Source organism: Euzebya rosea (genome assembly GCF_003073135.1).
In the GTDB taxonomy this organism is placed as follows: Bacteria; Actinomycetota; Nitriliruptoria; order Euzebyales; family Euzebyaceae; genus Euzebya; species Euzebya rosea.
Window position 1 is genome coordinate 1 of sequence record NZ_PGDQ01000002.1, and the last position, 56,629, is coordinate 56,629.

General features: G+C 72.0%; 51 protein-coding genes, 1 pseudogene and 1 riboswitch (1 of these 53 cut by a window edge). Of the genes and pseudogenes, 27 read left to right on the forward strand and 25 right to left on the reverse strand.

Annotated features, from left to right (window positions below):
• Positions 1–100: 100 nt before the first annotated feature.
• The 3 genes from CUC05_RS01665 to CUC05_RS01675 all read right to left on the reverse strand — a co-directional run bounded on the left by CUC05_RS01665 (position 101) and on the right by CUC05_RS01675 (position 3,874).
• A complete protein-coding gene (locus tag CUC05_RS01665) occupies positions 101–2,119 on the reverse strand; it encodes a cation:proton antiporter (RefSeq protein WP_108664356.1) in 2,019 nt (672 codons plus the stop codon).
• 87 nt (positions 2,120–2,206) lie between these two features.
• Positions 2,207–3,340: a tyrosine/phenylalanine carboxypeptidase domain-containing protein gene (locus tag CUC05_RS01670; RefSeq protein ID WP_108664357.1), complete on the reverse strand. Its 1,134-nt coding sequence runs from the start codon at positions 3,338–3,340 to the stop codon at positions 2,207–2,209.
• Positions 3,341–3,445: 105 nt separating this feature from the next.
• A complete protein-coding gene (locus tag CUC05_RS01675; protein ID WP_157965090.1) occupies positions 3,446–3,874 on the reverse strand; it encodes a BON domain-containing protein in 429 nt (142 codons plus the stop codon).
• Between the two features lie 231 nt (positions 3,875–4,105).
• On the opposite strand from CUC05_RS01675, the gene ppdK reads away from it, so the two are divergent.
• Positions 4,106–6,844, forward strand: a complete 2,739-nt coding sequence (gene ppdK, locus CUC05_RS01680; RefSeq protein ID WP_108664359.1) for a pyruvate, phosphate dikinase — start codon at positions 4,106–4,108, stop codon at positions 6,842–6,844.
• A 91-nt stretch (positions 6,845–6,935) separates the two neighbouring features.
• Here the strand turns inward: ppdK and CUC05_RS01685 are convergent, their stop codons facing one another.
• The 3 genes and pseudogenes from CUC05_RS01685 to CUC05_RS01695 form a co-directional block, all read right to left on the reverse strand.
• Positions 6,936–7,934: a dihydroorotate dehydrogenase-like protein gene (locus CUC05_RS01685; RefSeq protein ID WP_205712083.1), complete on the reverse strand. Its 999-nt coding sequence runs from the start codon at positions 7,932–7,934 to the stop codon at positions 6,936–6,938.
• Positions 7,934–11,565, reverse strand: a pseudogene (gene nifJ, locus CUC05_RS01690) (pyruvate:ferredoxin (flavodoxin) oxidoreductase). Before nifJ ends, CUC05_RS01685 begins: the two are co-directional and overlap by 1 nt.
• Entirely contained in the window at positions 11,562–11,975 is a 414-nt protein-coding gene (locus CUC05_RS01695; RefSeq protein ID WP_108664361.1) for a hypothetical protein, read from the reverse strand. Before CUC05_RS01695 ends, nifJ begins: the two are co-directional and overlap by 4 nt.
• Before the next feature lie 190 nt (positions 11,976–12,165).
• Between CUC05_RS01695 and CUC05_RS01700 the strand changes: the two genes are divergently transcribed.
• Positions 12,166–13,317 (forward strand): CBS domain-containing protein, encoded by a 1,152-nt coding sequence (locus CUC05_RS01700; RefSeq protein ID WP_108664362.1) that lies wholly within the window; start codon positions 12,166–12,168, stop codon positions 13,315–13,317.
• Here CUC05_RS01700 and CUC05_RS24390 read toward each other — a convergent pair.
• A complete protein-coding gene (locus CUC05_RS24390) occupies positions 13,314–13,481 on the reverse strand; it encodes a hypothetical protein (protein ID WP_157965091.1) in 168 nt (55 codons plus the stop codon). The genes CUC05_RS01700 and CUC05_RS24390 overlap by 4 nt on opposite strands.
• A 175-nt stretch (positions 13,482–13,656) precedes the next feature.
• A riboswitch (SAM riboswitch) is annotated at positions 13,657–13,750 on the forward strand.
• Positions 13,751–13,828: 78 nt separating this feature from the next.
• On the opposite strand from CUC05_RS24390, the gene CUC05_RS01705 reads away from it, so the two are divergent.
• Complete coding sequence (locus CUC05_RS01705) at positions 13,829–14,350, forward strand: hypothetical protein (RefSeq protein WP_157965092.1); 522 nt, start codon at positions 13,829–13,831, stop codon at positions 14,348–14,350.
• A 2-nt stretch (positions 14,351–14,352) separates the two neighbouring features.
• On the opposite strand, the gene CUC05_RS01710 is transcribed toward CUC05_RS01705, so the two are convergent.
• The 6 genes from CUC05_RS01710 to CUC05_RS01730 form a co-directional block, all read right to left on the reverse strand.
• A complete protein-coding gene (locus CUC05_RS01710) occupies positions 14,353–15,465 on the reverse strand; it encodes an ATP-binding cassette domain-containing protein (RefSeq protein ID WP_108664364.1) in 1,113 nt (370 codons plus the stop codon).
• An 87-nt stretch (positions 15,466–15,552) separates the two neighbouring features.
• A complete protein-coding gene (locus CUC05_RS01715) occupies positions 15,553–16,494 on the reverse strand; it encodes a hypothetical protein (protein WP_157965093.1) in 942 nt (313 codons plus the stop codon).
• Between the two features lie 137 nt (positions 16,495–16,631).
• A complete protein-coding gene (locus CUC05_RS01720) occupies positions 16,632–18,068 on the reverse strand; it encodes an HAD-IB family hydrolase (protein ID WP_108664366.1) in 1,437 nt (478 codons plus the stop codon).
• Complete coding sequence (locus tag CUC05_RS01725; protein WP_157965094.1) at positions 18,061–20,391, reverse strand: glycerol-3-phosphate 1-O-acyltransferase; 2,331 nt, start codon at positions 20,389–20,391, stop codon at positions 18,061–18,063. The genes CUC05_RS01720 and CUC05_RS01725 overlap by 8 nt, the downstream gene beginning before the upstream one ends.
• Before the next feature lie 10 nt (positions 20,392–20,401).
• Positions 20,402–20,614, reverse strand: coding sequence for a hypothetical protein (locus CUC05_RS24395; protein ID WP_157965095.1), 213 nt, complete (start codon positions 20,612–20,614; stop codon positions 20,402–20,404).
• Positions 20,615–20,658: 44 nt separating this feature from the next.
• Positions 20,659–22,584, reverse strand: coding sequence for a transposase (locus CUC05_RS01730; protein ID WP_157965096.1), 1,926 nt, complete (start codon positions 22,582–22,584; stop codon positions 20,659–20,661).
• A gap of 91 nt (positions 22,585–22,675) precedes the next feature.
• Here CUC05_RS01730 and CUC05_RS01735 point away from each other — a divergent pair, with 91 nt between their 5' ends.
• Together CUC05_RS01735 and CUC05_RS01740 are read left to right on the forward strand one after the other, a co-directional pair.
• On the forward strand, positions 22,676–23,425 hold the full coding sequence (locus CUC05_RS01735; protein ID WP_170127891.1) for a transposase family protein: 750 nt from the start codon (positions 22,676–22,678) through the stop codon (positions 23,423–23,425).
• A 463-nt stretch (positions 23,426–23,888) separates the two neighbouring features.
• Positions 23,889–24,896: an NAD(P)H-dependent glycerol-3-phosphate dehydrogenase gene (locus CUC05_RS01740; RefSeq protein ID WP_108664370.1), complete on the forward strand. Its 1,008-nt coding sequence runs from the start codon at positions 23,889–23,891 to the stop codon at positions 24,894–24,896.
• 14 nt (positions 24,897–24,910) lie between these two features.
• On the opposite strand, the gene CUC05_RS01745 is transcribed toward CUC05_RS01740, so the two are convergent.
• Positions 24,911–25,843 (reverse strand): hypothetical protein, encoded by a 933-nt coding sequence (locus tag CUC05_RS01745; protein WP_108664371.1) that lies wholly within the window; start codon positions 25,841–25,843, stop codon positions 24,911–24,913.
• A 36-nt stretch (positions 25,844–25,879) separates the two neighbouring features.
• Entirely contained in the window at positions 25,880–29,032 is a 3,153-nt protein-coding gene (locus CUC05_RS01750; protein ID WP_108664372.1) for a hypothetical protein, read from the reverse strand.
• Positions 29,033–29,172: 140 nt separating this feature from the next.
• Here CUC05_RS01750 and CUC05_RS01755 point away from each other — a divergent pair, with 140 nt between their 5' ends.
• Together CUC05_RS01755 and CUC05_RS01760 are read left to right on the forward strand one after the other, a co-directional pair.
• Positions 29,173–29,628, forward strand: a complete 456-nt coding sequence (locus tag CUC05_RS01755; RefSeq protein ID WP_157965097.1) for an SRPBCC family protein — start codon at positions 29,173–29,175, stop codon at positions 29,626–29,628.
• Positions 29,629–29,821: 193 nt separating this feature from the next.
• Positions 29,822–30,772 (forward strand): DMT family transporter, encoded by a 951-nt coding sequence (locus CUC05_RS01760; RefSeq protein ID WP_170127892.1) that lies wholly within the window; start codon positions 29,822–29,824, stop codon positions 30,770–30,772.
• Here CUC05_RS01760 and CUC05_RS01765 read toward each other — a convergent pair.
• Together CUC05_RS01765 and CUC05_RS01770 are read right to left on the reverse strand one after the other, a co-directional pair.
• On the reverse strand, positions 30,715–31,125 hold the full coding sequence (locus CUC05_RS01765) for a CBS domain-containing protein (protein ID WP_108664375.1): 411 nt from the start codon (positions 31,123–31,125) through the stop codon (positions 30,715–30,717). The genes CUC05_RS01760 and CUC05_RS01765 overlap by 58 nt on opposite strands.
• 71 nt (positions 31,126–31,196) lie before the next feature.
• Complete coding sequence (locus CUC05_RS01770) at positions 31,197–31,898, reverse strand: hypothetical protein (protein ID WP_108664376.1); 702 nt, start codon at positions 31,896–31,898, stop codon at positions 31,197–31,199.
• A gap of 125 nt (positions 31,899–32,023) precedes the next feature.
• Between CUC05_RS01770 and CUC05_RS01775 the strand changes: the two genes are divergently transcribed.
• Complete coding sequence (locus CUC05_RS01775) at positions 32,024–33,490, forward strand: amidase (RefSeq protein WP_108664377.1); 1,467 nt, start codon at positions 32,024–32,026, stop codon at positions 33,488–33,490.
• A gap of 97 nt (positions 33,491–33,587) precedes the next feature.
• Here the strand turns inward: CUC05_RS01775 and CUC05_RS01780 are convergent, their stop codons facing one another.
• Positions 33,588–35,708, reverse strand: a complete 2,121-nt coding sequence (locus CUC05_RS01780; protein ID WP_108664378.1) for a cell wall-binding repeat-containing protein — start codon at positions 35,706–35,708, stop codon at positions 33,588–33,590.
• A gap of 38 nt (positions 35,709–35,746) precedes the next feature.
• Between CUC05_RS01780 and CUC05_RS01785 the strand changes: the two genes are divergently transcribed.
• The 4 genes from CUC05_RS01785 to CUC05_RS01800 all read left to right on the forward strand — a co-directional run bounded on the left by CUC05_RS01785 (position 35,747) and on the right by CUC05_RS01800 (position 39,334).
• Positions 35,747–36,385 (forward strand): VOC family protein, encoded by a 639-nt coding sequence (locus CUC05_RS01785; RefSeq protein WP_108664379.1) that lies wholly within the window; start codon positions 35,747–35,749, stop codon positions 36,383–36,385.
• Between the two features lie 98 nt (positions 36,386–36,483).
• Entirely contained in the window at positions 36,484–37,332 is an 849-nt protein-coding gene (locus tag CUC05_RS01790; RefSeq protein WP_108664380.1) for an acyl-CoA thioesterase, read from the forward strand.
• Entirely contained in the window at positions 37,329–38,579 is a 1,251-nt protein-coding gene (locus tag CUC05_RS01795) for an MFS transporter (RefSeq protein ID WP_108664381.1), read from the forward strand. Before CUC05_RS01790 ends, CUC05_RS01795 begins: the two co-directional genes overlap by 4 nt.
• 47 nt (positions 38,580–38,626) lie before the next feature.
• Positions 38,627–39,334, forward strand: coding sequence for a CPBP family intramembrane glutamic endopeptidase (locus CUC05_RS01800; protein ID WP_157965098.1), 708 nt, complete (start codon positions 38,627–38,629; stop codon positions 39,332–39,334).
• Positions 39,335–39,361: 27 nt separating this feature from the next.
• On the opposite strand, the gene CUC05_RS01805 is transcribed toward CUC05_RS01800, so the two are convergent.
• Positions 39,362–39,931, reverse strand: coding sequence for a GNAT family N-acetyltransferase (locus tag CUC05_RS01805; RefSeq protein WP_157965099.1), 570 nt, complete (start codon positions 39,929–39,931; stop codon positions 39,362–39,364).
• Between the two features lie 184 nt (positions 39,932–40,115).
• Between CUC05_RS01805 and CUC05_RS01810 the strand changes: the two genes are divergently transcribed.
• Positions 40,116–40,865, forward strand: a complete 750-nt coding sequence (locus CUC05_RS01810) for an inositol monophosphatase family protein (protein ID WP_205712086.1) — start codon at positions 40,116–40,118, stop codon at positions 40,863–40,865.
• Here the strand turns inward: CUC05_RS01810 and CUC05_RS01815 are convergent.
• The gene (locus CUC05_RS01815; RefSeq protein WP_157965100.1) at positions 40,850–41,704 is read right to left on the reverse strand and encodes a lipase family protein; all 855 of its coding nucleotides are present in this window, start codon (positions 41,702–41,704) and stop codon (positions 40,850–40,852) included. The two genes, CUC05_RS01810 and CUC05_RS01815, sit on opposite strands and share 16 nt — an antisense overlap.
• A gap of 88 nt (positions 41,705–41,792) precedes the next feature.
• On the opposite strand from CUC05_RS01815, the gene CUC05_RS01820 reads away from it, so the two are divergent.
• The gene (locus CUC05_RS01820; protein WP_108664384.1) at positions 41,793–43,340 is read left to right on the forward strand and encodes a flavin-containing monooxygenase; all 1,548 of its coding nucleotides are present in this window, start codon (positions 41,793–41,795) and stop codon (positions 43,338–43,340) included.
• Positions 43,341–43,365: 25 nt separating this feature from the next.
• Here CUC05_RS01820 and CUC05_RS01825 read toward each other — a convergent pair whose 3' ends face one another.
• Entirely contained in the window at positions 43,366–44,001 is a 636-nt protein-coding gene (locus CUC05_RS01825) for a YdcF family protein (RefSeq protein WP_157965101.1), read from the reverse strand.
• A gap of 178 nt (positions 44,002–44,179) precedes the next feature.
• On the opposite strand from CUC05_RS01825, the gene CUC05_RS01830 reads away from it, so the two are divergent.
• On the forward strand, positions 44,180–44,881 hold the full coding sequence (locus tag CUC05_RS01830; protein ID WP_157965102.1) for an alpha/beta fold hydrolase: 702 nt from the start codon (positions 44,180–44,182) through the stop codon (positions 44,879–44,881).
• 18 nt (positions 44,882–44,899) lie between these two features.
• On the opposite strand, the gene CUC05_RS01835 is transcribed toward CUC05_RS01830, so the two are convergent.
• The 4 genes from CUC05_RS01835 to CUC05_RS01850 all read right to left on the reverse strand — a co-directional run bounded on the left by CUC05_RS01835 (position 44,900) and on the right by CUC05_RS01850 (position 48,319).
• The gene (locus tag CUC05_RS01835) at positions 44,900–45,373 is read right to left on the reverse strand and encodes a DUF3024 domain-containing protein (protein ID WP_157965103.1); all 474 of its coding nucleotides are present in this window, start codon (positions 45,371–45,373) and stop codon (positions 44,900–44,902) included.
• A 267-nt stretch (positions 45,374–45,640) separates the two neighbouring features.
• A complete protein-coding gene (locus CUC05_RS01840; protein WP_108664388.1) occupies positions 45,641–46,207 on the reverse strand; it encodes an NUDIX hydrolase in 567 nt (188 codons plus the stop codon).
• Position 46,208: 1 nt separating this feature from the next.
• Positions 46,209–47,627, reverse strand: a complete 1,419-nt coding sequence (locus CUC05_RS01845; protein WP_114476290.1) for an NAD(P)-dependent malic enzyme — start codon at positions 47,625–47,627, stop codon at positions 46,209–46,211.
• Between the two features lie 26 nt (positions 47,628–47,653).
• Positions 47,654–48,319 (reverse strand): metal-dependent transcriptional regulator, encoded by a 666-nt coding sequence (locus CUC05_RS01850; RefSeq protein ID WP_108664390.1) that lies wholly within the window; start codon positions 48,317–48,319, stop codon positions 47,654–47,656.
• A 119-nt stretch (positions 48,320–48,438) separates the two neighbouring features.
• On the opposite strand from CUC05_RS01850, the gene CUC05_RS01855 reads away from it, so the two are divergent.
• The 12 genes from CUC05_RS01855 to paaD all read left to right on the forward strand — a co-directional run.
• Positions 48,439–48,990 carry a hypothetical protein gene (locus CUC05_RS01855; protein ID WP_108664391.1) on the forward strand — a complete coding sequence of 184 codons (552 nt, stop codon included), beginning with the start codon at positions 48,439–48,441 and terminating at the stop codon, positions 48,988–48,990.
• 24 nt (positions 48,991–49,014) lie between these two features.
• Positions 49,015–50,149, forward strand: a protein-coding gene (prfB, locus tag CUC05_RS01860) for a peptide chain release factor 2 (RefSeq protein ID WP_420810890.1) whose coding sequence is annotated in 2 segments (ribosomal slippage) — positions 49,015–49,074 and positions 49,076–50,149 — 1,134 coding nt in all. Because the reading frame shifts where the segments join, the coding sequence is not laid out codon by codon here.
• Positions 50,139–50,729 (forward strand): hypothetical protein, encoded by a 591-nt coding sequence (locus CUC05_RS01865; RefSeq protein ID WP_157965104.1) that lies wholly within the window; start codon positions 50,139–50,141, stop codon positions 50,727–50,729. The genes prfB and CUC05_RS01865 overlap by 11 nt, the downstream gene beginning before the upstream one ends.
• Positions 50,726–51,499, forward strand: coding sequence for a hypothetical protein (locus CUC05_RS01870; protein WP_108664394.1), 774 nt, complete (start codon positions 50,726–50,728; stop codon positions 51,497–51,499). Before CUC05_RS01865 ends, CUC05_RS01870 begins: the two co-directional genes overlap by 4 nt.
• Positions 51,500–51,590: 91 nt before the next feature.
• Positions 51,591–52,220, forward strand: a complete 630-nt coding sequence (locus tag CUC05_RS25245; RefSeq protein ID WP_205712087.1) for a hypothetical protein — start codon at positions 51,591–51,593, stop codon at positions 52,218–52,220.
• Complete coding sequence (locus CUC05_RS01880) at positions 52,217–52,849, forward strand: hypothetical protein (protein ID WP_108664395.1); 633 nt, start codon at positions 52,217–52,219, stop codon at positions 52,847–52,849. Before CUC05_RS25245 ends, CUC05_RS01880 begins: the two co-directional genes overlap by 4 nt.
• A complete protein-coding gene (locus CUC05_RS01885; protein ID WP_108664396.1) occupies positions 52,846–53,211 on the forward strand; it encodes a hypothetical protein in 366 nt (121 codons plus the stop codon). The genes CUC05_RS01880 and CUC05_RS01885 overlap by 4 nt, the downstream gene beginning before the upstream one ends.
• On the forward strand, positions 53,201–53,944 hold the full coding sequence (locus tag CUC05_RS01890) for a YqjF family protein (RefSeq protein ID WP_108664397.1): 744 nt from the start codon (positions 53,201–53,203) through the stop codon (positions 53,942–53,944). The genes CUC05_RS01885 and CUC05_RS01890 overlap by 11 nt, the downstream gene beginning before the upstream one ends.
• A gap of 97 nt (positions 53,945–54,041) precedes the next feature.
• Positions 54,042–55,004: a 1,2-phenylacetyl-CoA epoxidase subunit PaaA gene (gene paaA / locus CUC05_RS01895; RefSeq protein WP_108664398.1), complete on the forward strand. Its 963-nt coding sequence runs from the start codon at positions 54,042–54,044 to the stop codon at positions 55,002–55,004.
• Positions 55,004–55,327 (forward strand): hypothetical protein, encoded by a 324-nt coding sequence (locus tag CUC05_RS01900; protein WP_108664399.1) that lies wholly within the window; start codon positions 55,004–55,006, stop codon positions 55,325–55,327. The genes paaA and CUC05_RS01900 overlap by 1 nt, the downstream gene beginning before the upstream one ends.
• Positions 55,328–55,332: 5 nt before the next feature.
• Positions 55,333–56,133, forward strand: a complete 801-nt coding sequence (gene paaC / locus CUC05_RS01905; RefSeq protein ID WP_157965105.1) for a 1,2-phenylacetyl-CoA epoxidase subunit PaaC — start codon at positions 55,333–55,335, stop codon at positions 56,131–56,133.
• Between the two features lie 17 nt (positions 56,134–56,150).
• On the forward strand, positions 56,151–56,629 hold the 5' portion of the coding sequence (paaD, locus tag CUC05_RS01910) for a 1,2-phenylacetyl-CoA epoxidase subunit PaaD (RefSeq protein ID WP_157965106.1). It continues 67 nt past the right edge of the window; 479 of the gene's 546 nt are visible here — the first part of the coding sequence; its start codon is at positions 56,151–56,153; the stop codon falls past the right edge of the window.

Here is a 56,629-nt window from a genome sequence, read left to right on the forward strand (position 1 = left end):
GGTCCTGGCCCCTCGGAGGTCCTGGCCCCTCGGAGGTCCTGGCCCCTTGGAGGTCCTGGCGCTGGCGGGCCGAGACCCGCAGGGAGGGCGCCGTCGAGTCCTACGCCTTGGCCACCTGCTCGACCGCGGTGGTCGTGGTGTCGAGGGGACTGGCCTCCGGGACCAGGCTGCGGGCGTCGAGCGCGACGAGGAGGTCGTGGTCGGGCAGCGCCCGACCCATGCGGGCGGCCACCCCGTTCAGGCCCGACCGGTCCGGCTTCACGGGCACCACGACCAGGTCACCGTCGATCACGTGGTCGCGGGCGGCGATCGAGGGTCTGCGCTCGTCCACGGTGATCACTACCTCGGCCCCAAGCGCCCGCAGGACCTCCTCGCGGATGACACGGTCCTCCGATCCCGCCAGCACACGAACCTCCACCTGGTGGTGCTTGGCGATCCGCGCCGCTGCAGCCAGCGCCAGCCGCAGGCCCGAGATGCCTGCCGGGGTGGTGTTGGCCGAGGACGCCACCAGCAGGATGCCCCTGGGCTGGTGGTTGGCCAGACGGCCCAGCAGCAGGGGCACCGGGGCCTCGGTCAGGACCTGGTCGACGATGCCGCCGAAGAGCGCCTCCCTCGCGCTCGTCCAGCCCTTCCAGCCCAGCACCAGCAGCGACCCGCGGTGCTCGACCACGGTGTGCAGGATGCCCGCGGAGGGTGTCGCGTCGATGCGGACGAGCCCGTGGGCCTCCGCCCCCGCGGCCAGGGCCATCTGCTCGGACTCCGCGGTCGCGACCTGCATCTCCGCCACCGCCGCCTGATCGGCCTCGGGTCCCAGCACGGTCAGTGGGACGACCGTCCCCGAGTCGCGCGCGGCCATGATGGCGGCCAGCGTCAGCAGCGGAAGGCGACTCTCCGGTCGGGCGACCGGGACCACCACGACATCGCCAACCATCCGGGGCTTGTCGGGCCGGGGCAACCGGGGCGCGACCTCCCCGGCGACCCAGGACGTGGTCAGGCACGTGACGAGGATGACCAGCACCACCGCGTTGACCGTGTCGGCATCGATCAGGCCCACGTCGAAGCCGACGATGATGGCCGCCAGCGTCGCGGCGGCCTGCGCCCCGGAGAGCGCGAACATCGCGCCGATCTCGGTCCGGTCGTAGCCGAGGATCCTCCCGGCCAGCCATGCGGCGACGAACTTGGCGGCCAGTGCCATCGCGATGAAGGCCACGGCGATGCCCAGGGTGGCCGGGTCGGCGAGCACCGCGGGATCGACCAGCATGCCGACGCTGATGAGGAACAGCGGGATCAGCAGCTGGCCGCCGAGGAACTCCAGCCGCTCCATCAGCAACGATCCCGCTGGGACGAGCCGGTTGAGGCTCAGCCCGGCGAGGAAGGCCCCGATGATGGCCTCCACGCCGGCGAGCTCGGCCAGTCCGGCGGAGGCGAACAACGCGAACAGGACGAACCCGAAGCGGACACCACGGTCCTGCCCGATCCCGGTGAAGAACCAGCGGGCGAGGATCGGCAGGCCGACCATCAGCAGCGCCAGCAGGACGGCGAGGGACAGCAGCAGCGTCACCCAGAACGAGGCGCCGACGTCCCCGCCGTTCACCGCCACCACGACCACGAGGACGAGCAGCGCGGCGGTGTCGGTGATGATCGTGGCCCCGACCGATGTGGCCACGGCCCGGCTGGACTGCGTCCCGAAGCGACGGAACAGCGGGTAGGCCAGCAGCGTGTGGGACGCCCAGCAGGACGCGATCAGGACGGCGGCGATGGGGGAGTAGCCCAGCGCCCACACCGCCACGACGCTGATGGCCATCGGCACGGCGAACGTGGCCACGCCGAAGACGAGCGAGTCCTTCCGGTGGGCCTTGAACTCCTCGAGGTCCAGCTCCACGCCCGCGAGGAACATCAGGTACAGCAGGCCGGCCGATCCCAGCAGCTCAACCGCACCGGCCCGTTCGACGAGCCCGAGGACGGTCGGACCGATCAGCGTCCCGGCCAGGATCAGCCCGACGATCGCCGGGACCCGGACCCGTTCGGCGACGATCGGGACCACCAGCATGACGGCGAACAGGAGGGCGAAGACCCACCCTGCGTGGGTCAGCGGCAGGTCCGGCAGGTGGATGGGCATGTCGTGCAGCCTCGTGACGTGGTCCGGAGCCGGATGGCGCGTGACCCTCGATCCCCACAGATTGCCGCGATCACCCCTCCGCTGCCGTCATCCGTTCCACGGCGGATCGGGCTGCCGTGCCTCCTCGAGGAGCTGCAGGACCCGGGGCGCGGGCACCGACAGCAGTCCCTCCGCCTGCAGGGCCCGTGCTGTGTCGAGGTCGCCCAGGCCCAGCTTGCCGGCCATCAGGAGCGCATGGTCGTCCGGGTTGGCGTCCAGGTGCGCGCCGACCGACAGGAGCCCACGCAGGTAGACGACGTCCTTCAGCGGCGAGCCGGGGATGGTCAGGTCGGCCATGCCGCGCTTGGCTCGCAGGGCGATGGGGAACGCCGCCGCGGGGGAGGTGTGGTCGGTCAACCGGGCCATGACGTCGGCGATCCCGCCGTGCAGGGCAGCGTCGGCGGCCAGCACGCGCAGCGCGAACGTGCGGAGGCGCGCCGGCCGAGGGTCGACCTGCGCCTCGTGGTGGGTCGCCAGCCCCTCCTCGGTCTCCAGGTAGCCCGGCAGGCCGCGGGCCAGCATCTGGAGGGGTTGGCGGGCACCTTCGTCCGCGCGCAGCACATGGGTGCCGACCTCGTGGACGACCAACCCGCGCAGCTGGGTCGGCGTGACGGTTGCATCGGCACGGATCCGTACCTCCCGGGCGGCGGACGCCACCGCCATGCGGGCGCTCATGTGGTCGCGCACCACGGCGGTCCACCCGTCGACGCCCATCCGGACGAGCACCCGCTCGACGATGCCGGCAAGGCCGACCGCGTCGATCATGGCCTCTCGGCCGTCGGCGACCGCGGTGCCGGCGGGGCCTGCGAGGGCCTCCTCGGCTCGGGCGATCAGGTCCTCGGTGGGCGATCCGTACTCAGCCGTCCCGTAGCTCGTGATCGCGTCCGCCGATCGGTCCGACAGGGCCCGGGCGAAGCCGAGGGTGCTCGACACGGAGCGCCCGACCAGGCCCATCAGCGGGGCTTCCTCGGATCCCAGCCGCTCGGCCATGGCCGCCAGCCGAGCGACGTGGGACGACGGGACCGGCACGTACTCGGGCTGCACCGGACGGGCGGCGCCGGCGAGGATCGCGTCGCGGATCCTGTCGAGGTTGGTGGGCGTCTGGTGGGTCGAGAGGTCGACGTCGGCGGTCAGCGCCCACAGCCGCGCCGTCCACGTGTTGGCGGCCGTCAGGTCGGTCATGCCGCGAGCATGCCCGCTCCGGGGTCGACGTTGTCCGGACTCGGTCGTCGACGGGACGCACGACGACCCGTGGATCACTCCACGGGTCGTCGGTGTTCGACTGGATCAGCTGGTCATGTTCGGGGCCGGCTGGTCGCTGGCGTGCAGGTAGCTGGCCACGGCGTCCACGCCGGTGACGTTGCTGACCGCGTCGACCAGGCGGTCGCGGCGGTCGGCGTCGTCGACGGTGCCGCGGAGGCTGACGGAGCCCTCGTGGGCGTCGACGTTGATGACGAGGTCGCTGAACTCGGCGCGGCCGAGCACCTCGGTGCGGACCTTGTCGACGAGCTCCTTGTCCGAGCCGGGCGCCGACTCGGTCACCGAGCGGGTGGCCTCGATGGCCTGGCCGGCCAGCTTCTGGGCCTGCGGGCTGTCAGCCAGCTCGCGGGCACGCTGCTGGGCGTCACGTCGGCGGGTCTCGCCGTTGTTGGGGTCGAGCAGGTACATGATCGCGGCACCGGTGGCGGCACCCAGGGCGAAGGTCAGCTTGCGCATCCGTGTCAGCTCCTCTGGATCGTCGGGTAGGTATGGGATCAGCTCTACCCACCCGAGCCCAGCCCAAGCGTGGCCGCGCATCCCCGGCGACGTTCAGGGACCTTGGTCGACCGGTGCACGGGCCATTCGGCCTGCCCCCCAGCCCCCCGAACGGACCATCGTGACCCCAGGTCCTGCGTCCGCAGGACAGCCGTCGATCGGGCGGACATCCGCCCGGGGAGCAGCGTTCACGTGTCCACGACCACCACCCCGACCTGGGTCCACACCTTCGACCGGCTCGACGCCGTCGAGGCGTCGCTGGACGGCTCCTGGGACGCCGTCCGCAGCCTGCTCGGCGGCAAGGGCGCCAACCTCGCCGGCATGACCCGGCTCGGCATCCCCGTGCCCCCCGGCTTCACCGTCACCACCGAGGCCTGCCTGGCCCACCTCGAGGGGGGCAACGTCCCGCCCGACGGCATGTGGGCCCAGGTCGCCGACGCGCTGCGCGAGGTCGAAGACCGCACCGGCAAGCGGTTCGGTGATCCCTCCTCGCCCCTGCTGCTGTCGTGCCGATCCGGGGCCAAGTTCTCCATGCCCGGCATGATGGACACCGTCCTCAACATCGGCCTCAACGACGAGACCGCCAAGGGGCTGATCGCCCTCACCGGTGACGAGCACTTCGTCATGGACTCCTACCGGCGCCTCGTCCAGATGTTCGGCAGCGTCGTCCTCGGCCTCCGAGACGAGCTGTTCGAGCACGTGCTCGACGAGGCCCGGGCGGCCCGGGGAGTCGCCACCGACGCCGAGCTGACCGTGGAGGACCTGCACGGCGTCGTGCAGGCGTTCCGTCGCATCGCGGTCCGGTTCCCGACCGACCCCATGGAGCAGCTGCGGATGGCCGTCGAGGCCGTCTTCTCCTCCTGGAACGGCAAGCGCGCCGTGGACTACCGCAACGCCGCTGGCATCGCCCACGACCTCGGGACCGCCGTCAACGTGCAGACGATGGTGTTCGGCAACCTCGGCGAGGACTCCGCCACCGGTGTCGCGATGACCCGCAGCGGCTCGACCGGCGCCCCCGGCCTGGAAGGTGACTTCCTGGTCAACGCCCAGGGGGAGGACGTCGTCTCGGGCACGCGCGCCACCCGGCCCATCGAGGACCTCGCCGTGCTGATGCCGGAGTCCTACGGGCAGCTGGAGACCATCGCACGGGTCCTCGAGCGGCACTACCGCGACATGCAGGACATCGAGTTCACGATCGAGGCCGGCACCCTCTGGCTGCTGCAGACCCGCGACGGCAAGCGCACGGCCCGATCGGCCGTCCGCATCGCGGTGGACCTAGCCACCGAGGAGCTGATCACCAGGGAGGAGGCGCTCGGTCGTGTCACCCCGGATCAGGTCGACTCCTTCCTGCACCCGCAGCTGGATCCGACCTCGCGGGCCACCGCCTTCGCCGACGGACGTGCGCTGGCCACCGGCCTGAACGTCTCGCCGGGCGCCGCGGTGGGGGTCGTTGCCTTCGATCCCGATGTCGCGGTGACCTGGGCCGCCGAGGGGAGGGACGTCCTGCTCGTGCGTGCCGAGACCAAGCCCGACGACGTGCACGGCATGCTCGCGGCCAGGGGCATCCTGACCACCCGCGGCGGGCGAACCAGCCACGCAGCGCTGGTGGCCCGCCAGTTCGGCAAGCCCGCCGTGGTCGGCGTGGGGGCGCTGGACATCGACCTGACGACGCGCACCGCCACCGTCACCACCGACCACGGCGAGGTCGTCATCAACGAGGGGGACTGGCTGTCGCTGGACGGCAGCTCGGGTGAGGTCTTCACCGGGCGGCTGGACACCGTCGTCCCCGACCTGTCCGACGAGTGGCTGTCCACCCTCCTGGGGTGGGCCGACGAGATCCGTCGCCTGGGGATCCGGGCGAACGCCGACTACCCGGTCGACGCGGAACGTGCGCGTGCCCACGGCGCGGAGGGCATCGGGCTGTGCCGCACCGAGCACATGTTCTTCCAGGCCGACCGCCTGCCGCTCGTGCAGCGAATGATCACGGCCACGACGACCGCTGACCGTCGGGACGCACTCGAGGAGCTGCTGCCGATGCAGGAGGGCGACTTCCTCGGACTGCTGCGGGCCATGGACGGCCTGCCGGTCATCATCCGGCTGCTGGACCCCCCGCTCCACGAGTTCCTGCCCACCCACGAGGAGCTTGGATCCCGCATCACCGACGCCAAGATCCGCCTGACCGCGGCGACGTCCCTCGCCGACGTCGACGAGCTGCTCGGCGGCCTGCGTGCCGACGAGGACCTCGACGACCGCGTCCGTGCCCTGCAGGAGGCCAACCCGATGCTGGGCCTGCGCGGTGTCCGGCTGGGCCTGGTGCACCCCGAGATCCTGCGCATGCAGACACGGGCGATCGTCCGGGCTGCCTGTGCTGCGGCGGCGGAGGGCCTGGACCCGCGGCCCGAGATCATGGTCCCGCTCGTCAGCGACGTCGGTGAGCTGCGGCGCGCACGCGAGATCGTGGAGTCCGAAGCCGCGGCCGTCATGGCCGAGCAGGGGCGCGAGGTCCCCATCGTCGTCGGCACCATGGTGGAAACCCCCCGTGCGGCCATCACCGCCGGACAGCTGGCCGACGTGGCCGACTTCCTGTCCTTCGGCACCAACGACCTGACCCAGATGACGTTCGGCATCAGCCGTGACGACGCCGAGTCGGGGTTCCTGCTGGAGTACCTGCGTACCGGCGTGCTGGCGGACAACCCGTTCGGCCACCTCGACCCCGACGGCGTGGGTCGGCTGATGGAGATCGCCATCAGCGGCGCCCGCGCCGTGAAGCCCGACCTGGCGGCAGGCATCTGCGGCGAACACGGTGGCGACCCCAGGTCGATCGCCTGGTGCCACGAGGCCGGACTCGACTACGTCAGCTGCTCGCCGTTCCGCGTTCCCGTCGCCCGGCTGGCCGCGGCCCAGGCGGTGCTGCAGGGCCCGGCCGCCTAGACCGCCGGCCCGACGTACTGCACATGGCCCCCGGCATCGAGCCGGGGGCCATGTCGTGCGCGGCGCCCCCGTTCCCCGTCGCCGGGAACGGTCAGCGGAAGCTGTTGGCAAAGGCGATGAGCCCCTCGACGTAGTTGGCCCGCTCGAAGCCAGCGGGGTCGGTGACCCGCTGCTGGCTGGCGCTGCCGCGCAGCTGGGCGACCGACGCGTAGCCCTGCTCGTGGGCCCAGGCCACGAGCTCCTGCTCGCACGTGGCGACGTGACCGGGACCGTGTCGGAGCAGCGCGGAGGTCATCATCGTCACGTCGGCACCGGCCAGCAGCGCGCGGGCCACGTCGAGGCCGCTGTGGATGCCGGTCGTCGCGGCCAGGTCGGCGTCGAGGCGGCCGTGCAGCAGGCCGAGCCACCGCAGCACGAGCCGGAGCTCGGCGGGCGAGGACAGCTCGAGGGACGGCACGACCTCGCGGGTCACCGGTGACACGTCGGGCTGGTAGAAGCGGTTGAACACCACCAGCGCATCCGCGCCGGCGGCGACCAGCCCGGCGGCCATGTGGGCGACGGAGCTGTAGAAGGGGCTGACCTTCACCGCCAGCGGGATCATCAGGACGTCGCGGACGGCACCGACGAGGTCCAGCTGCTCCTGCTCCACCGCGGCTCCGCTGGTGTGCACGTCGGCCGCGACCCGGTAGAGGTTCAGCTCCAGGGCATCGGCTCCCGCATCCTGCAGCAGCCGGGCGTAGCGCTCCCAGCCGGCCGCGCTCGTGCCGTTGAGGCTGGCGATCACCGGCACGTCGACTGCCCGCTTGGTGTCCTCCAGGTGGCGCACGTACCGGTCGGCGACCGAGTCGGTCGCCTGCAGGTCGGGGAAGTACGACGCCGCTTCCGGGTTCGACCCGTCGGCCTCCATCAGCGCGCTCGTCGCGAGCGCCTCGTGGACCACCTGCTCCTCGAACAACGAGGGCAGGACGACCGCGCCGATCCCGGCGTCGGCGAGCGCCCTCGCGCTGTCCACCCGTCCCGTCAGCGGACCGGCGGAGGCCACGATGGGGGACCGCAGCCGCAACCCCATGTACGTCGTCGTCAGATCCATCACATGACCTCCTCGTGGGCGATCCCGTCGGTGTCGACGATGTCGCCCGGCTCGTGCGGCACGGTGCGCTCGACGCCGGCCAGCTGCTCGTAGTAGCGCCAGCGCTCGTCGACGTCGGACTGGGCGAGCGCCTGCAGGTGGGCAGCGCGCACGGGGTCGGTTCGCTGGAGCATGGCGAAGCGGGCCTCGCGGCTCGTGAACGTCGTCAACGGCAGCGACGGCTTGCGCGAGTCCAGGTGGAACGGCTTGCCGTGTTCGTCCTCGGTCGGGGCGAACCGGTACAGCGGCCAGTAGCCGCTCTTGACCGCGTCCCGCTGCTGGGTCATGGACGCCGACATGTCGACCCCGTGCGCGATGCAGGTGGAGTAGGCCAGCACCAACGACGGGCCGGGCCAGTCCGCGGCCCCCTGCAGCGCACGGATGGTCTGGGTCTCGTTGGCGCCCATGGCGATCTGGGCCACGTAGACCGTGCCGTACTGCATGGCGAGCATCCCGAGGTCCTTCTTGGCGGTGGCCTTGCCGGCCGCGGCGAACTTGGCGACCGCCCCGCGGGACGTCGCCTTGGAGGCCTGCCCGCCGGTGTTGGAGTAGACCTCGGTGTCGAGCACCAGCACGTTGACGTCCAGCCCGGAGGCCAGCACGTGGTCGAGGCCGCCGAAGCCGATGTCGTAGGCCCAGCCGTCGCCGCCGACCAGCCACGTGTCGGTCCGCACCAGGCTGTGGGCGAGGGTGTCCAGGCGGGCCAGCCTCGGGTCGGTGTCGGCGCCGACGTCGGCGATCGCCCGTCGCAGGGCCGTCACCCGGTCGCGCTGGGCCCGGACCCCGGGTTCGGTGGTCTGGTCGGCGTGCAGCAGGTCGCTGACGAGCCGGTCGCCCAGCCCCGCCCCGACCTCCGCCAGCAGCTGGCGGGCGGAGTCGCGCTGCTGCTCGTAGCCCAGCCGAAGCCCCATGCCGAACTCGGCGTTGTCCTCGAACAGGCTGTTGGACCACGCCGGTCCGCGGCCGTCGGCGTTGCGTCCCCACGGGGTGGTCGGCAGGTTGCCGCCGTAGATGGAGGAGCAGCCCGTGGCGTTGGCGACGACCATCCGGTCGCCGAACAGCTGGGTCAGCAGCTTGAGGTAGGGCGTCTCGCCGCAGCCGGCGCACGCGCCGGAGTAGCTGAACAGCGGCTGGAGGACCTGCGACCCCTTGACGGTGTCGTGGGGCAGCGCGTCGCGGTCGAGGCGTGGGATGGACTCGAAGAACACGAGGTTGGCGCGTTCGCGATCGCGGTGCGCCTCCACCGGCGCCATGGTGATGGCCTTGTGGCTGGCATCGGTCCGGCTGACCGCGGGGCACTGGCCGACGCAGACCGTGCAGCCGGTGCAGTCGTCGGGGGCGACCTGGATCGTCATCAGGTGGTCGCCGTCGAGCTCGCGGGCCCGGAACGGCTTGGCGAGGAACCCCTCGGGTGCACCCTCGAGCGCGTCGGGCGTGAACACGTTCATCTTGATCGCGTCGTGGGGGCAGACGATGGCACACTTGCCGCAGTCGATGCACAGGTCGGGGTCCCAGATCGGGATCTCCTGGGCGATGCCCCGCTTCTCGTACTGGGTGGTCCCCGTCGGGAAGGTGCCGTCGATCGGCATGGCGCTGACGGGCAGCAGGTCACCCTCGCCGGCCAGCATGCGTGCGGTGACACGCTCGACGAACTCGGGGACGTCGGCCGGCACCGTCGGGCGCAGGCCGATGGTCGAGGTCACCGTCGGTCCCACGGGGACGGGGGTCAACGCCTCGAGGGCGAGGTCGACGGCACGCAGGTTGCGCTCGACGATCTCCTCGCCGCCGCGTCCGTAGGTCCGTCGGATCGAGGCGCGGATGGCCTCCAGCGCCTCCTCGGTCGGCAGGATGCCGGCAAGCACGAAGAAGCAGGGCTGCATGACGGTGTTGATGCGACCCCCGAGGCCGGACTCGCGGGCGATGCGGTGGGCATCGATGGCATGGACCCGGAGGTCCTTGTCGATGACCTGCTGCTGCACGGGGGCGGGCAGCGCATCCCAGACCCGGTCGGCCGGGAACGGGGTGTTGAGCAGGACCGTCGCACCGTGGCGGGCGATCCCCAGCACGTCGCGCGTCCCCAGGAACCCGAACTGGTGACAGGCCACGAAATCGGCCCCGTCGATCAGGTAGGTCGACTCGATCGGTGACTCGGAGAAGCGGAGGTGTGACACCGTCTGCGCCCCGGACTTGCGCGAGTCGTAGACGAAGTACCCCTGGGCGTGCAGGTGGGTGTGCTCGCCGACGATCTTCACGGTGTTCTTGTTGGCGCCGACGGTGCCGTCGCTGCCGAGCCCGTAGAACACCGCATCGACGTCGCCAGCGGCCTTCGGCAGCGCGAAGTTGGCCGAGGGCGGCAACGACAGACCGGTCACGTCGTCGGTGATGCCGACGGTGAACCGGGCCGGCGGGTGCTCGGCCGCGAGTGCCTCGAGGACCCCGGCGACCATCGCCGGGGTGAACTCCTTGGACGACAGGCCGTAGCGGCCACCGATGACGACGGGCAGCTGGTCCGCCGGGCGGACGCCCGACATCACGGCGCCGGCCACGGTGGCGATCACGTCGGCCAGCAGCGGCTCACCCACCGCACCGGGCTCCTTGGTCCGGTCCAGGACGGCGATGCGGGTCACGGTGGACGGCAGCGCGGCGAGCAGCGCGTCGGTGGGGAAGGGGCGGTACAGCCTGATGACGGCGGCGCCGACTCGCTCGCCGCGGTCGGCGAGGTGGCGGACGGCCTGCGCCACGGCACCCGTGCCGGACCCCATCAGCACCACGGCGCGCTCGGCCTCGGGATGGCCGATCCAGTCGACGAGGTGGTACTGGCGTCCCACGAGCGCGGCGAACCGATCCATGGTGGCCTGCACCGCGGCGGGGACGGCGTCGTGGAAGGGGTTGGCGGCTTCGCGAGCCTGGAAGAACACGTCGGGGTTCTGGGCGGTCCCGCGCAGCACCGGGGCGGCGGGGTCCAGCCCACGTGCACGATGCGCGGTGACGGCGTCCTCGTCGATCAGCGATCGCAGGGTGTCGTCGTCGAGGACATCGATCCGGTTCAGCTCGTGGGACGTCCGGAACCCGTCGAAGAAGTGCAGGAAGGGCACACGGGTCGTCAACGTCGTGGCGTGGGCGACCGCGGCAAGGTCCTGGGCCTCCTGTACCGAGGACGAGGCGAGCATCGCCCAACCGGCGGACCGCACGGCCATCACGTCGGAGTGGTCCCCGAAGATCGACAGGCGTGGGTGGCGACGGTGCGAGCCGCCACATGGATCAGCGCCGGGGTCAGCTCCCCGGCGATCCTGAACATGTTGGGGAGCATCAGGAGCAACCCCTGCGACGCGGTGGTCGTCGTGGCAAGTGAGCCCCGTTGCAGGGCGCCGTGGAGCGTGCCCGCGGCGCCGGCCTCGCTCTGCATCTCCACGACACGGGGGACCGACCCCCACAGGTTCGGCCGGCCGGCCGACGACCAGGCATCGGCCAGCTCGCCCATCGGCGAGGCCGGGGTGATCGGGTAGATCGCCACGACCTCGCTGAGGGCATGCGCAACGCGTGCTGCAGCCGCGTTGCCGTCGACGACCGTGGAGGTGGTCGCCATCCTCATCCCGCCTTGCGGGTGGCGGCCCGATCGGCCGACGAGGTGTCTGTGGACGGACGGGGGACGGCGGCGTGGCCCCCACGACGACGGCGGGTGCGGCGCCGGTCGAGCGTGTGGTCCAGCCGCTGCCGCAGCCTGGCGGCCAGCAGCGTGGTCACCTCGTCCAGCGTGTCGGCATCGGCGTGCACGACCAGCGTGTGGCCGGGGACCTCGGCAGTCGCCCGACCGTGGGCCGGCCGCCGAGGGTGGGCGATCGACTGCTCGAGGCGGATGTGGATGGCGGTCGCGTCGACGCCGTGGGCCTCCAGCACGCTGGTGATCTGGGCTGTGGTCCGGTCTCGCTGGGCGGTGCCGACACGTCCGTCGACCGACAGCTCGACCACGGGGGTCCTCGTGCGCTGGCGTGCGTCCGACATCGTTGCTCCGTTCGTCGTTCCTGGCCGTGCACGTCCGTGCGACGGCCGTGCCAGTGAACGTCGAGGGCGGCGCACACGCAGGGTCGTTGGTCCACGACGTCCAGGGCCCTCCGACCCTGCTGCTCCCGGCCCCGGCGCGGGATGCTCGGTCCGATGGACGGGACGACCCCGTCACCGAAGGGAGCTGGTCATGGAACGCTGGGTGCTCGCACGAAGGGGAGTCCACGGAGACCCCGAGCTGCTCAAGGACGTGCTGGTCGCCGACACGATCGAGCTCCTGCAGGCTGCGACGGGCGCGCCGCTGGACCCGCCCGCCGGGGACGGCTCCATCACGGTGACGCTGCCCGCACGGCTCGCCGGGATCCCGGTCCACAAGTCCGTCACCGTCCACGTGGGCGAGGCACGCCGGCTGGAGCACTGGCTGACGATCCCGCTGCGCTGGGACGCGGGCCGCGCGTCCGCGGTGGTCCCGTCCTTCGAGGGGTCGATCGAGGTCGAGGACCTGTCGTCCTCGGCCATGGACCTCGTGGTCGTGGGCAGGTACCACCCGCCGATGGGGCCGATCGGTGACGCCATCGACCTGACGAGCATGTACCCGCTGGCGCAACGGACGATCCAGTGGCTGGCCGAACGACTGGCCGAGGCGTTGTCCGCCCGGGTCGCCGGGACCGCCCCCCGGACCCGCCGCTGGCGGGGATCGATGGTCGTGGCCGACGTCATGACCAGGGACCCGCTGGCACTGGCGGAGGACCTGCCCCTGCGAGGCGCGGCGTCGTTGCTGCTGTACGGAAAGATCAGCGGTGCCCCGGTGATCGACGCCGAGGGCCTCGTGGTGGGCGTGCTGTCCGAACGCGACCTCCTGGACAAGGCCGCCCCGCCGGACGACCGGTTCGGCAAGAAGGCGGCGTCGTCCCGGCGTCGCTACGGCTCGCTGACCGTCGGTGAGGCCTGCAGCCGCCCGGCGATGGTGACCGAGGCCGACACCCCGCTGCGCGAGGCGGCCGGCGAGATGGCCCGCCACGACGTCGATCGACTGGTCGTCATGGACGGGGCCACGCACGTCGGCATCGTGACGCGTCGCGACATCCTCCGGGCGCTGGTCCGCGACGACGACGACATCCAGGATGCCGTCCGTGAGGTGCTCGACGGGCTGGACCACCACGCGGTCCAGGCGCACGTCGCCGGTGGTGTCGTCGCCCTGTTCGGCGACGTGAGGCGCCTCAGCCAGGTGGGGATCATCTCCAGCCGGCTGCGCATGGTCGACGGGGTCATCGACCTCGACGACTCCGGGTTGTCCTGGGAGTACGACGACGTCACCCCGCCGTTCGTGCCCATGGCCTAACGTCCGGCAGTCCCCCGCACCGGGATCTGCACAACCGAGTCCACGACCGCGCCGTCGGGCAGCTGGCTGTCCGACGGCGCTGACCACCCGGGGGCGAGGAGCAGGAGCAGGCCGACCACGAACATGAGCAGCCAGCCGAGCGGGGCGAGGACGGTGTCGGACACGGGAACTTCCTTCCTGAGGGGTGAACACCGCACTGGAGGGTGGGCCGGCGTGCCTGATACGCCGCAACCCACAACGGCCCCCCGGGTTCAGGTGCGGTCGTCCCGTCGGCTGGACCCGGTGTCCCGGCAGACGTAGGGTTGCGCGGAACGGATCGCCCGCGATCCGGGACAACCAACACCATCACGAGTGGCGCGAGGGACCTGACCCGACGACCGCCCGGCAACCTGGCCCGAAGGGGTCAAGGTGCCAACGTCAGGAACGATGTGGCCAGCGGATGTCCCGCTCGGCAAGCCAGACGCGTTCGTTCCGGGGTCGGGCAGTCGCGTCGCGCGACCCCGGAGGAACCGTGACCACCCGTACCTCGCCCCCGTCGATCGTCCAGCGCATCCCGACGGTCCCACCCATCTCGACCGTCCCCGGAACCCCGACCGTCCCCGGAACCCCGACCGTCCCCGGAACCCCGACCGTCCTGCGGTTCCAGGCCGTCCTGAGTCCCCTGGCCGATGCGGTGATCGACCTGATGGTCGCCGACGACGTGGCCCCCGACGAGGCCATGCGGCGCCTCGGGGTGGATCCGCACGGCCCGGACGGCGCGGCGGTCCTCGACGGCCGGGCCGTCGCCGAGGAGGTCAGCCGGATCGGCCGCGACCTGTGGGGGGTCCGACGATCCCTCGACGACATCGTCAGGCTGGGGCTGGACTGGGTGTGCGTCGAGGACGTCCGTGCGGCGGCACGGACGGGACATCGCCTGCGATTGGTGGCGGCCGCCACACCTCGCTGCGCGACGGTCGAGGTGCGACGCCTTGCCCCCGACCACCCGCTGTTCGACGCCCCCGCGCCGACGGTCCACTCGACCACGGCCGAGTGAGGTCACGCCGGCGGGGCACTGCCGCTGCCGTGCCAGATCGCGCGGTCGTCGGCGGGGTCGAAGGCGCTCAGCTCCCGCACCGCCACCGTGAGCTCGACCGTTGCGCCCTTGACCGCATCGACGCCGGGGTCGGCCCGGCCCGTCAGCCGACCCCGTCCCACGTCCACGGTGACGTGGTCCACGCTGCCCCGATGGACGACGTCGACGACCGAACCGGTGAGCCGCAGGTCGACCGGGTCCTCCGGACGCGAGATCCACACATGGGCGGGTGAGGCGGCCAGTCGGACGGTGCTGTCCTCCCGCTCCCGCAACGGACCCGGCAGTCCGCCCGGCACACGGAGCCGCTGGCCGGCGATCTCCAGCCAGCCGAGGCCTGCCGACTGCCGCACCACGGCGTCGACGAGCCGGCGCGGGGGATCACCGACGAACCCGGCCACGAAGGTGCTGCACGGACGCTGCTCGAGCTCCGTCGGTGGCGCGGTGGCCTCGATCGCCCCCGTGCGCATGACCGCGACACGGTCGGCCAGCCGCATCACCTGCCAGTGGTGGTTGGTCGCCAGGATCGTCGTCAGGCCGGTGGCGGTCCGGAACGAGACGAACTCCTCGAGCAACCGCCGCTGCTCGATCGGCCCGAGCCCGGCGAACGGCTCGTCCAGCAGCAGGGCGGTCGGCATCCGCTGCATCGCCCGGGTCATCAGCCGGCGGGGGATGGTGGGCGGCTCGGGACGGGCCGTGGGTCGACGCCGCGGCCGGCCGAGCGCCCACCACGGCGGGTGGGGCTCCTCGTCCTCGTCGTCGAGCCGTCGCAGCTCGGCGGGCAGCACCAGCTCCTCCACCACCGACATGAGCCGACGCAGCCGCCGGGCGTCGGTGACCAGCACCACGTTGCGGTCTCGCATCGCGACGGCGGTCATGTCCGTGCCGTCGATGCCCACCGTTCCGGACTGCACCGGGTCGACCCCGGCGATGGTCCGCAGCAGGGTCGACTTGCCCGCCCCCGAGGGACCGATCAGGCCCAGGAGCTCGCCGCGACGGACGACGAGGTCGACGTCGGCCAGCAGGACCGTGCCGTCGGGCGCGGTCCTGCACACATCCCGGAGGGTGATGGCCGCCATCGGGTGTCCAGTATCCCCGTGACGGCAGGCCGCTGCGCAGGTCGAGGCGAAGTGCCCCGACCCGTGCAGCGAGCACTCACACGTGGGTCATCGCAACGACACCGAGGCGGTGGCACACGGGGCGTTGGTGGCGCAGGCCCGCAGGTGCAGGGTGTCGCGGTCCCCACCGACACCGTCGACGGTGCCGCTGAAGGTGCCGTCGTCGTCGAGGTCGAGGACCGTCCACTCCTGCCCGAACGACGGCGTGGCCGTGTCGGCCCTGCCCACGAAGGCCTGCACGGTGCGGCCGGCGTAGAACGCGTCCCAGCCGTTGATGTAGGACTCCGTGGAGGTCGTCGACACCCCGGCCTGGACGGTCGCGGTGATCGAGGACCCAGCGGTCTCCTCGGGAGCGATCAGCGTGCCGGGCTGGAAGCCTGCCGCCACGACGCGGTCGATCCCGTCACGGGTGCCGAAGGGCATGAACATGGTCACGGTGTTGGCGTCGTCGTCGAACGCGCCGTCGAGGAAGGCCAAGTGGTAGCAGCCGCTGACCGGCGTGCCCTGGTAGGACTCCTGGCAGGCGCCGCGGAGCTGGAACCAGTCCTCGCCGCTGGCCGCCTGGTTGACGTGGCCGACGGGGTCCTCGGCGGTGGTGACCGACGCGAGGTTGCTGCGCTTGGCCTGCAACTGGAGGGACTGACCGCCGGCGGTGAAGGCCCAGGTGTAACGAACGCCCTCGGGCGGCACCTCGCCGAGCTCCTCGAGCTGCCAGACGAACTCCACGCCGTCCTCGCGCACGTCGACCGACGCCGACTGCAGGTTGATGCCGAGGGGGCTGCCCAGCTCGGTGCTGGCGAAGTCCGTCACGCTGCCACCGACGTCGAACGGGCCCTCGGCAAGGGCGAACGTGGCGGTCCCAGACACGTCGACGCTGGTGCCGTCCACGGTCGTGGTCACGTCGTCGAACGCGGGTCCGTCGGCCCCGACGGGCAGGGCAGCCAGCGCCAGCAGGCCGACGAGGATGGACAGGAGAGTGGTTCGCAGCATCGAGGGTCCTCCGTGAGCCGTGCCGACCTCGTGGCCAGCTGGGTCGTGGTCCGGACGTTCACCGTCCACCCCCCGAGTTCCTGCCCGACCTGCCGTGCTGTTCGCACCATTCGTGACAGTCGGCCGGCGGCAGCCGATCAGGCGCGACCGAAGAGGGCGTCCATCATGTGGCTGCGGACGGCCTCGACCTCCGTGGTCAGCTCGTCCTCGGCCCAGCCGGCCGGGTGGACCGCCGGCAGCACCGATACCTCGATGCGGCCCGACTGGATGAGCTGGCCACCACGGGGCATCAGCGTGCCCGCCCCGCGGATGACCACGGGGACGACCGGCACGCCCGCCTGCCGGGCGATGTGGAACGCCCCCTTCTTGAACGGTCCCATGCCCGGTGTCCGCCAGCGGGTCCCCTCGGGGGCCAGCGCGAGGCTGATGCCCTCCTCGGTGAGCGCCTCGACCGCCGGCTGCAGCGCCTCGCGGATCTGGGTCGAGTCCGACCGGTCGATGAACGCCACGCCGCCCATGGCGAACAGCTGGCCGAAGCCGGGCAGGTTGCGCACCTCCTGCTTGGCGACGGCGGTCACCTTCTCGCGCAGGACGTTCATCATGATCAGGCTGTCGAGGTTGGACCGATGGTTGAACACGAACACGCACGGGCGGTGCGCCCACAGGTGCTCGCGGCCCTCGACGATGTCGACCTCGATCCCCGCGACCGTGAGCGCCAGGTCGGAACCGAAGCCGATCGCGGTGTCGACGAACGTCCGGCGCGACCGGCGCAGCAGGCCGAGGCCCGCGGCGATGGCGGTCCCGCCGAAGAAGCCGTAGTAGGCCGCCGCCGTGCGGACGACCGACTTCGGCGACGGCCGGGCGGCGGTGCGGTCGCCGTCCATGATCGGCCATCCCCGTTCCTCGGCGGTCCGCCGCAGGTGGGGGCGGGGGCTGATCGCCGCCGGGTTGCCGACCGCGTCCAGCAGCGGGACGTCCTCGTCGCCGTCGGCGTAGGCGAACGACGCCTCGAGGTCCAGGCCGTCGGTGGCCGCCAGCGCCTGCAGGGCGACGGCCTTCTGCTCGCTCCACAACGCGACGCCGTCGACGCGGCCGGTGACGACGCCGTCGCGGACCTCCAGCTGGGTGCACAGCACGTGGTCGGCGTCGACGACCTCGGCGATCGGCTCGATCTGCAGCATGGTGGCGCTCGAGGCGATCACGATGGTGTGGCCGGCGGCACGGTGGGCCTCCAGCAGCGCCCATGTCTCGGGTCGCAGGTGCGGGGCGATCTCGTTGTCGAAGATGTCGCGTCCCCACGCCCGCAGCTCGTCGGCGTCCAGCCCGGCGTAGGCCTTCAGCGACCAGCCGAGGAAGGCGTCGAACTCCTCGGGGGTGCGGACCCCACGGATGGCGGCCAGGGCGATCCGTGCGGCTTCCTTCGGCCCGACCTGCCTGGCCCGGACACGGGCCTGGATCAGCGCGAGGCCGGAGAAGCCGTCGATGAGGGTGCCGTCGTAGTCGAACGCGGCGACGACACGCGGGCCCGTCGGTGCGTTGCGGATGCGCGCGACCAGCTCGTCGACGTCAGCCATCGGTGCCCCCGGACACGATGGTGGTGGGGTCGGACAGGTCGACGGTGTGCGCCGAGACCTTCCAGGGACGACGGTCCAGGTCGGCGATGCGCTGCAGCCGCTGGACCACCGTGTCCAGCTCGTCGCGGTAGGCCTCACGGGCCGCCGCGGCCTGCGGGCCGCCGTCCAGCAGACCGCGGTTGTCGGCCAGCAGCGCGGTCCCGCCGAACAGCTCCCGCGACACCGACTCGGCCCCGTGGATGCGACGCTGGCGCAGCATCTGCTGCCCGAGCGACAGGCAGCGGTCGACCAGGGTGTCGGGTTCGATGTGTCCCTCGGTGTCGACCAGCACGGCGGCGGTGACCACCTGTGCGTCGATGAAGGAGCGCAGGACGTGGTGGGCGAGCAGCGGTCCGGCAGGGGCGGCGGAGCTGCCGTCCTCCGCGGTCCGCAGGGCCCGCTGCAGGACACGCTCGGCCTGGTCGGCGCGTCCGTCGGTGCGGTTCCACGTCGGGCTCAGCAGCTGCAGCTCGGCCTCGAGCTCGTCACGGAACCGGGCCTTGGTCGGGAAGAAGAACTCGAACTTGAGCAGGTCGCGCAGCCGGAGGGCCTCCTCCCAGCCGCGGTCGAGGTGGTTCTCGCCGTCGGGGAGCGTCGCGACGTAGAGCACGACCAGCTCGACGATCGCCCGGTCGAGCAGGTGGTGCAGCGCGCCGTTGCGGTAGAACGCCGCGGTGTGGTGGCAGCCGGTCCGGATCGACCAGATCGGCGTGGGCCCCTCGTCGAAGACCTCCACGACGCCGGCGTCCTGCAGCCGACCCAGCGTGCGGCACAGGCCGACGGGATGGCGGAGGTCGTCCTTGGGCCGTTCGATCCCGCGCATGTCGAGGTAGTCCAGCAGCGGGGTGACCCGATGGCCGATCTCCTCCACGGTCAGGGCCCGGTCGCGTTCGCCGAGCAGGGCGAGGCAGACCAGCGACGTCGACGTGGCCGGGGTGACGTCGTTGATGCGCGTGGCCACCTCGAAGGCGACCTTCTCCAGCTGTGACGGGCCCTCGCCGGCATCCGAGAGCGCATCCCGCAGCGACATCGGCTGGCCGAAGCGCACCAGCACGTCACCGAGGTGGTGCTGCTGGGACCGCACGTACCGGGCGAACCAGGCCAACCCCTCGGCCTGCTTGGTGCCGCCCTGCTCCTCCTCGGCCATCGAGGCCACCTCGTGCAGCTGCTCGTAGACCAGCGACACGGGGACCACGACCGGGTCGGCCTCGGGATGCAGGTCCAGGCCGTCGACCAGGTACCGGAGGATCCCGTAGCGGGGGCGGCGCAGCTTGCCGGTGCGCGTGCGGCCACCCTCCATGAACCACTCGAGGTTGAACTTCTTGGCCATCAGGTGGCCGAGGTAGCGCCGCACCGCGAACTTGTAGACCTCGTCGCCGCCGAAGGACCGGCGGATGAACACGATGCCGGCCCGCTTGCCGAGGGGACCGAAGGGCCAGAAGGAGAGGTTGGCGCCGCCGAGGGTGTGGTTGCGGGGCAGGTCGTGCTGCAGCAGGACGTCGGCGATGATCAGCGGGTCGACGTAGCTGCGGTGGGACGGCAGGAAGATCAGCGAGTGGTCACGGTTGAGTTCCCGCAGGCGTGCCAGGGCCGTGTCGTCGACCTCGACGTTCCACGCCTTGGCGTGCATCGGGCGGAGGACCGTGCGCCACACGTCGATCGCCAGGGGCGACTGGACGGCGATCAGCTCCTCGAGGGCCCCCTTGGCCTCCGTGCGCAGCTCGCGGATGTCACGGCCGAGCTGGCCAGCCAGCTCGCGGAGGCCCTGGTCGAAGGAGGTGCTGTCGAGCAGCTGCTCGGCGATCAGGCGCGGCACCTTGTAGCGGTTGCCGAGCACCTGCCGTTCGGCCCGGTCGCAGGCGAGGACCGCCTGTCGGGCCACGAACGCCGCGAACCGCGAACCGGCATGGTCCTCCTCGCCGTACCGACGGCGGAACCGTCCCCGCAGCTGCTCCGTCGACGCCGGCGTGCCGGTGGTGACCACGGCGCCGTCGGGACGCCGCCGGGTGATCAGCTCCTGGAGGGGACGCCACGGCCGACGGGGTCCGCTGAGCAGCAGCAGCTCGCCCAGGTTGAGGCGTTCGCCCTTGCCACGTTCGTCGGGCAGCCAGGTGACCCGCGCGGGAACCACCCGCCCGGCGTCCTCCACGGCCGCGGGGAAGCGGTCGTCCTCCAGGGCGACCACCGGCGCGCCGGGATGGGCATCGGCCGCCCATTCCTCCACCAGTCGTCGCTCGGTCGTCGACCGCACATCCGCGGCCACCAGCGTCGAGCCCTCCGTCATGCTTCGGAGGCTAGGGGTTGTTGTCCCGCTTGTCGTCCGGCCACGCCTCCCATCGTTCGTCCTCGGCCTCCCACTTCTCCTCGCGGGCGTCGCGCGACTCCTTCCATTCGCGTGCGGCCTGCTCGGAGGGATAGGGGCCGAACCGGTCCATCGCACGGCACACGTTGCCGTGCTCCGGCCGGTCGTGGGTGAAACACCAGTACCAGGATTCCTCGTCCGACATGGTGCGATCATGCCCCGGACCCCCGTCGCCCGACACCTCATCTCCTAAGAGATGTCCCGTAATCCGGCGGCCGCGAGGCGGCGGTCGTCGGGTGGGGCATTCGGGTTCGTCATCGACCTCGCTCCCACGTGGTCGGCCGCGCCAGCGGCCGTCTCATTGGGGGTTGGGGTCGGGACCGTTCCCGTTCGGGGCGCAGAACCAGCCGTGAGGCTGGTGGCCGGGTCACCCTCACCCGGCAGGAGGCCGGGGTTGGGTGGGTCGGTTGACGCCTCCGGGTGCTCTTGCACACCCAAGGTCTTGCGGAGGGTGGGGATCGTCGCCGGGTCGGCCGCCAGCCGGCCAGCGAGGCCGTAGTCGACCGTCGCGGTCGTCGGCTGGTCGGGATCGACCATGTCCACACATGCGGCGAGGACGGCGGACACGGCGTCACGGCCGCCGATGAGGCCGCATTCAACGCACAGGTGGACGCGTTGGGACAGCGGCTTCTTCGCCCGTCGGCCGCACAGGCAATGCTGGCTGAGGGCAGTGTGGCGGGTGCCTGCGCGCTTCACCGTCTTGTCGGTGGCGACCGCGGCGATCACAGCTTCGATGGCAGCGATGAGCAGGCCCGGTGTGAACGCGTGGACGGCACGGCCCCACGCCTTGGCCCATGCGGTAAGGGAGCCGTGCTCGATGGTCAGGTCGGCCCCATGGATGGCGACCAGCTCACCGGCGACCTGACGGGCAGTGTCACGACGAGCGATCGCGGCAGCCCGTGCCTCCTTGGCCGCTGCGGCCCGGTTCTGCCGGTAGGAGTTGGAGAGCTGGTCCTTGCGGTACGCCTGCTGTGGCTTGCCGTCGGAGCGTGCCCTGCGTGGCCCCTTCGGGAACTGGGTCTTGGCGGGGAGACCGTTGTCGGCTCGCCGTTGCGCAGCCCTCTCCTGCCGCTTGGACAGGTGATACTGGTCGGGGTTGCTGTTGCGTCGGCTGCGGTCCAACGCCTTCTGACGGCGGCGTTCCTTCACCCGCCGCTGCTGCTCCCGTTCCTTCTGGTCGGCCGTCCGCTCTACGGTCATCACACGAAGGTCGGTCCCGTCGGTGTGGGATGCGACGCTGATGTTCGACACGTTGACGTCACCGCCCGCCCGACGGCCCACCGGCACCCTCGCCCGTCGGTCGATCGTTGACTGGCTGACGTAGGGGTCGACCAGGCAGAGCAGGTGGGCCTCGTAGGACCAGCCGCCGGCAACATGCGGGTCGCGGTGCCTCACGAGGTCGATCTTGTGCCACACCGACGGGTCCATGAGGAAGTGATCCAGGTGGGCCTGGGCGGAGGGTGCGGGCGGGAGTCGGACGGGCAGGACCAGATCACCGTCGCCGACGCCTGCCATCACCACCATGAGTGGGCCGTCGTAGGCCCACCATGAGTCCACATGGCTGGGTGCTGACGGTGAGGGGATGGGCTGGTGATGCCGCCAGCCGGCTGCCTGCCTGCCCATCGTGTCTTTGGTGGCGTCGAGTGTGCCGTGGAGCCGGAAGGTCTCCCACTTGTTGCCCTTCGCGGTGCGGGAACGGGAACGGCCGGGGACCCGCCGGAAGTCCCACCACGAGGCGATCCGCGGCCGGCCGGCGCGCTTGCCTGAGCTGTCGCCGAACAGATGCCGAGACGTGGGTTCCCACACGGTGTCGGCGAGGTGGAGTCCCAGGGCCTTGGACGACCAATGCAGCAGGTGCGGGGCGGCGTCCAGGTGGGCTTTGGCTGCCGCTTCGAGGCCCTTCTTGGACAGGCCCACCCGCTCACGGACCTGCTTCGGACCGTCCCTGTCGGTGGCCCGTTCGTGGCGGGCGGCCCAGTAGGCGTCGATCCGGTGTCGGGCGTCGGACTGCACCGCCCGCCGAAGCTGGAAACAGGCACTGAACAGCTTCTCGACCCGGCGGCGCTGGACGGGGTCGGTGGTGTCCAGGGCCAAGCGGATGGTGGCTTTCGGCATCCCGGTGGCAGACCAGTTCCCCTCCGGGGACCGGGTCTTCCCACGCCGCCGTGGCACGTCCGATGTCACAGAACAAACGTACGACAGGGGTATGACACCAACGGTCCGACGGCTGGTCGTGCTGACCGGCCTCACCGTCCCCCACATCCACCACATCGCCGGTGAACTCACAGAACCTGCCCGGCAGGGACGCCCGTGGGCGCTGCCGTTGCCAGCACGGATCGTGCTGTGCTGTGCGGCGTTGCGGACCAGCTTGACCGTCCGACAGCTCGCCGCCGTGTTCGGGATCTCCAAGTCCCAAGCCCACCGAATCATCACCGACCTCACGCCCAGGTTGGCCGGACTGCTCGGAAGCACTGTGGATGCTGACCGTCGGTTCAGCTGGACGGTCGACGGCACCCTGATCCCGACCCGCGACAAGACGACGGCGGGCAGGTCGAAGAACTACCGATACTCCACGAACGCCCAGATCCTCAGCCGTCGTGCAGACCTTCTGGTCGTGGCAGTGCATGGTGGTGGGCCGGGTCACCGCAACGACGCCATCCACTTTCGGGGCTCCGGCCTACAGCAGCGCTGCGTCGAGCACGGTCGGGTGTACGCCGACGGCGGCTACCGCGGCATCACCGAACTCCACACGCCGGCGTTCGCAGGCGGCCGGATCGTCCGAGATGCCGCCTGGCGACGCCACCGCCGACGCCGAGCACGCGCCGAGCACTGCATCGCCCGACTCAAGGACTGGCAGGTGCTGCGTGACCACCGCCGACGCGGCCGACACCTGCCCGACACCCTCCAAGCGGTCGCCTACCTCCACAACCTCCGCATCCTCACGGCGCATCCATGAGGTATCCGGGGCTATCAGGCGGACGCGCCCACTCGTCGACGGGGATGCGGTCGGTCCGAGCCCAACGGCGGGAAGACGCCATCCGGCCCCGCCCCTCCTTACCGGTGTCCCTGCATGACGTGTTGGAGAATGCTGCCGATCAGGCCGCCCGCCAGGGCCGCAACGATGCCAGAGGTGATTACGCAGAATCCGCCACATGGATAGGCGGCCCGCATCACGACGACGCCGAGAAGCGCTCCCCATAGGATCATGGTGCACCCTACCGCTCAAGCACCCGAGGGTCCTCGGGTTCTCCCGGTGGCCCCTCTTCAGGCAGGGAGGTAGCCCCAGTCCCGTCGGGAGAAGTGCCATCTGATAGCCGGCCATATCGGATGGCTGACGGACGCGATTACGGGACATCTCTTAGACTCCCCCGACGCAGCGCTTCTCCGACGCAGCGGAGCCGACGGACGGGGACACCGACATGACCAGACCCATCAACGTGACCATCCTGGGGAGCGGCTCCTGGGGCACGACGGTGGCGTCGTTGGTCAGCGGCAACACCCCGACGTTGCTGTGGTCGCGTCGGCCGGAGGTCGCCGAGGAGATCAGCACCCGACAGACCAACAGCCGGTACCTGGGGGACCATCGGCTGCCAGCGTCCCTGGAGGCCACCGCTGACCTGGACGAGGCGGTCGCCCGGGCCGACGTCCTCGTCGTGGGCGTGCCCACGCAGGGCATCCGCGAGACCCTGGAGGCCGCGGCCCCGCACGTCCGTCCGTGGATCCCGGTGCTGTCGCTTGCAAAGGGCCTGGAGCAGTCGACGCGGATGCGGCCGACGGACGTGATCAGCGAGTGCCTGCCCGGCCACCCGGTCGGGCTGCTCGCCGGGCCGAACATCGCGGGGGAGATCCTGGAGGGCAAGGCGGCGGCCGCCGTCATCGCCACCCCCGACCCCGACATCGCCGCGTCCCTGCAGCCGCTGTTCTCCTCGGTACGGTTCCGCGTCTACACCAACACCGACGTGCTCGGCTGCGAGCTCGGGGGCGTGCTGAAGAACATCATCGCGATCGCCGCGGGGATGGCCGACGGCCTGGGCGTCGGGGTCAACACCAGCGCGCTGGTCATCTCCCGCGGGCTCGCCGAGATCACCCGGCTGGGCCTTGCGATGGGCGCCGACCCCGCGACCTTCAGCGGGCTGACCGGGCTCGGTGACCTGATCGCCACGTGCATGTCGCCGCGGTCCCGCAACCGGCGGGTGGGCGAGGAGCTGGCCAAGGGGCGCACCATCGAGGAGGCGGTCGAGGTGCTCGGCCAGGTCGCCGAGGGCGTCAAGACCGCCCGCAGCGTGGTGGAGCTCGCGCACGAGCACGGTGTCGAGGTCCCGATCTGCCGGGAGGTCGACGCGGTCTGCAACGAGGGTCGCACCGCCCTGCAGGCCTACCGCGGACTCGTCCGGCTGCGGCCGGGCAGCGAGCACGACGCCGGCTGAGGCGTCGAGGCCGGTCAGCCCGACGGGGTCGGGTCGGGGCTGGCCGACGGCGAGGCGCTGGGCGACGTCGTCGGCGCGGGGGCGGTCCCCAGCAACGCGCTCTCCGTGCACCCCCACACCCCCACACCGGTGCCCTCGGCCGACGCCTGGGCCACGCGCAGCCGCTCGGTCAGGAACGGGTCGTCGTCGACCTGGTCGTCGTCCAGGATGGCTTCCCCGGCCACGGTCAGGGTGACGTTCAGCGACGAGTCGGGGTTGGTCAACGCCAGCACCTCCGCCAGGCGCCGCCCCAGCGCGTCGGTCTCGGGGGCGTCGGCGGGGCGGCGCAGGAGCACGTCACCCCCGGTCGCCTCGAGCCACGCCTCGGTGAGGGCGGTGGACTGGGTGTGTCGGCAGTCGCCCGGAGAAGGCGCGTCGGTGCCGGCGAGGCGGACCTGGATCGCCCGTCCGGCGTCGGGACCGTCCGCCAGCATCTCCCGCAGGTCGAACCCGACCAGGACGTTGCCGTCGACGACGTCGGTGATGTGCAGGGCGAGGTCGACGTCGTCGGTCTCCGCGACGGCGGTGGTGACCTCCGCGAGGCTGGTCGCCGCGGCGGCGTCCTCGCTGGCATCGGCCTGCGCGGCCTCGGCCGCGTCTGCGGCGTCCGCGGCCTCCGACCCCGAGGCCCGTGCGTCCGCCAGCTCCGAGGTCAGCGCCTCGAGCTCGTCCTCGAGGCGGTCGATCTCGCCGGCGCGGTCCTGCAGGTCGCCGCGCAGGTCGGCCAGGTCACCCCGCAGCTCTGCTGCCAGCGCGTCGGCCGCGTCGGCCCGGTCCACGGCCGCGTCGATGTCGCCCCGGGCGCCGCTGCCCGCCGCCCACACCGTCACCACGACGATGACCAGCACGGCGACAACCGTGCCGATGACCATCGGTGAGGGGGTCGGCAGGGACGGGCGATCGACCATCGGGTGGACCGTACTGCACCGTCCCCGCCCGGTGGCTCAGCCGCCGACCGGTTCGCTGGGGGCGCCGTTGGTGTTGCCCCAGGCGTCGGTGACCCCACCGGCCGCGACCCGTGCGGTCGCGCCGTCGGCGAGGACACCCTCGGCTCGCCACTGGCCGTCGGTGGTCCGGGTCGCCGGGACCGTGCGGACCGTGCCGTCGATCGTGGTGACCGTGACCGACACGGCCTCGGCCACACCGGTGTCGGCCCACAGCCGGAAGCTGCAGAACGGACAGTAGAACTGGTCGTCGGCGGTGCCGCTGCGGTAGGTGAAGCGGACCCGGCCGTCGGCGGCGGAGGTGTCGCGCCCGTCGACGTCGGTCAGCTGGACGTAGTCCATCGGCGAGTCGTAGCTGTTCGGGTAGTCGATCGGACCGAAGGTGTAGGTGGTGGTGCCCGCACCACCGTCGTCGTAGCCGACGACGGTGGTCGGCCCGACGGTCACGACCACGTCCTCGCCGTCGGCCGCCGTGTCGGCGGTGATGCCGGTCCACGGGCTGACGGTGAACGGCTCGGAGGTCAGCGCGTAGGGCTCGACGGCGTCACCCGGACCGGTCCGCCGCTCACCGGTGACGGTGAAGCGGTAGGTCCCCGTCGGCGTGGCGGTGACACGGGTGCCATCGACCTCGGGCAGCGGGATCGTGGTGTCGTAGCCCAGCCGGGGGCTGCCGCCGCCGTGCACGAAGGCCTCGTACTGGGCGGTCCAGACCCATTCGAACGTCCCTGCCTCGACGGCCGGGAGGTCCGCGGGCGTGGGGAAGTCCAGCCGCATCTGCACCTCGCCGTGCATGTCGCCGACGGTCGTCCAGGACCCGTCGGCCGCCTGTCGCTGGACGGTGACCAGCGGCATGTCGGTGTAGTTGGAGCCACCGACCCAGCTGACGTGCGCGGCATCGAACCGCTGGATGTCCTCGGGCTGCGCCACGATCGACGGCGTGCCGCCGTCGGCAGGCAGGGACGCGGCGTAGGCCCGCTCGTGGGCGTCGGCGATGGTGCCCAGCGTGGTGGACAGGGCCAGGGCCCGGCCGGACTCGGCCTGGTAGGCCAGGTCCTGCGGGGACAGCTGGACGACGGGGCCACCGTTCAGCTGGTGCCCCAGCGCCACCATGCGGTTGGCCAGGAAGTCCGCCCCGTGCAGGCCAAGGCCGTTCAGCGCCTTGCGGTAGTGGTCGTGGGCCCGCATCTCGCGGTAGTTGGGCACGTAGCCGAAGTAGTCGTTGGCCATGCCGACGCTGACCACCATCGGGTACCCCTCGGACGGGTCCACCTCGTCATGGGTGAAGTTGCCGAAGATGGCGGCGGGATCCACGGCCTCGGACTCGCCGAAGACGCTCGCCACATCGGCCTCCCACCCGTCGGCGTCGTTGCGGATCTGTGCCCGCATCCGCTCGACCATCGCGGTCGGGACCGGCTCGAGGTCGGCGGTCGGGTCCTGCGGGTTGGCGCAGGTCGTCATCCCCTCCGCGCCGGGCGTCGGGACGCACCAGTCGCGTCCGGGGTCCGGGTGGCCGTCGGGGGTCCCCAGCGCCTCCCAGTCCCACCCGATCCACACGTTGTCGGCGATGTCGTCCAGCCGGGTCTGCACGTTCAGCGCCGTGTCGGTGAACTGCTCGCAGGGGCAGAACGTCACCCCGAGGTCACCGATCCGCATGGCCATGACGTGCACGGCGGCGGTCTCCTCCACCCCGCCGAGCGTCGTGGCGGTGTAGCTGTCGGGGATCGGGACCCCGGCGGCCTTCAGCTGGTCGTACACCGCCGGCAGTCCGAGGGTGTCCGCGATCGGTCGGGTGTGCTCGTCCAGGCCACCGTTCTCGCAGTCGGGGAAGCCCAGGACCGGCGCCTGCACGTTGCCGTGGAACAGCTGGTCGGTGTTGCAGTTGGAGACGCCGGGGACCGGTCGGGAGCCCGGCGGGGCGAAGCGCTGGCTGGCCGAGGCGACGTCGAACCCGGTGGTGAAGGGCACCATCGCGATGGGCTCGATGGCGTCGGCGGGCAGGTGGAGGGGCTGGGCGACCGGGTCGAAGCCGACGACGGGCGTCCGGGCGTCGAGGGCGTCGAAGGCCATGGTGACGCGGTCGGCCCACAGCCGCGCGGCGTGGTCGAGGCCTGCGAAGCCGTTGTCCTGGAACTCGCGCCGTTCGGCAGCTTCGTGCACGCGCAGCGCCTTCTCGGGGCCCGAGGACCCGGTCTCGCGCTGCGACATGACGCTCGTGACCCCGAGCTCGCGGTCGATGACGCGCATGGCCGCGTGGGTCACGTCACCGTTGAAGACGTCGTAGCCCCACGTCCACTCGGGGTGGAGGCCGAGGATCACCCACGCGGCGTACGGGTCGGGGTGGGCGGGGTCGGTGATGTCGTCGAACCGCACGACCGACAGCTGCCCGGTGGTGTGGCTGTAGGGCTGGCCGGCCGGGGTGCCGTCGTAGCCGACCTTGGGGCCGTAGGTGTGCGCCTGGATCTCGTTGAAGGGGATGGTGACGGCCCCCATGCGGACCGGCCGGAGGGCTGCGGTCGCCTCGATGACCGCCTGCGCCATGCGCTCGGCCATGTAGTCGAAGAAGCGGATGTCGACGACGTCCTGGAAGATCCACACGCCCCACGAGGGGGAGGAGTAGAAGGCCGAGTTGTGGTTGTGGCTGACGGTGACCGCGACCTGTTCGTCGGTCAGCCCGACGAGCGGGCCGTCCTTCAGGCCGGCGGTGACCTCGGCATCGTGCAGCTGCAGCAGCTGGCCGACCCGGCGGTTCAGCAGGTCGTTGGGCAGGTACAGGTCGTTGGCGACCACCGCCACGCGTTCGCCGTCGGCCCCCTGCACGACCAGCGCCCGGGTCAGGATGCGCGACCCGAGCTCCTCGGTCGGCTCCTTGCGGACGGCGTGGGCGTGCGGGTCCACGAACTCGGGGCTGACCGGCGCGGCGGTGTCGGCGAACTGCCCGCCGGAGGCGCCCATGTGCCAGGAGGTGTCCACCGAGGCGACACCCGCCCGGCTGACGCCGTCCTGCAGCGCGTCGGCCAGCAGCAGGTCGGCGGCAACGATCGGGTCGACCGACGCGGCGGTCGTGCCGGTCAGCCCGGCGGTGGCGCTGGCGGTGGTCGCGAGGCTCGTGACGAGCAGTGCGGCGAGGGCGAGGCGAAGGAAACGTGCGGTCATCAGGTCGGCTCCTGGACGTGGCGGCTACCGGCTGGGTTCGGGGTCCGGAACCCGCGTTCCTGCTGGAGGATCTCCACACCTGCTCGTGATCCGTCACGAGCCGCGCGCCGCCCGCGCGTGGAACACGAGAGGATGGGCTCGTGGAGACCAGCGCAACGGTGGAAATGGCGGTACCCGCGGCCACGGCGTTCGCCTTCGTGGCCGACGCGACGAACAACCCGCGGTGGCAGAAGGGCATGGTCGAGTGCGCCTGGCTGGGCGACGAACCGCCGATCACCGTCGGGTCGCGGTACCAGCAGCACGCCCGGTTCCTGTCGCGGGACGTCCGCTCGACCTTCGAGGTCACCGAGTACGTGGACGGGCAGGTCATCGCCGCCCGCACGCTCGGGGTCGACGAGGGAGGGGTGGCCGGCGGGTTCCCGATCACCTTCCGGCGATCGGTGGAGCCGGTCGATGACGGGCGATGTCGGGTACGGACGGTCGTGACGGGCGAGCCCGGCCGCTTCTTCGGGCTGGCGTCGGGCCCGCTGGCGTGGATGGTCCGGCGGTCCATCCGTGCCGACTACGACCGGCTGGTCGACGTCCTGGAGTCCTGACCCCGGTTCGACTCCCACCGGGGTTCCCCTCGGTACAGGCCCGGCTGTCGGAGACGGCCAGGGTGCCGCCTACCGTGGCGGCATCGCCGCAGACCCGCACCGGACCGGTGCCGCAGACCCGCCGCTCGCCACCACTCGCCGACCAGTCGCCCCCAGCGACCGCGTCGCCGGGTTCGCGCAGCGGTTCCCGCTGGTGCTCATCGCCAGCGGTGTCGTGCTGTACTCGACCGGGCCGATCATGCTGCAGGCCTCGTCGTTGTCCGGGCCGGCGTTCTCCTTCTGGCGACTGCTCATCGGTGCGGGCCTGCTGGCCGCGCTGGCCGTGGGCAGCTCGCGGCGACGACGCGTCCCCGTGCTGCCGGGCGGGGAGGGGCGCCGGTGGACCGCCATCGCCGGCGTCTGCTTCGGGGTCCACCAGCTGCTGTTCATGACGGCCGTGAAGCTGACCAGCGTCGTGGACGTCTCGCTGATGAACGCCCTCGCCCCGGTCGCCACGGCCCTGGGCGCATGGTGGATGTTCCGCGAACGGCCGGGCCCCCGGTTCTTCGCCTGGTCCGCCCTGGCGATCGGTGGTGGTGCCTGGCTTGCGGTGCAGGCGTCCGGCCCGACGGGCAACCCCCTCGGCATGGCGATGGCGATCGCCAACGTCGTCTGCTTCGCCGGCTTCTTCCTGTCGTCCAAGCGGGGACGCGAGCACGTGGACGTGCTGCCCTTCCTCGCCGGGGTGATGACCGTCGGGGTGCTGCTGGTCGGGGCCTTCGTGGCGGTGGCCGGCGTCGACGTCGGCAGCGCGACGCGCACCGACCTGCTCCTGGCCTTCGGCGTCGCGGCGGGCCCCGGGGCGCTGGGCCACTTCGTGATGACGTGGCCGCTGCGCTGGGTGCCGGCCAACATCCCGCCCGTCATGCGGCTGGCCCAGCCGGCATTGTCGGGTGTGCTGGCGCTGCTGGTGCTGGGCGAACCGCTCGGCTGGGTGCACGCGGCCGGCGGGCTCGTCGTCGTCGTCGGTGCCGCGGGTGCGGTGCTGTCACGCGACGGCAGGGCGTTGCAGCGCGAGGCCCGGGAGGGGGCCGGTGTGCCGTCGGGTCAGACGACCGCGATCTCGCTGAGCACGTCGCGGGCGCTGAGGACCCCCACCGGCTGACCGTCGTCGTCGCCGACGACGACGAGGTGGCGGATGCCGCGCTTGGCCATCGCGTTGATGCCGTCCTGCAGGCTGGCGGATGCGTTGACGGTGATGATGTCACCCCGGGCACGGTCGGCCAGGTGCACCTCGTCGGGCCGGTCGCCGTCGGCCAGCGAGCGGACGAGGTCGCGCTCGGAGAACACGCCGACGAGCTCGTCGCCGTCGGTCAGCAGCAGCAGGCCGATGTGGCGGTCCCGCATGGCCTTCGCGGCCTCGCACAGCGTCGAGGACGCCGGCAGGGTGATGAACGTCTCTGACATGCAGCGGGCGACCGGCTGCTCGAGACGGCGGTCCTGGTCGATCGATGGCATCGGTTGTGCTCCCCCCGAGGGGTGGTTGCGTCCCGGGTCCAGTTCAGGGGCAGGGCCGGGTGACGGGCAGCCTAGTCGCCCGCGACCGTCTCGTCGCCCTCCGTCGCACCGGCACCCCGTGCGGCCAGCCCGGCCGTCGCTGCCCTGGCCACCGAGAAGATGGGGCTCCAGATGCGCGCGAGGTCCACGGGCAGGGGGTCCATCGGACGGCCGCCGAGGTCGCTGACGACCTCGATGTCCTCCTCAACAGCCGTGCGTGCCGTCTCGCGCAGCTCCACGCCGTAGGCGGTCGGGTCCTCGGGGTGGGGGAACGCCGAGGGGTCGGCCATGACGAGCGGGCGCACGATCCCGACGCCAGCGGCAGGGCCCTGGCCGTCCTCGACCGGGCTGAGCAACGCGGCGACCTCGACCAGCACCTGGTCGGACCGGGCCCCCTCCTCCGCGAGCGTCCGACGGCTGCCCGTCACGTCGGGAGGCGTGGAGAGGTCCGCGGGGCACAGCACCATCGCGGTGACCAGCAGGCCGCCCGTGGGGATCTCCAGCAGGCCGGCCACGGTCACGAGCGACGGGGTTGCCGAGGCCACGCGAACCGTGCCCGCCAGCTGCTCGAAGACCCGGGGGCTGAGCATGCCCGGGTCGAGCAGCGGCACATCGGCCAGCGGCCCCTCACCACGGGGCCAGTCGGCGAGGATCTGCGGGATGGCGGAGATCTGGGGACGGAGAAGCCGGCGGACCTCGTCGAGGTCCGGCGGCACGAGGGGAGCGTTGGCCATGGCACGGAGTTGTAGCGCGTCGGTGCCGGTTCGGCTCCTCGCGGGGGGGTGACCATCGGCCGCACCGACGAGGCGGTCGGTACGCTCACCCGCCCCCGCGGCGGGCGAGTAGCGTTCCCGGGCACATGAGCGACGCCGCCCCCACCGCTGCCCCAGCCCCCGCATCCGCTTCCGATGCCCGTCCACGGATCGTCGCCGACGGGCCGATGGCGGGCTGGGATGCCGTGGAGACCGCGTCGCGGGTGGGCGCCGGCGAGGTCACGGCCGCGGAGGTGCTCGACGCGGCGCTGGCGCGGGTCGACGCCGTCGACGCACACATCGGTGGGTTGTTCCACCTCGACGGGGACCGAGCCCACGAGGTGCTGGCCCGCCGCCAGCGGTCCGGCGACACCGACCGGCCGCTGCACGGCGTGCCGACCGCCGTCAAGGACCTCGACCAGCTCGCTGGCATGCCGACGACCTTCGGCAGCCGCGCGGCCGGCGGGCACCTGTCACGACGGACCGACGCCCCCGTCCGGCAGTTCGTCGACACGGGCCTGATCGCGCTGGGGAAGTCCGCCGCACCCGAGTTCGGCATGACCCCCACGGGGGAGGGGCTGGGCTTCGTGCCGACCCGCAACCCCTGGGATCCCGACCACACCGTCGGCGGGTCCTCCTCGGGTGCGGCCGCGCTGGTGGCCGCCCGGGCGCTGCCGATCGCCCACGCCGTCGACGGCGGCGGATCCATCCGCATCCCCGCGGCCTGCGCCGGCCTGGTCGGCCTGAAGCCGACCTACGGACGGCTGGTGGAGGACGAGGACATGCGCGGCCTGCCCGTCAAGGTCGTCTCCCACGGCGTGGTCAGCCGCTCGGTCCGTGACACCGCCGCGTTCATGGCCGCGGCCGAACGAACCTTCCGGAACCCCGCGATGCCCTCGATCGCCGGCGTGGACGGACCGGGCATGGGTGCCATGCGTCGCGTCGCGATGATCACCGAGTCCCTCACCGGCCCGGTCGACCCGGAGGTCACCGAGGCCGTCGAACGAACCGGGTCGGCGCTGGAGGCGCTCGGCCACCGGGTCGAACCCGTCGCCCTGCCGTTCCCGGCTTCGTTGACCGAGGACTTCCTCCTCTACTGGGGCGCGCTGGCGCAGGGGCTGACGGCCAGCGGGTACGCCAGGGTGGGCCGGGCGTTCCGGCCCGGCCTGCTGGACCCGTGGACGCAGGGGCTGGCCGCACACTTCCGTCGCAACCTGCCCCGGTTGCCCCTCGCGATCCGCCGGCTGCGGGCGTTCCGCCACCGGTACGCCGCGTTCACCGAGCGCTACCACGTCGTCCTCAGCCCGACGCTCGGCACGCTGCCACCCGAGCTCGGCTGGCTGTCGGTCGAGCTGCCGTTCGAGACCCACCGGGAGCGGGTCGAGCGGTTCGTCCCCTACACGCCGGCCTGGAACGTCTCCGGCGCGCCTGCGGTGTCGCTGCCGATGGCGCGCAGCCGGTCCGGCCTGCCGATCGGCGTGCACCTCGGTGCCGCGCACGGCGACGACCGGACCCTGCTCGAGCTCGCCTTCGCCCTCGAGGCGTCGGCAGGGTTCAACGTGCCGCTCGGCTGATCCCGGGGGACGGTCCCGGACCACGAGGGTCAGCCGCGCAGCACGATCAGCCGCGCTGTGCGATCAGCCGCGCTGTGCGATCAGCCGCGCTGTGCCATCAGTCGGGCAGCGCGTCGCTGACCTGCTGGCGGACGTCCGGGCCGATGACGGTGTCGCCGCCGGCCACGACAGCCCACGCGGCAGCGCTGGCTCGGCCCAGCGCCGAACGGCTTGCGTCCGGCAGCGTGTCCCGGCCCACCAGCAGCACCGGCGCCCCGTCGACGGCGGCCGGCGCACCGGCGACCACGGCGTCGGGGAAGTCGTCGCTGCGGGCCACGTACACCGTCGGTGCCGCGTCGAAGTCCTCCAGCGCCGCGACCGCCGCCGCGGTGGTCGTCCGGTCGGGGCCGGCCACCCGGGTGACGGGCCCACCGGTGATGGCGGCGATGGCGTCGGCCACCGCGTCGTCGACCGCAGCGGTCCCGCCCACGATGACCACCGACAGCGGCTCGCCGCCCGGAAGGCCCGTGCCGTCGGCCAGCCGTCGGAGCTCCTCGGCGGTCGCGTCGGGCAGGGTGCCGGCTTCGGTCAGCAGCAGGGGGGCCTGCCGGGCCGCCGCGAGGGGACCGGCGGCGAGGGCGTCGGGGAACCGTTCGCCGGTGGTCACCACGACGGTGGTGGCGGCGTCGAACCGTGCGGCGCTGACCGCCGCCGCTCGTTGGTAGGCGTCGCCGCTGCCGACGCGTTCGATGTCCTCGGCCGCGACGCCGAGCGCCGCCAGCTGCTCCTCCACCTGCGTGCCGATCACCGTGTCGTCACCGACGATCACGATCCGGGAGGGGCGAAGGCGATGCAGCTCGTCGGCGACGACGGCGGGGATGCCGTCGGGCCGCACGGTCAGCACGGGGGATGCGGTCAGGGCGGCGGCCGGCACCGCGGCCAGCGCGTCGCTGAAGGACTCGCCGGTGGCCAGCCACACCTCCTCCGCGCCCGGTGCGAAGCGTGCCTGGGACAGCCGGACGGCCGTGCCGTGGCGCTCCGCACCCCACCGACGGTCGATGCGCTGGCTCGCACAGGTGCTGCCGGGCGTCTCGTCGTCCCACAGCGGATCGTCGATGTCGAAGACCACCGGGACCATGTACTCGTCGGGGTCGACCAGGAAGCGGGTCGCCGGCTGGCCGATCCCCAGCTCCTCGTTCTCGACCTTCCACAGCGGGACGTACTGGGCCTGGCCGGCGGAGATGACCGGGGCCCACGCGTCGCCGTGCTGGGGGAGGTAGACCTTGGGCTGGACCGCCTCGACGTACAGGCGGGGGTCCTGGAGGCCCGAGACCACCTGGTCGAAGCCGAGTATGGCGTTGGACATCACGTCCACGCAGCCGGGGAAGGCGCCGAGGGCCTCGCCGACGGCCGGGTCGGTGAAGATCGGGCCCGAGGAGTTGCCCCACAGCAGCGTGAAGTCGCCGGCCACGAAGTGGTACATCCACGTGCCGCCCTGCGCGTCGGACTGCGACGCGACGAACCGGGCCAGCTCCTCGGGGTCGTCGGCGAAGTGTTCGATGTAGGGCGCCGGGTCGAACACCGGCACCTGTGGGTCGGGCTGGTTGTCGGGTCCCGGCGGGGTGGCGGCGGAGTGGATGTGCTGCAGCACCGTGATCGGCTCGGTGTCGGCGAACAGCCGCAACGACTGGGCCGTGCCCGGGGCGGGGCTGTCGGCCGTGCCGGTGATCACGCAGGTGATCGTGTTGCCCTCGGCGGTCGCGTCGGCCTCGGCGTTGTCGCAGATCTCCTCGCTGCCGACGATCGGGGCGCCCGTCCGCCCGGCGACGTAGCCGGCGTCGGCGGCGTGGTCGAAGTGGCCGTGTCCGATGAGGATCGCCTCGGGCTCCAGCGCCGCCAGCTCCTCCCGGCCGATCGGGGCGTAGTCGTTGGTGGCGCCGATGATCTCCCACGCGTCGAGCAGCAGCAGGTGGCCGCGGTAGGTCAGCACGAACCCCGAGACCCCGAACCAGTGCATCGTCACCCGTTCGGGGTCCAGCGCCTCGGGGCCAAGCAGCTCGGCACGCAACGCCCGCGCCTCGGCGCTCACGTCGGCCTGTCCTGCGGCAGGCAGCGGCGTCCAGTCCGCCAGCGGCACACGGGTGGCACCCTCCTGGGCAGTGACGGCGCCGTCGGGGGTGGCGGTCACCACCACGAGGACCACGAGGAGGACGGACAGCAGGGTGGAGGCGGCTCGCATCAGCGCATTGTTGCTGATCGTGATGCCAGAATCGCGCCATGCTGTCGACCACCCTCACCGCCGTCCATGTCGCCGACGAGCCGCTGGCCTGGCAACGGGCCGGGTTCACCGTCTCTGCGGGCGTCGTGCACCTCGGCGGGTTGGCCGTCGTGCTCGGGGCAGACGGCGAGGGTGGCGTTGTCGGCTGGTCGCTGGACCCGGCGGCCGAGCCCGTCGACGGGCTGCCGGTCCGGCCGGCCCCGGCAGGCGGCGACGACCTGCTGGCGGGGCAGCCGGCCCACGCCAACACCGCCACGGCGCTGGACCACCTCGTCATCGGCACCCCCGCACCGGACCGGACGACCGCCGCGCTGGCGTCGCTGGGCTGGTCGGTCCGGCGCAGCGCCGCCCACCCGACCCTCGACCGAACCATGCGCTTCCTGGTCGTGCCCACCAAGGGCGGTCGCACGGTGCTGGAGGTCATGGCCCCGTCCGACCCGCGCCCCGATGACCGCCCGGCCCGGTTCTGGGGGCTGGCGGTCACGGTCGACGACCTCGACGCCGCCGTCGGCCTGCTCGGCCCCGACCACATCGGGCAACCCAGGGACGCCGTGCAGCCCGGACGACGGATCGCGACCGTCCGCGGCGACCGGCTCGGCATCAGCGTGCCGCTCGCCCTGATGTCGCCCCGCACCTGACAGGACCGGGCCCGACGGCGTCGAGCTCGTCGACGGCTGGCCGGGGCCGGGTGGCGGCATGGCTGTCACGGATGGCACGGCCTGCGACACTCTGGCCCATGGAGAACACGGCGTCGACGTTGCTGCAGCTGCTGGACATCGAGACCCTGGACGTGGACCTGTTCCGCGGCACCGCGCCGAACACCGACGTGCAGCGGACCTTCGGCGGACACGTCGCCGCCCAGTCCCTCGTGGCCGCCGTCCGCACCGTGCAGGAGGAACGCAGCGTCCACTCGCTGCACGCCTACTTCCTGCGCCCGGGGTCGCCGAAGCACAACATCATCTACACCGTCGACCGCATCCGGGACGGACGGTCGTTCTCGACCAGGCGGGTCGTCGCCACCCAGCAGGGCAAGGCGATCTTCCACCTCTCGGCGTCCTTCCAGGTGCACGAGGAGGGGCCGGAGCACGCCGAGTCGATGCCGGACGTGCCCTCGCCTGACGAGCTGGAGAACCTGCCCGACCAGCTGAAGCGCTACGGCGTGGACTGGCAGCCGCCCCACCCGGAGTGGGCGTCGATGGACATGCGCTACGTCAAGCTGCCCAACGAGGCCGCCGCCGAGCGCACGGGTCGGCTGCAGGCGTGGATCCGGTCGCTGGACACCTTCCCCGACGAACCACACCTCCACGCCTGCGTGCTGACCTACATGAGCGACGTGTCGCTGCTCGGGGCGTCCATCACCCCGCACGGGTTGTTCCCCGGCGGCCCCGACAGGGTCCGGCTGGCCTCCCTCGACCACGCCATGTGGTTCCACCGTCCGTTCCGGGCCGACGAGTGGATGCTGTACGACATGCAGTCCCCGTCGGCGTCGGGCGCCCGCGGCTTCTCCCGTGGCCAGGTCTTCACCCAGGACGGACGGATGGTCGCCTCCGTCGTCCAGGAGGGTCTGACCAGGCCGAAGGCATGACGACACCTGCGACGGCGCCGGTCGCGACCACGGACCCGCCGGGTCGCTGGCGTGCGCTGGCGATCCTCTCCCTTGCCATGATCCTGTCGATGGCGACCTGGTTCTCCGCCGCCGCGGTCCTGCCGCAGCTCCGCCAGGACCTCGGCATCAGCGCCGCCCAGGGGTCGTTGCTGACCATCGCGGTACAGCTCGGCTTCGTCGCCGGGGCGGTCGCGACGGCGGCGACCAACCTCGCGGACCTGATCCGTGCCCGCCGCCTGGTCCTGCTGGGCACCCTCGGGGCCGCAGCGGCCAACCTCGGCCTGCTCGCCGCGGGGTCGTTCGGTCCGGCCCTCGTCCTGCGCTTCCTGGTCGGGGCGTCGTTGTCGGGGGTCTACGGGCCCAGCCTGAAGTCGATGTCGACGTGGTTCCGCCAGCAGCGCGGCACGGCGCTCGGCGTGATGGTCGGCGCCCTGACCCTCGGCTCGGCCCTGCCACACCTCGTCAACTCCGTCGGCGGGGTCGACTGGCGGCTGCTGATCATCGTCACCAGCGCCCTGACCGTGGCCGGGGGACTGCTGGCCGAGCTCGGGACCGACGACGGGCCGTTCCCGTTCCCCTCCACGCCGTTCGATCCGTCGAAGCTGGGGCTGGTCTTCACCGACCGGAAGGTCCGGCTGGCGTCGATCGGGTACTTCGGCCACATGTTCGAGCTGTACGCCATGTGGGCGTGGTTCGCGGTCTTCTTCACCGACGTGCTCGACGGCGACACCCGCGGCGCCGCCCTGGTCACCTTCGTCGTCATCGGCATGGGGGCGATCGGCAGCTGGGTCGGCGGGGTCCTCGGTGACCGCTTCTCGCGCACGACGTCGACGTCGATCGCCATGGGGATCAGCGGGACGATGGCGCTCGTGGTCGGCGCGCTGGTCGAGGCGCCGTGGCCCGTGGTCCTCGTCGCCGGGCTCGTCTGGGGGTTCTGGGTGGTGGCGGACTCCGCGCAGTTCTCCGCGCTGGTGACCGAACACGCCGATCAGCGCTACGTCGGCACCGCGGTCACCATGCAGCTCGCGGTCGGGTTCACCCTGACGGTCATCACCATCTGGCTGGTCCCCCTGGTGCGCGACGCCACGTCGTGGTGGCTCGCCTTCGCCATCCTCGTGCCCGGCCCGGTCGTCGGCGTGATCGCCATGCAGCGTCTGGCCCGCCTGGTGTCGTCGGAGTCGTCGTCCCCGTCACCCGATGGAGGCCCGTCGACCACCCCGGCCTGACCCCCGCCCCCGTGTCAGACGTGCCGCTGGGGGTACACAGGAGGATCGTGTCCACCGTTCGCAGTCCACAGCACGACCGTCACCACGACCATCGGCTCGACCGCCAGGGCGTCCGCCTCGCGGTCGCCTTCGTCGGCCTGTCGATCATCTGGGGGTTGGCGTTCAACCTGACCGGCCTGCCGTTCTTCCCGGTCGTCGTCGCCGGCGGGGTGGTAACCGGTCTGACGGGTTTCTGGGTGCGACGGGCCAACGACGAACCCGAGCCGTCCTTCGCGGTGACGTGGCCGATCGCCGGCCTGGCCGTCGTCGTGGCGTTGGTGCACTTCGCCGTCGGCCACCTGCTGTTCGGCCTGGCTTCGCAGATCCTCCCGGCCTTCACCGAGACGGCGCTGGAGGTCTACCAACGGACCGGCACCCTGCCGGTCTGGGGTCAGCTGCTGCTCGGCGGCGTGCTGACCGCGGGGTTGGAGGAGGTCTTCTGGCGCGGCGCCTTCACCACCATGGTCGCCGACCGGGTGCGGCCCAACCTGCCCGACGGCCTGGGTCGCAAGCGGCGGGGGTTCGCGTTGGTGGTCGTCTCGACGGCCGGGTACGCGCTGTTCCACGTCGCCACCCTCAAGCTCGCGCTGATCGCCGCGGCGGCGCTCGGCGGGCTCGTGTGGGGCAGCCTGCTGCTGGTCACCCGGTCGGTCGGCGCGACGATCATCGCCCACGTCCTGTGGACCTGCCTGATGATCCTCTTCCCGCCGACCTGATCGCGCGGTCGGGCCGGTCCGCGGGGGTCAACCGAGGACGTCGAGGTACCAGGGCGGCGGCTCGGCGGGCAGCCCCTCCGGCGGGAACCACGCGTCGGCGTCGGGCACCAGGTTGCGCTGGAACGCCAACCCCACCCCTGCGGGGAACAGCACGTCGCGGTCGCGCCGTCGGGTGAAGCCCATGCGCTCGTACATCGCGTGCGCCGCCGGCATCCAGACCATCGAGTAGATCGACAGCCGCTTGCGGCCACGGGCGGTCGCGGTGTCGATGCACCGCTGGACCAGCGTCCGGCCCACCCCGAGGCCCTGGGCGGCCGGGTCGACGCCGAGCATGCGGAACCCGCAGTCGCCGTGGGTGTCGTCCTCGAGGTTGGGGTCGCCGGCATCGGTGAAGGTGACGCTGCCGAGGACGCGCTCACCGTCGACGGCTACCCACACCTCCGACCCCGCCTCCACCCGCGCGGCGGTGTCCTCGATGCGCAGCCGGTAGGGCCCTTCTATCCGGCCGGCGGCGTCGTAGGCGGCCAGGACGATCCGGCCGGTCTCGACGTACTCCTCGGGGCGGACGGGGCGGACGACCAACGTGCTCGGCTGCATCGCCGGCCACGCTACCCGAGGTGTGTCGCCCAACGACGACGGGTGGCCGTTTCGACGACACACCGGGGGCGGGGTCGGCCTCGCTACCCCGAGGTGTGTCGCCCAACGACGACGGGTGGCCGTTTCGACGACACACCTCGAGCCCGTTCGCCGGCGCGGCGGGGGGACGGTTATCGTCGGCGCCGTGCAGGACCTCATGGAGTTCGCCGTCGACATCGCCCGTGATGCCGGCCGGGTGATCCTCCGCCATTACCGCGACAGCGGGCTGGCGGTGGACCACAAGGCCGACGACTCACCCGTCACCGTGGCCGACCGGGCCGCCGAGACGGTGCTCCGCGAACGGATCACGTCGGCGTTCCCCGACGACGCCATCGTGGGGGAGGAGCACGACGACGTCCCCGGCACGAGCGGCCGGACGTGGTTCCTCGACCCCATCGACGGCACCAAGTCCTTCGTGCACGGGGTTCCCCTCTTCACCACCCTGATCGCCTGCGACGACGCCGACGGGCCGCTCGTCGGGCTGATCGCCGCCCCGGCGCTGGACGAGATCACCGTCGCCGGCCGGGGCGCGGGGTGCTTCCACCGCGACGCCCCCGCCCGGGTCAGCCGGACCACCGACCTCGCACGGGCCTACGTCATGACCAGCGGGTTCGAGTGGTGGCCGGACCACCTCCGCGAGCGGGCGGCGACCTCACCGTTCACGATGCGCACCTGGGGTGACGGGTACGGCTACTCCCTCGTGGCGACCGGCCGGGTCGAGGCGATGGTCGACCCCGAGGCGGCCGTGTGGGACCTCGCCCCCCTGCCGGTCATCATGGCCGAGGCCGGCGGCCGGTTCTCCAGCCTCGACGGCGGGACCAGCGCACGCGACAGCTCGGCGCTGGCGAGCAACGGGCACCTGCACGACGCCCTGCTGGACTACTTCGCGGACTGATCCCGCTCGCGCTGGGGGGACGTCAGGTCCTGCCGCTCGAGGTTGGCCGCGATGTGGGCCACGTAGTCGAGGATCAGGTGGTCCTGCAGGTTGTCGACCCGTCCGCGCTTGAGCCCCTCGACGAACCCACGCCAGCGGTCCTCGGCGATGGCCTTGCGCGACAGCTTCCGCAGGACCCCGTCGGCGTCGAGGTACCGCAGCTTGCCGGCGTGCTGGTAGCCCATCCACATCGGGGGCACCCGCGCCACGACGTCGTTGTTGTTGACCCACCGCAGGATGTCGAGGTCGGCGTGGGTGACGTAGCGCTTGGTGCCCACCCGGGGCGCGCCGAACGTGACGACCTGGACCGGGTGGATCGGGATGTCGTCCAGCTCGCAGCGGCCGGCGCAGATCATGGCCATCGCCCCACCGAGGGAGTGGCCGGTGAACCAGACGTCACGCCCGTCCTCGACGAGGTGGTCCTTGACCAGCGGCCACAGGTCGTCGACCTCGCGCTTGAAGCCCCGGTGCACCCGGCCGACGGTTTCGGCCAGGTCGGTCAGGGCGTTGGCGTCGGCCCGGATGTCGTTCCACTCCTGCGGTTCGGTCCCGCGGCAGGCGACCACCCGGTCGTGCTCGCTCAGGAACACCGTGGCCTGCGCACCGTCGCGGTCGATGAACTCGATGTCGGCGAACCCCATGACCTCTGCCGGTTCGTCGGCGTCGTGGCCGTCGAGGTAGGCGATCATCGACAGCTCGGCCATCGCCAGGGACCTCGTCAGGTCGTCCAGCTCGGACAGGCGGCGACCGTCGAGGCGGGTGTGGAGCTCGTCGGCGGTGGGGGCGGGGCGACTGGCCATGCCCTCGGAGGGTAGGAAACGTCCCCGAGGAGGCACAAACCCGCCATCTCCACGACCCGCACGGCGACATGTGCCATCATTCCATGGCATGAACGTTGCCGTGCGTCCCACGCCGTCGCGAACCCAGGACGATCCTGCCGCCGTCGACCACCAGGTCGTGGTCGTCGGGGCCGGCTTCGGCGGCATGGGCATCGCGATCCAGCTGCGCCGCGACGGCATCGAGGACTTCGTGATCGTCGACCGCGAGGACGGGGTGGGCGGCACCTGGCACGTCAACCGCTACCCGGGGCTGGCCGTCGACATCGCGTCGGTCACCTACTCCTACAGCTTCGCGCCCAACCCGTCGTGGTCGCGGGTGTTCGCGCCGGGGGAGGAGCTGCGGGCCTACGCCAACCGGATCGCCGACGACCACGACCTCCGCCGCCACCTCCGACTGTCGACCGATGTCACCGGGGTCCGCTGGGAGGAGGAGGGACAGCGATGGCACGTCGACATCGACGGCCGTCCCGGCCTGACGTGCCGCTACCTCGTGATGGCGACCGGGTTCCTGTCCCACCTCAAGGTCCCCGACCTCCCGGGCCTCGACGACTTCGCGGGCGACGTCATGCACACCGCACGTTGGGACGACGACGTCGAGATCGACGGCCGCCGCGTCGCGATCATCGGGACGGGGGCGACGTCGGTGCAGCTCGTCCCCGAGCTGACGGCCCGGGCGGCCCACCTCGACGTCTACCAGCGAACGCCCATCTGGTGCGTCCCGAAGGTCGACGGTCCCATCCCACGCCCGCTGCGGGCGGTGTTCCGCCACCTCCCGCTCGTGCAACGCCTGGCCCGCCACACCAACAGCGGCCTGCTGGAGCTGCTCAGCCTGTCGGTGCTGTTCCACCGCGACGCCCCGGCCCTCACCGCGATCGCCGAACGGCTCGGCCGTGCCCACATCCGCCGGCAGGTTCGCGACCCCGAGCTGCGCAGGAAGCTGACGCCGGACTACGAGTTCGGCTGCAAGCGTCCCACGTTCTCCAACGACTACTACCCCTGCTTCGGTGAGGATCACGTCGACCTGGTCACCGACGGCATCCAGCGGATCACCGCTGACGGCATCACCACGGTCGACGGCGTCCACCACCCGGCCGACGTGCTGGTCCTGGCCACGGGCTTCCGCCTGATGGAGGAGGGGAACTACCCGCCGTTCCCCGTCCACGGCCGCGACGGTCGCGAGCTCGGGACACAGTGGCGTACCACTCGCTTCACCTCCTACGAGGGCATCACCGTCCACGGGTACCCGAACCTCTTCTACCTCCCCGCGCCCTACACCTACTCGGGGCTGTCGTACTTCTTCACCGTCGAGGCGCAGATGGCCCACCTCTCGCGGGTCATGGGGCACCTGCGCCGCACGGGCACCCGGGTCTTCGAGGCCACCGCCGACGCCGAAGCGCGCTACGTCGACCGGATGCGTCGCAGCGCGGCACGCAGCCTGTTCTCCAGCGGCGACTGCGGACGGGCCAACAGCTACTACTTCAACGAGCAGGGCGAGGCGGCGATCGCCAGGCTGTCACCGACACCGATGGCGGGGCTGCGTGCGCGGACCTTCGACCTCGACGACTACCGCTGGACCGCAGCGACCCCGACGGGCTGACCGGGCAGAGGGCACGAACCGGGCGTCAGATCCCGGGGATGATCGACGCCGTCGCCAGGTTGTCCAGCCGGCGGAAGCCGATCAGCCGGCCGACGGCCAGCCCGGCGGTCTCCCGGACCATCTGCTGCAGCGCCGACGCGGTGCCGTACGGCGACCCCTCCGCTGGGGAGGGATGCGGGTCCAGGCCGACCGACCGGGCGATCTCGGCGCTGCGCTGCAGGTGCCATCCGTCGGAGACCAGGATCACGTCGGTGATCCCCTCGGCCCGCATGAACCGGGCCGAGGCGGCGAGCGATTCGTACGACGTGCGCCCGTCGACCTCCAGCCGCAGGGCCGTGTCCGGCACCCCCCGTGCCTGGAGGTAGGCGTCGGCGGCGTTGGCCTCCGACAACGTGTCGCCCGGCTGGCGGCCGCCGGTCACCACCACGACGGGGGCAAGTCCCGCCGCGTACAGGGCCGCCGCATGGTCGAGGCGGGCAGCGAAGACGGGGGACGGCTGGCCCTGGTACTGCGCAGCACCGAGGACGAGGATCGCGTCGGACGGCTCGGCCTGGTCCCGGACAGCCGTGATCGCGACCTGGGCGAACGTGAGCGTGGCGTAGAGCAGGACGGTCACGAGCACCCAGACCAGCACGCGCACGGGCATCGACAGGCGGGTCATCGGTTCGTCCACCGACGCTACCCTCCGGGCCCCGGGGCAACAGTCCCTTTCGGCCGAGCCACCCGGCTGCCCAGCCACCCCGACGCGCAGCCGCCGGACACGACAGCCACCGGACACGACAGCCCCCCGACACGACAGCCCCACGACACGACAGCCACCCGACACGAGAAGGTCTCCCGTGCCCGATCCGCGCATCGTCACCGTCCCGCTGACCCCGCCCCAGTCGGTGGAGTCCACGACCGCCCAGGTCTGGGAGGGGAGCGATCCGGCCGCAGCCGCGATTGTGCTGGCCCACGGTGCCGGCACCGACATGAGCCACCGGCTGATGCAGCGCCACGCAGCGGACCTCGTGGCACGCGGCCACGCCGTCGCGCTGTTCAACTTCGCCTACACCGAGAAGGGGGGTCGCCGACCCGACCCTGCCCCTCGGCTGGAGCAGGCGTGGCGCGACGTCATCGCCGCGCTGCGCCCGCTGCTCGGTGCCGACCGGCCCTTCGTGATCGGCGGCCGCTCGATGGGTGGCCGGATCGCGAGCATGGTGGCGGTCGACGCCGAGTCGCTCGGCGTCGACGGGGTGGCCTGCCTCGCCTATCCGCTGCACCCGCCGGGCAAGCCCGAGAAGCTGCGGGTCGCCCACTGGCCATCGTTGACCGCGCCGATCCTGCTGCTCAGCGGTGACCGCGACTCCATGGCCCCGCTGGACCGCCTCAGGCAGCAGCTGGACGCCGAGATGCCCGATGGTCTGGCGACGCTGCACGTGGTCGCCGGCGCCGACCACTCCTACCGGGTCCGCAAGTCCGACGGCAGGACCGAGGACGAGGTCTGCGTCGAGGTGGCCGACGTCATCAGCGAATGGACCGTGAAGCTCGGCGCGAGCTGACCGGCACGCCCGCGAGGGTCAGCCCAACGGCCAGTCGGGCATGCCGTCGCCCACGGCCAGGTCGTCGGGTGGTCCCTGGGCGCCCCAGAAGTGGTGGAGTGTGTCGGCCCTGACCGCGTCGAGGCACGCCGACAGCGACTGGCGGTGCCGACGGCCGCGAACCACGACCGGCCACCACTCGCCCTGCACTGCACGGCGGTAGAGGTGCCACCGGCCGTCAGCGGTCCGCCGGAGCTGCATCAGCGGGTGGGGGTCCAGCGACCCGGTCGGATCGTCGGTCGGTCGCATCCACCAGACGGTCAGGCGGTTGCGCCAGACGTCGACCTGCAACGCGTCGAGGGGGAAGTGTCGGCGACGCCATGTCTCGATCACGTCGCCGGCCCGTTCCATCAGCCCCTGGTCCACCGGGATGGCCGGCCCGAGCGCTTCGATGCCCTGTCGTCCGGCCTCGGCCCAGGCATCGGCCAGCAGCCGCAGACGTCGGGGGGCCACGTCGTGGTCCTGCGCCAGGCGTTCGAACCGGGACACGTCACGACGCCGCAGCCGGTCCGCACGACGCGCCAACCGAACCGTCGAGTTCGTCGTCAGGTCGTCCAGCGGATCCCTCGGCCTGGTCGTCGATCGGGGCGTGGCGATATCGAGGGTGACGTGGAGGTCATCCTCGGCCCTCGTTCGTTCGCGACCCGACATCGTCGGTTCAGCATGACGGACAGCCCTCGTCGCGTCCATGACCAACAGTGACATGGCTGACCCTGCATTTCATGTATCAGGGGAACCGTTCACGCTGCGTAGTCTCACGAGGGCGCCCTTCAGCCCTGCGTCAGCTCGGTCGATGGCGGCGTCCCAGCCGAACCACGCCACGTCCTGTGACTCCTCCGGCGGCGGCGCCGGATCGTCCGGGGGCGCGTGCACCAGGTAGCGCAGGTCGAGGTGTCGGTGGCCCCGCCCGCCGTCGTGGGCGTCGACGTGGACCAGCCGGGGGCCGCCGTCGGGGTGGCTGACGGCCAACCCCGTCTCCTCCGTTGCCTCCCGGACGGCGGCGGCCGCGGGGTCCTCCCCGGGATCGACGTGGCCACCGGGCTGCAGCCAGATCCCCAGCCGCTTGTGCTTCAGCAGCACCACCCCTCGTTCGGACAGCACGATGGCCGATCCGGTGACGTGCGTGGGGTCGGCGTCGATGTCGAGCGGCTGCGGCAACGTCCGCAGGCCGTGCAGGACCTCCTCGATGGACCGGGCCTCGCGATCGTCCACCGGGGACAGCTCACCGACCTCCTCCACCAGGCGAGCGCGGAGGACCTCCAGCCCCGCCGCCGTCCAGGAGGACATCTCAGGCGTCCTCGACCGGGGCCACTCCCGACCGGGTGGCCGCGTCGGCGACGGCGGCGGCCACGACCGGGACCACCCGCCGGTTCAGGGGGGACGGGATGATCATGTCCGGCCCGCGCTCGGCCGGGTCGACGATGCCGGCGATGGCGCGGGATGCCGCCAGCTTGACCTCGTCGGTCACCGCCGAGGCTCGCACGTCCAGCAGGCCGCGGAACAAGCCGGGGAAGCACAGGACGTTGTTGATCTGGTTCGGGAAGTCGCTGCGGCCGGTCGCGACGACGGCCGCGTGCTGGCGGGCGACCGCCGGGTCGATCTCGGGCGTGGGGTTGGCCATGGCGAAGACGATCGCGTCGTCGGCCATCGAGGCGACGTCGTCGACCGACAGCGTGTTGCCGGCCGACAGCCCGATGAACACGTCGGCCCCGTCGAGCGCCACGGACTTGTCACCACGAAGGTCACGCGGGTTGGTCTGCTTGCCGAAGCGGCGGAAGATCGGGTCGCGGGCGTCCTTGCGGCGAGCGGTCACGATGCCGTCGCGGTCCACGCCCACCACGTCGCTGACCCCGGCGGCCATCAGCAGGTTGGCCACCGCGATCCCGGCCGCGCCGATGCCCTGGACCACGACCTTCAGGTCCGGACCCAGCGTCTTGCCGACCACCTCGACGGCGTTGATCAGGGCGGCCAGGACCACGACCGCCGTACCGTGCTGGTCGTCGTGGAAGACCGGGATGTCCAGCCGCTGCCGCAGCTTGCCCTCCACCTCGAAGCAGCGCGGGGCAGAGATGTCCTCGAGGTTGATGCCGGCGAACCCAGTCGACATCGCCACGATCATGTCGACCAGGCGGTCGGGATCTCGTTCGTCCAGGCAGATCGGATAGGCGTCGACCCCCGCGAAGTCCCGCATCAGGATGGCCTTGCCCTCCATGACGGGCATGGCCGCGAGCGGGCCGATGTCGCCCAGCCCGAGCACTGCGGACCCGTCGCTGATCACCGCGACGGCGTTGCGCTTGATGGTCAGGTCGTAGGCCTTCGCCGGCTCCTCGAAGATGTCCATGCAGGGACGTGCGACGCCCGGGGTGTAGACGAGGGCGAGGTCGGTCAGGTCGTGGACGGTCGACGTGGAGGAGATCCGCAGCTTGCCGCCGTCGTGGCGGGCAAGGACCACGTCGACGTGGTCGACCACGGTGATGTCGGGCAGCCCACGGATGGCGTCGACGATGGCCTCGGCGTGCTCGATGGAACCGGCGCGGAAGGTCACCAGGTCCGTGTCGGCAGCGGTCGGGTCGCCGGCCAGGGCGTCGACGACCGCGCCACCGTGGTCGGTGACACATGCACGCACGGTCTCGAGCCCGTCGGTGGCGCCGGTGAGGCGCACCTCGTGGGTGTGGCTGACGGAGGGCGGGGGAAACGAGGCAGTCACGACCGCGGCAGCCTATCGGTGGTCGGTCAGGACGCCACGTTGATCCACACGAGGGAGGCGGCGTCGGGAGACAGCACGACCTCCTTGGAGTCCACGGTCAGGACGACGTCGCTGCCGCGTGCGCTGAGGGCTGCGTCGGTGCCCGGGGCGATCCCGGCGGCGTGCAGCTGGCGCATCACGTCGACATCGGCCTGCAGCTTCTCGCTGATCCGCTCGACGGTGCCGTGCATCGTGCCGGCCGCGGCCTCGCGGGCGGTGATCAGGTTGGCCCACGACTGGGTGTCGTCACCCGCGGGGATCGGGTTGCCGAACGGGGACGTCGTCGGGTCGCCGAGGACCTCGATCAGGCGCGCCTCGACCATGTCGGAGATCACGTGTTCCCAGCGGCACGCCTCGTTGTGGGCCTGCTCCCAGTCCAGCCCGATGACGTCGGTCAGCAGCCGCTCGGCCAAGCGGTGCTTGCGCATGACGCTGGCCGCCAGGTGCCGGCCCTGCTCGGTGAGCTTGACCCGACGCTTGTCGTCGAGCTCGAGCAGGCCGTCGTCGACCAGGCGGTTGACGGTCTCGCTGACCGCCGGGGCGGACACGCCGAGCCGTTCCACGAGCCGTGCGCGCAGCGCGGGGATGCCTTCTTCCTCCAGCTCCCACACGGTGCGGAGGTACATCTCGGTTGCGTCGATCAGCGGCGTCACGTCAAGTCCTCCTCCATCTGGCTGCCGATCCTACCCGGCCGGTGCGACACCCGGGCACGGACTCGCACCTCGTCCGCCCGCCACCCCCGGCCGTGACATAGGTTCACCGGCACCGATCCATGACCCACATCATCGCCGTGCACCTCGACCTCCGCGACGTCCAGAGCGCCCGTGTCTGGGGCTGGATCAGGGCGCTCGGCCTCCACGAGCAGGTCGAGGCCCGACCGTTCAGCCTGGACGTCGCCGACCCGTGGGACTGCGAGGCCCCGTCGTTCGGGCTGGAGCTGCTGATGCTGATGGAGCAGGCACGGGACCACGGGCCTGCCGCCGTGGCCCGGCTCGTCGACACGGCCTTCGCGCGGATCGGCGTCGACGCGGAGGCCGCCCATGCCGAGCTGGCGATGTGGTTGCAAGTCGGTGCCGCCGCCGGCTTGCCGCTGGCGGAGTACGACGAGGAGATGGAACGGCTGAAGGCCGAGGTCGGCTACTGGATGGAGGAGGCTCGTCAGGACCACGGGGTCATCCGGCCCCCGACCCTGCTGTTCGACGACGGCACCACCGCCTACGTGCAGCTCGACGCCCCCGTGGAGGACCCCGAGGACGCCCGGCGCGTCCTCGCCGTGGTCCTCGATCGGCTGGCGGCCATCGACGGCGCGGACAGGGGCGCGTAGCGCCGCGCGATAGCCTGCACGAACATGGCAACCGAACAGCGCAACGCCCTCGCCGAGTACCGGACCAAGCTGGCCCAGGTCAAGGAGTATCTTTGACCTGGACACCAAGCGTGCCCGCCTGAGCGAGCTGCAGCTCGAGGCGGCAGCACCCGGGTTGTGGGACAACCCGGCGGCGGCGCAGAAGGTCACCAAGGAGCTCTCGGCGGTCGAGGACGACGTCAAGGTCCACGACTCCTTCGCCCAGCGGCTGGATGACCTCGAGGTGCTCGAGGAGCTCGCCGGCGAGGAGGACGACGCCGAGGCGCTGGCCGAGGTCGACGAGGGGCTCGAGGGGCTGGCCAAGGACTTCGTCGAGCTCGAGACCCGCGTCCTTCTGGGCGGTGAGTACGACGGCCACGACGCCGTCGTGACCGTGCACGCCGGCGCCGGCGGCACCGACTCCCAGGACTGGGCGGAGATGCTGTACCGGATGGTGCGACGCTGGGCGGAGTCCCACCGCTTCAAGGTGGAGGTCTACGACGAGCAGTTCGGCGACGAGGCCGGCATCCGCTCGGCGACCTTCGCCGTGTCCGGTCCCCGGGCGTACGGCTGGTTGCGGTCCGAGCACGGCGTGCACCGCCTGGTCCGCATCTCCCCGTTCGACTCCCAGGCCCGACGCCACACCGCGTTCGCCTCCATCGACGTCATCCCACAGATGGAGGAGGGCGACGAGGAGATCGAGATCGCCGACGACGACCTGCGCGTGGACGTCTACCGCTCCTCGGGCCCCGGTGGGCAGGGCGTCAACACCACCGACTCGGCGGTCCGGCTGACCCACATCCCCACGGGCCTGGTCACCAGCTGCCAGAACGAACGCTCCCAGCTGCAGAACAAGGCCACGGCCATGCGGTTGCTGAAGGCCAGGCTGGCGGTGCTGGAGCGCGAGAAGCGCGAGGCCGAGCTGGCTGCCGTGCGTGGCGACCAGCGGTCGGTGGAGTGGGGCAGCCAGCTGCGGTCCTATGTGCTGCACCCCTACCAGATGGTCAAGGACCACCGGACCGGGCAGGAGACCGGCAACACCCAGGCCGTGCTCGACGGGGCGCTCGACGACTTCATGACGGCCTTCCTCCAGTGGCAGGCACGCGGCGGCGAGCCGGCTGGGGGAGATGATGTCGACTGACCGGTCCCCGCACCGGTCGATGCAGGTCGTCGGCGCCCCGCGCCGCAGCCTGTTCGACGCGGTCCGGCCCGCCGACGTGCAGGCGGCCGGGGACCGGATCCGGGGACCCGGCGGTGTGGCGCTTGCGGCGCTGCGCCATGCCGGGGTCACCGGCGGCGAGCTGACCCCGGCCGACGCCGTCGTCCTCGGTGGTCGCGCCTTCGGGACGTTGCGTGACGGGTGGATGGGGGCCGGGGAGGACGACGCCCTGGCGCTGGGGTACGGGGTGGCCGCCATCCGCAGTCGGCGGACGGCAGGCGGGCGGACGTGGGTGCTGCTGCGCACCGCCGCGTTCACGCAGGGGGCGACGATGGAAGCTGCCGCGATGCTGCCGGGGCTCGACCCGGTCCGCCTGTGCCCCGTGGTGGTCGGGCCGCGGGACGACGCCGACCGCATCGTCGGGCTGCTGCGGGCGATGGGCCTGTCGGTGCATCCCGCCGACAACGACGACGCCTGGTCGGTCCTGTCGGCCCTCGACCACGCCGTTCGTGACGCAGATGACGGGGCGACCGCCGTCGTGGCCACGAGGGCGTCGCGGTGAGTACCGAGGTCGCCCCGTCGCTGGCCCAGTCCTTCGGGGAGGTGCTGGTCCGGCTGGCGGGTGAGCGGCCGGGGTTGCTGGTCGTCTCGGGACCGGACACGTCCCTGGTCAGCTGGTTCACCCAGATCTGGCCCGAACGCCTGGTGACCGTCGCACCGGCGGCGTCGCGGCTGTCGGTCGGCCAAGGCATCCGGCGCGGCGGCGGTGAGGCCATCGTCGTGCTCGACGAGACCGTCGGTGTGCTGCCGTCGGGGTTGACGGCGCCGATGGTCCTGCTGAGCGCCGACCGAATGCACCTCGGGGCGGCCCACCGGGCCGGGATCACCGTCTGCCAGCCGGGCTGGGAGCTGGACCTCCCCGCCCTGCTGATCGGGTCCCTGGGTGCCGACGAACCGGTGATGCTGCACCTGCCCGAGCCGATGGAGGGCTTGCCGGAGCAGCCGGACCCCGAGCGCACCTCGTTCGGGGATCCCCGGGTGCTGCACCGGGGCCGCCGGGGCCTGGTCGTCGGGGCCGGTCCGACGGCACCCGTTGCCGCCTGGGTGGCCCGACGGCTGGCTGGGCAGCAGGTCGACGTGCTGGCCCTGGACAGCCACACCATGGGGGCCGACAGCGGCGTGGACACCGACGTGCTCGTCGACCACCTGCTGGTCGGCCCGGTCACCGCCCCGCGGGCCGGTGCGCTGGAGGCCGTCCGTGTTGATCCCAGCGACCTCAACGGCCTCGTCAGGGCGGTCCGACGGACCCTCCCGGGCATGTCGGGAAGCTGACGGGGTCACCGTCGAACCAGCGACGTGGCCTAGGCTCCTCGGCACCATGACGGTCGATCCGGATTCGCGTGATCCCTATCAACGGATGGGGGTGCATCGCAACCCGTTCGTCGCCGAGGACACGCCGGGTGTCGAGGAGTCCGTCCGCGTCGACGTCGGGGTGCCTGCCCCGCCCGCCCGCGGCGTGGTCGAGGTCATCGGATGCAAGGGGGCCGGCAAGACCACGCACCTGATGGCGTGGCTGCGGGACCGGCCGGGGCCCTACCGCCACGTCGACCCCGGGCTCGCCAGGTTCGGGCCGTTCCCCATGCCGACGGTCGGGGGGACCGTGGCCTGGGACGAGGTCGACCGCGTGCCCCCGACACTGCTGCGCATCGCGGTGGCACGGGCCCGGCGTCGTGGGGCCCTGGTCCTGCTGGGCACCCACCGACGCACGGGGCTCGCCGACCACAGCCACGTCCTGCCGGTCCCGACCGCGACGACGGTCCTGGCCTTCGCCGAGCGCCGGATCGCGGCGGCCAGGATCCGACCGGACACCAACAACGTGGAGCCATCGCTCGAGCTGCCCACGGCCGTCGCCGCCGACATCGCACGACGGGCCGCCGGCTGCTGGTGGACCGTGGGGACCGAGCTGCACCGCTGGGCCGCTGCGCGTGCGGCAGCCACGGGCGTGGCCGTCGAGCACCGCTGGGCGTCGTCGCCGGCCGGGAGCGGATCGTGACCCAGGACCTGCCGCACACCATCGCCTCCCGAGGGGACACGGGTCGGCTGACCGCCGTCCCCCTTGTCATCGCGATCGTCCTCGGGATGCTGGCCGCCGTCCTCCTCGCCGTCCCCACGACCGGGACCCGGGTGGCCGGGCTCGTGATAGCCGTCATCACCGGGTTCCTGGTGTGGGTCTGGCGGCGCAACAAGCGGATCACCGACCGCCTGGAGCCCGGGGTCATCGACGTGCCCTCGACGGTCTTCTTCCTCGGCAGCAGGGTCCCCGCCCGGTTCCGACGGCTGGTCAAGCAGGGCACCACCGACACCGTCGACCTCACCGCTCGGCTCGTGCTCAAGGAATGGGTCAGGTACCGACAGGGCACCGACACCCGAACCGCCAGCGAGGAGATCCAGTCCATCCCCGTGGAGGTCGTCAGGGCATGGGACGGCCGCCACGTCATCGGGGAGATGTTGCTGGAGATCCCCGCCTTCCCGCCCAGCTTCGCGGCCACCGACAACACGGTGTCCTGGGAGCTGCACGTCGACATGACCTTCGCCGACGGGTTCACCGAGGACTCCGTCATCCCGCTCTGGGTCGTCCCCGCGGCGCAGCGCAGCGACCTCCAGCGGCTGGGGCTGATGTGATCACCCTGGAGATCGACCGCCGCGTCGCCGTCGTCGGCGACACCCTCCGCGCCCGTGCCAGCTGGCAGCACGACAAGGCGCCCAAGGAGGTCCGGGTCGAGCTGCGCTGGTACACCGAGGGTCGAGGCACCCGCAACCGCGGGGTCGCCGGTCGTGTGGTGCACCGGGCCGACGCGGGTCCCATCCCACCGGTCATCGACGCCGTCCTGACCGTGCCGCGCGAGGGGCCGGTCACCTACGACGGCTCGATGATCCGCATCCGGTGGGAGGTGCACGCCACCGTCGACGTGGCGTGGGCGCGCGACCCCGACGCCTCCGTGCCCCTCGTCGTGCGACCGGGAGTGGCCGAGGATGGGCGCTGAGGACTACCCCGACCGCTCGCCCCACGCCATCGGCCGGGCCGCCGCCACCCAGCTGTGGCGTGACGTCACCATGCTGCACTGGCGGATCGACGCCGGCCGGCTGCAGGCGCTGCTCCCCGACGGGCTCGAACCCGACCTGTTCGACGGGTCGGCCTGGGCGTCGCTGGTGCCATTCGAGATGGTCGACCTGACCCTTCCGCCGCTGCCGGCCATCCCCCGGCTGACCACGTTCCCCGAGACCAACGTCCGCACCTACGTCCGCGGTGCGCTCGGCCCTGCGGTGTGGTTCCACTCCCTCGACGTCACCCGTGCGTGGATGCCACCCACCGCCCGGACCCTCTTCGGGGTGCCCTACACGTGGTCGCGCATGCGCATCCTCCGGCGGGGCCCCGCGGGGGAGGGGCAGGAGCTGCGGTACTGGTGCCGTCGTCGCTGGCCGCGTCCCGTCGGCGCCACCAGCCTCGTCGGGGTTCGCGTCGGCACGACGGTTGCCGCCGACGACCTCGACCGCTTCCTCGTCAACCGCTGGGCGGCCTACAGCATGGTCAGGGGTGTCCTGCACCACGCGCCGGTGATCCACGACCCCTGGCCGCTGCACCGGGCCGAGACCACGGTCGTGCGCGACGAGCTCGGCGCCGCCGTCGGGTTGCCGCTGGCCGACGTCGAACGGGTTCGGTTCTCGCCGTCGGCGACCGCCGTGGTCTTCGACTGGGCCAGACCCGTCCCGAAATGACGTGTTACAGGAAACGCCATTTGGTCTATGATCGTGTAACACGACGTTGCGCACCACGACGTCGTCTCTCGCCGAACACCCGTGGAGGGCCGAGCACATGACCACGCTGGACACCGATCTCGAGCAGCGCACCGCCGCGTTCGTCGAGCACGTGCAGGGGGGCGGCACCGTCGAGGCCGACGACTGGATGCCCGACGAGTACCGCCAGATGGCGATCAAGTTCATCGAGATGCACGCCAACTCCGAGCTGATGGGGGCGTTGCCGGAGCGCGAGTGGATCTCCCGCGCACCCACCCTCCGCCGCAAGATGTCGCTGACGGCGAAGGTCCAGGACGAGGTCGGTCACGGCCACCTCATCTACCGGGTCGCCGAGGACCTCGGCAAGCCTCGCCCGGAGATGTTGTCGGACCTGCTGAACAAGCGGACCAAGTTCCACAACGTCTTCCACTACCCGACGATGTCGTGGGGTGACGTCGCCGTCATCGGCTGCCTCGTCGACGGCGCCGCGATCATCACGCAGACCGCGCTGCTGACCACGTCGCTGGCCCCCTACCGGCGGGTCATGAAGCGGGTGTGCGCCGAGGAGTCCTTCCACCAGCGCCACGGCGAGGACCTGCTGCTGGAGCTCGGCGCAGGCACGCCGGCGCAGCGCGAGATGCTGCAGGACGCCGTCAACCGCTGGTGGGTGCCGGTGATGCACTTCTTCGGTCCCAAGACCCCGGCGGAGTCCGACCGCCTGCTGTACTGGCGGATCAAGACCGAGACCAACGAGGAGCTGCGCCAGCGGTTCTTCGACCGCTACGTCCCCAAGCTGTGGGACCTCGGCATCTCCGTGCCCGACCCGGCGCTGTCCTATGACCCCGATGCCGACCACTGGACCTGGACCGAGCCGTCGTGGGACGAGCTGCGGACCATCGCCAAGGGCAACGGGCCCATGACCGACACGCGGCTGTCGTGGCGGATCTGGATGACCGACGCCAACGCCTGGGCACGCGAGCTGATGGGCGAACCCCGCCTGGACACCGCCGACTCGCCCGCGCTGCAGGGGGCGGGTGCCTGATGGGCCGCTACCCCGTGCTGCAGAAGCGCCGCGAGGACGACCAGTGGGAGACCGTCGGCTACGTCCGGGCGCCCGACCGCGAGATGGCGCTCGGCTTCGCCCTCCACTCGTTCTTCCGCCACGGCGAGGGTGTGGACTGCGCCATCCGTGACGGCGAGGACGTGGTGCCGGTGGCCGACAACCGGGACGTGATCGGCGCGACCGACAAGTCCTACCGGGTGTCCGCCGGGTATCCGCTGGGCCCCAAGCGTCGTCGCGCCGAGCAGCGCATCGCCGACCTCGGCGTACGCATCGAGGGAACGCGTCCGGGGGTGCACCAGTGACCCGCATGACCAACCTGCCCCGCGCGACCCGCGGGTCGTGGACCGCGCCCGATGACCCCAAGCTGGCCCTCGTCCTGTCGCTGGCCGACGACGAGCTGATGATCGGGCACCGCCACTCCCACTGGACCGGCGTTGCGCCGACGCTGGAGGAGGACCTGGCGTTCTCCTCGCTGGCCCAGGACGAGATCGGCCACGCCGCGATCTGGTACGGCGTCGCCGAGGAGCTGACCGGGGAGGACGAGGACACCCTCGCCTTCGGCCGGCGGCCCGAGGAGTACCGCCACGCCGTCCTGCTGGAACGCGAACCCGGGGACTGGGCGTACACGATCGTCCGGCAGCACGCCTACGACCTGTACGACCACGTGCGGATGTCGGTGCTGACGGAGTCCACCGACGCCTCGATCAACGGGGTGCTCGGCCCGATCATGCGCGAGGAGCGGCTGCACCGTGCCCACGCCCGCGCGTGGCTGGACCGCGTCGCCGATGGTCCGGCCGACGGCATGGAGCGGATCCGGGCAGGTGCCCGACGGGTGCTGGCCGAGGTCGGCGGGCTGTTCGAGACCCTCCCGTGGGAGGAGGAGCTGGTCAAGGTCGGCATCCTCCCCGTGTCCTCGCCGGGCATGTTCGAGCCGTGGCGACAGGCCATGGCGGAGGACTACGACCGCTTCGGCCTGGCCGACACCCTGGACGCCATCGATCCGGCGGGCGGCCTCGGTGGACGTCAGGGCACCCACACCGACGACTTCCCCCCGATGTGGGAGGAGATGACGGCGCTGTACCGCGAGCACCCGGGGGCGACATGGTGACCGAGTTGGTGGACGACATGGCGACCGACCTGGTGGACGACATGGCGACCGACACCGCGGTCGACCTCCTGGCAGCCGTGCGTCGGGCCGTCGGGGCCGTCGAGGATCCGGAGATGCCGCCGGTCACGATCGGCCAGCTCGGCATGGTGCACGACGTCGTCGTCGAGGGCGCGCGTGCTGGCGTGGAGGTCATCCCGACCTTCTCGGGTTGCCCGGCGATCGCCTACATCGGCGCCGACATCGAGTCGGCCGCCCTCGGCGTCGACGGGATCGAGGCCGTGGACGTCGTCTGGCGTCGCGACATCGGCTGGGGGCCCGAGCGGATCACCGAGTCCGGCCGCGCCACCCTGACCGAGGCGGGGATCGCCCCGCCCGGGTCCGGCCAGGCGCTGGTCCAGCTCGGTCGGCGCCCGTCCGCCGATCCGGTGGTCGACGGGGTCACCTGCCCGCACTGCGGGTCGCGCAACACCCGCGACGACTCGCCGTTCGGGTCCGC

What these genes read in the sequence shown, in the direction of transcription:
- CUC05_RS01795 (WP_108664381.1), top strand. Translation starts at nt 37,329, where the DNA reads ATGACGACACCTGCGACGGCGCCGGTCGCGACCACGGACCCGCCGGGT.
- CUC05_RS24395 (WP_157965095.1), bottom strand. Translation starts at nt 20,614, where the DNA reads ATGTCGGACGAGGAATCCTGGTACTGGTGTTTCACCCACGACCGGCCG.
- CUC05_RS01785 (WP_108664379.1), top strand. Translation starts at nt 35,747, where the DNA reads ATGCTGTCGACCACCCTCACCGCCGTCCATGTCGCCGACGAGCCGCTG.
- CUC05_RS01665 (WP_108664356.1), bottom strand. Translation starts at nt 2,119, where the DNA reads ATGCCCATCCACCTGCCGGACCTGCCGCTGACCCACGCAGGGTGGGTC.
- CUC05_RS01805 (WP_157965099.1), bottom strand. Translation starts at nt 39,931, where the DNA reads ATGCAGCCGAGCACGTTGGTCGTCCGCCCCGTCCGCCCCGAGGAGTAC.
- CUC05_RS01825 (WP_157965101.1), bottom strand. Translation starts at nt 44,001, where the DNA reads ATGACCCGCCTGTCGATGCCCGTGCGCGTGCTGGTCTGGGTGCTCGTG.
- paaA (WP_108664398.1), top strand. Translation starts at nt 54,042, where the DNA reads ATGACCACGCTGGACACCGATCTCGAGCAGCGCACCGCCGCGTTCGTC.
- CUC05_RS01750 (WP_108664372.1), bottom strand. Translation starts at nt 29,032, where the DNA reads ATGACCGCACGTTTCCTTCGCCTCGCCCTCGCCGCACTGCTCGTCACG.
- CUC05_RS01720 (WP_108664366.1), bottom strand. Translation starts at nt 18,068, where the DNA reads ATGGCTGACGTCGACGAGCTGGTCGCGCGCATCCGCAACGCACCGACG.
- CUC05_RS01685 (WP_205712083.1), bottom strand. Translation starts at nt 7,934, where the DNA reads ATGGATCTGACGACGACGTACATGGGGTTGCGGCTGCGGTCCCCCATC.
- CUC05_RS01855 (WP_108664391.1), top strand. Translation starts at nt 48,439, where the DNA reads ATGACCCACATCATCGCCGTGCACCTCGACCTCCGCGACGTCCAGAGC.
- CUC05_RS01740 (WP_108664370.1), top strand. Translation starts at nt 23,889, where the DNA reads ATGACCAGACCCATCAACGTGACCATCCTGGGGAGCGGCTCCTGGGGC.
- CUC05_RS01900 (WP_108664399.1), top strand. Translation starts at nt 55,004, where the DNA reads ATGGGCCGCTACCCCGTGCTGCAGAAGCGCCGCGAGGACGACCAGTGG.
- CUC05_RS01820 (WP_108664384.1), top strand. Translation starts at nt 41,793, where the DNA reads ATGAACGTTGCCGTGCGTCCCACGCCGTCGCGAACCCAGGACGATCCT.
- CUC05_RS01790 (WP_108664380.1), top strand. Translation starts at nt 36,484, where the DNA reads ATGGAGAACACGGCGTCGACGTTGCTGCAGCTGCTGGACATCGAGACC.
- CUC05_RS01670 (WP_108664357.1), bottom strand. Translation starts at nt 3,340, where the DNA reads ATGACCGACCTGACGGCCGCCAACACGTGGACGGCGCGGCTGTGGGCG.
- CUC05_RS01745 (WP_108664371.1), bottom strand. Translation starts at nt 25,843, where the DNA reads ATGGTCGATCGCCCGTCCCTGCCGACCCCCTCACCGATGGTCATCGGC.
- CUC05_RS01770 (WP_108664376.1), bottom strand. Translation starts at nt 31,898, where the DNA reads ATGGCCAACGCTCCCCTCGTGCCGCCGGACCTCGACGAGGTCCGCCGG.
- CUC05_RS01725 (WP_157965094.1), bottom strand. Translation starts at nt 20,391, where the DNA reads ATGACGGAGGGCTCGACGCTGGTGGCCGCGGATGTGCGGTCGACGACC.
- CUC05_RS01675 (WP_157965090.1), bottom strand. Translation starts at nt 3,874, where the DNA reads ATGCGCAAGCTGACCTTCGCCCTGGGTGCCGCCACCGGTGCCGCGATC.
- CUC05_RS01780 (WP_108664378.1), bottom strand. Translation starts at nt 35,708, where the DNA reads ATGCGAGCCGCCTCCACCCTGCTGTCCGTCCTCCTCGTGGTCCTCGTG.
- CUC05_RS01695 (WP_108664361.1), bottom strand. Translation starts at nt 11,975, where the DNA reads ATGTCGGACGCACGCCAGCGCACGAGGACCCCCGTGGTCGAGCTGTCG.
- paaC (WP_157965105.1), top strand. Translation starts at nt 55,333, where the DNA reads ATGACCAACCTGCCCCGCGCGACCCGCGGGTCGTGGACCGCGCCCGAT.
- CUC05_RS01765 (WP_108664375.1), bottom strand. Translation starts at nt 31,125, where the DNA reads ATGCCATCGATCGACCAGGACCGCCGTCTCGAGCAGCCGGTCGCCCGC.
- CUC05_RS01815 (WP_157965100.1), bottom strand. Translation starts at nt 41,704, where the DNA reads ATGGCCAGTCGCCCCGCCCCCACCGCCGACGAGCTCCACACCCGCCTC.
- CUC05_RS01710 (WP_108664364.1), bottom strand. Translation starts at nt 15,465, where the DNA reads ATGGCGGCCATCACCCTCCGGGATGTGTGCAGGACCGCGCCCGACGGC.
- CUC05_RS01715 (WP_157965093.1), bottom strand. Translation starts at nt 16,494, where the DNA reads ATGCTGCGAACCACTCTCCTGTCCATCCTCGTCGGCCTGCTGGCGCTG.
- CUC05_RS01735 (WP_170127891.1), top strand. Translation starts at nt 22,676, where the DNA reads ATGACACCAACGGTCCGACGGCTGGTCGTGCTGACCGGCCTCACCGTC.
- CUC05_RS01840 (WP_108664388.1), bottom strand. Translation starts at nt 46,207, where the DNA reads ATGTCCTCCTGGACGGCGGCGGGGCTGGAGGTCCTCCGCGCTCGCCTG.
- CUC05_RS01700 (WP_108664362.1), top strand. Translation starts at nt 12,166, where the DNA reads ATGGAACGCTGGGTGCTCGCACGAAGGGGAGTCCACGGAGACCCCGAG.
- CUC05_RS01865 (WP_157965104.1), top strand. Translation starts at nt 50,139, where the DNA reads ATGTCGACTGACCGGTCCCCGCACCGGTCGATGCAGGTCGTCGGCGCC.
- CUC05_RS01730 (WP_157965096.1), bottom strand. Translation starts at nt 22,584, where the DNA reads ATGCCGAAAGCCACCATCCGCTTGGCCCTGGACACCACCGACCCCGTC.
- CUC05_RS01890 (WP_108664397.1), top strand. Translation starts at nt 53,201, where the DNA reads ATGGGCGCTGAGGACTACCCCGACCGCTCGCCCCACGCCATCGGCCGG.
- CUC05_RS01775 (WP_108664377.1), top strand. Translation starts at nt 32,024, where the DNA reads ATGAGCGACGCCGCCCCCACCGCTGCCCCAGCCCCCGCATCCGCTTCC.